Raw genomic sequence first — 57,480 nt, forward strand, 5'->3', positions numbered from 1 at the left:
AAAGGGCGGTTTCATTGGCGCCCGTTCCGACAGGCCCTATACAAACCCCTTGCGTACCGCGACGCGCCTCGGTCATGCTCGCCGGCAACGGGGGGGCGCTCGCACGCGGAAAGCCTGTTTTCAAACCTATCACCTCCCCCGCCAACAGCAGCCCCCACCACCAAACCCGATCCCCACACCAACCGTCGGCGCCGCGTAATACGCGGGCGCATAGGCGTATCCATATCCCGGCGCCGGCGCATATCCATAAGGCGGCGCGACGATGCATCCCGAAAGGCCGATCGCAAGTCCTACAACGAGAAAGAGCCTGACCATGATTTTTCTCCCTGTTGTGGATTGGAGAGATAGAACCGGGTCATGGTTCGGCTGGAATTGTGTCGCTCGTCGCCTATTCGTTTCGGAAAATTACAGGCAGCCCGAAGTCGGGAATCTGTTCAGGACAATCCTAGGGTTTTTACCTAAAACAACAATAATCTCTTGCGCGCATCGCACTTAATTTTCAGAAACGGCTTACCTACACTTGACTCATAGAACGCGAACAAGGTTGTTCGCGACAAAACAAGATTCGGAGGTAAGTATCATGAAATCGCTCATTCAAGCCGTTGTAGTTGCCGCAGTGCTCGCCGTGCCGGCCATGTCGTTTGCTCAATCAAGCGAACAACCATTGACCCGTGCTGAAGTGAGGGCGCAATTGATCCAGATTGAGAAGGCGGGCTACAACCCGGCAACGGCGAACGACTACGACTACCCAGCCAACATTCAAGCCGCAGAAGCACGCGTGGCGGCCCAAAATGGAGGCGCCGGCAACTACGGTGGCGTGGCTAACGGGTCGTCGGATTCCGGGGCCGCTGTCCAATCGTCATTCGGTGACAACGTGCATTCGGTGTACATGGGGCATTAATCAGATTAATTATCAGGTGGTATGAGATGAAGCCGGCGGCTAACCGAGTGTGGGTCGCTTGGCAGCGTAGGCTGACCGAGCAGAATGCTTACGCGCAACATCTATAAAAGACCGCCTCCCGACCTCCTCCAACGGGTTTAATCCCGGTGGACTTGCCCAGCTTCGCTGTCTGGGCTTTTTTGCGCAGTTCGACGGTATACGAAAGGCAAGCTCTAAAGCTCGTCCAGCAAAGACAGCGCCTACACGCCGCAAGATTCGCATTTCAAAATGCGTGACCTAAAATATAAGCAGGTTGCGACGGATTTAGGAGGCGGCCATGACTGAGTCGATGATCGGTTTTGTGGTGGGCCTTGCGGTCCTGATAGTTATTGCTGCCATATTGGGCCGGCGCTATCGACGCGAGCACCCGGAAGACGGCAGCGGATGGCTACGTATGCGCGAGTGGCTCGATACGCACCACATGAGCTGGATGCACCACAGGCATTAATGCATTGATGCGTTGCCAAAAAAAAGCCCACTTGCGATGCGCAGTGGGCAATGAAGAAATAGGTGACGAAACTTCATGGCGCAAGGGTGGGTGCGCCCGGGGGAGCAATGCGGTTCGTCCCCGGTTCAGTTTCGGCAGGAGACTTCAGGGCTCGCGGACGCCTCCGTCCGTCGACCTCTGCTTTTCCATATGCGATGGCAAACCGGCAGGCGTCGTCCGCTTGGGCGAAATGGCCCAACACACCTGATGCCCAGCGCGCGCCATTCGGTTTGGTGACAATAACCATTGACGCAAAACTGCCGCGCTCGCCCGCTGCAAGGGGCACCAAAACATGATCGTTATAGTTGAGTGGAATGGCGTGCATTCGGTCTCCTCGTTAAACGATGTTTTCGATTGGTGATTTTCCCGTATTGGGGTAAACGTGGTTGTTAGTAATTGAAAAAAACGGAAACAACGCGTGCAAAAAGGCCGGCACGCGCGACGTAAGACTGTGAACGCAGGTCCTTGGTCCCAATAGGACCTTGCACACATCCGAAAAACAGATGCTTACGGCGAATAATCCTGCTTGAGCAATTTTCCATTACCGACCATAAATCGGGAATGCTTTCGGGAAGATTTTTGGGGTATTTTTATCGTGAAAGACAAGAATTGCGCAAAGTTAATGCATTAACTTTGACAGGCACATTGTTATTGGTAAGCTCGATTTAGCGCCGCCAAGTCTTTCGCTGTCATTTCATAGATCGGATGCATATTGGCGCACTCGGACGATTCACGCTGATAACGCCATTTTCCATCGCCGAGCATGGAGCGCGACGCTATCGGCACGCGGATCGCTTGCTCCGCAGGCGACAGCCATTCGCTCGAATCTTCCAGCTGCCCCACGTTTCACTCCCGGTTGCCGTTTACAGCATCCCAGGCCGGGGCATCGTGTCGATGCACTCGCTTGCGCTCATATCGCGATTATCTGGCCGTTTGAATCGTGGCCCCACACAGGGGTGCTCCGCTACCCAAATGTGAAGTTTAACTTGGTAGTTTGCCTTTGTATCTGCTAAGGTGCGGACATGAACACGAACGAGAAAACGCAACATACCGATCCCGAAGTCGCGCATGCGCACGCCGTCGCGGCGGAATTGCGCGTGGTGCTTGGCAAGCTGAAGCGGCGGTTGCGCGAAGAGGCGAATCTGGGAGAGTTCACTTTGTCCCAGATGTCAGCCCTTGGCCGTCTGGAGCGAGAGGGGCCCGCGACCGTCACCACGCTCGCGCGCGCCGAAGGTGTCCGCCCGCAATCCATGGGCGCCACCGTGTCCGTTCTCGAGGCGGCCGGGTTCGTCACAGGCGCACCGGATCCCGCCGATGGCCGTCAAACCATTTTGTCCCTCACCGACACTTGCCGCGAATGGATCAAGGCGACCCGTGCAGCTCGGGAAGACTGGTTGTTCCGTGCCATCCGAACCAGGCTCACGCCCGCGGAGCAGGAGGAATTTGCGACCACGGTGGCGCTGCTGAACCGGCTCGTCGATTCCTGAGTCACCCAAGCTCACTTGGCAGAAGCAGTGCCATCGGCTCATGTATTCCCTTTGCCGCGCCTGATTCAGGGCCCGTCGCAGTCCAACTCGCAAGAAGGAAAACACCATGACAATTACCACGCTCGACCCGAAGACGGCTCTTGTAATCATCGATTTGCAGAAGGGCATTGTTGCGCTTCCCACCGCGCACCCCGTCAATGAAGTCGTCAAACACGCCGTCGAGTTGCTTGACGCCTTCCGCAGCCACGGATTGCCCGTCGTGCTAGTCAACGTCGCCGGCGGCGCGCCGGGCCGGTCGGAGCAGGCTCGAAACCTTGCCGGGCTTCCCGCCGATTGGGCCGATCTTGTCTCTGAGTTGAAGCAGCAGCCGGAAGATCACATCGTCACGAAGCGGACGTGGGGCGCGTTCACGAATACCGGTCTCGATGAACATCTGAAGAAGCTCGGTGTCACCCATGTCGTTATTGCCGGGGTGGCAACCAGCGTTGGTGTCGAGTCGACCGCACGTTATGCGCACGAGCTCGGGTTCAACGTGACATTGGCCACCGATGCCATGACCGACATGAATGCCGATGCCCACACCAACAGCATCACGCGGATCTTCCCAAGGCTGGGCGAGACCGGCACGTGCCGGGAGATCATCGACCTCCTCGGGAGCACGCGCGCGTGAAGTATTTCAGCGCGGAGATAGCGGCCTCGGGAGCGGTTCGGTGAAGGGCACCTTCCGCTCGCTGAACAGCTTCAACTACCGGGTCTGGGCCGGTGGCGCGATCGTGTCCAATATTGGAACGTGGATGCAGCGCACGGCCCAGGATTGGCTCGTGCTTACGCAACTGACTCACCACAATGCGACCGCGGTCGGCGTGGTCATGGCGCTCCAGTTTGGCCCGCATCTTCTCTTGCTGCCCTTCACCGGTTTTGCGGCCGATCATCTCGATCGCCGCAAGCTCCTGATCGGCACCCAGGCGGCTTTGGGAACGCTCGCGCTTGGGCTGGGGATACTCACGGTCGCCGGATGGGTCCAGTTGTGGCACGTGTACGCGTTCGCGTTTTTGCTCGGCAGCGTCAGTGCGTTCGATGCCCCCGCGCGTCAAACGTTCGTCGCCGATCTGGTCGGTGAAACCGACCTGTCCAATGCCGTGGCGCTGAACTCCACATCGTTCAATGCTGCGCGAATGATTGGTCCCGCCATTGCCGGTGTGCTGATTGCATCGGTGGGAACAGGGTGGGTGTTCCTGATCAACTCGGCATCGTTTGTCGCGGTGCTCTGCTCGTTGGGGTTTCTTCGTGTTGGCGAATTTCATCCGAGCAAGCGGGCCGTCCGCGCGCGGGGGAGCCTGGCCGAAGGGTTCCGATATGTCTGGAAGCGGCCCGATCTGAAAGCGGTGCTGCTCATGCTGTTTCTGATCGGCACGTTCGGGCTGAACTTCCCGATCTTCATCTCCACGATGTCCGTCACCGTCTTTCATGCCGGAGCAAGTCAATACGGACTCCTGACATCGATTATGGCCATCGGGACGATCGCGGGTGCGCTGCTTGCCGCAAGGCGAGCGAAGCCGCGGATTGGTGTGCTGTTCGCTAGTACCGCGGTCTTCGGGGGCGGTTGTGCGCTGGCGGCGATCGCGCCGAGCTATGGGTTCTTTGGTCTTGCGCTCGTGGTTATCGGCGTGTCCGCGCAGACCATCACCACGACGACAAACAGCACGATGCAGCTGTCCACCGAGCCCGCCATGCGCGGACGCGTGATGGCGATCTTTCTGGCGATTGCGTTGGGTGGCACGCCTTTGGGTGCGCCGGTTGTAGGTTGGGTCGCCGATACCTTCGGCCCGCGTTGGGCACTTGGTGTTGCCGCGGCGGCGGGGTTTGCTGCGGCGATCGTCGGGATTCGATATTTGGCGAAGTACCGGCAGTTGCGAGTGTTTATCGATGCAGGGAGGGTGCGGTTTAGTATCGATGAGGGGGATGCGGTGGTTTGACGAGGGGTGTTTTTGAACTTCTCAGGCGATAAACGAAAGCCAAAATGAAAAAGGGTTTGCAAGCTAAAAAAGCTTGCAAACCCGCTTAAATGCATAGTGCAGCGCGACAGATTCGAACTGTCGACACCGGAGAACCAACGCGATCGAATCGATCAACATGAGTCTGCGCAGAGTCATCAAAACGCGCAGTTCGTTTCCGACTGACGACGCCGCAATGAAGCTGTTTTACCTGGCGCTGAACAACATCAGCAAGAAATGACCGATGCCGATCAGAGACTGGAAGGCGGCGCCAGACCGCGTCGCCATCCGGTTCGAAGACCGGATATCGCAGGGTTAAACAAAAACCCGATCACACAAAATGCGGGACACCCTCCATGCCTTCTATCGCGCTAGCCGCCGACGGCATCTACAGGTCTCAAACGATTGCCTCGCGTCACGTCAGAACCCGCAGCTACGCCGCAGCGCCGTTCGCAAACTGCTGCTGGTCGACCGGTTCAACGCGCAGGAACGGGATACTGCCAGGCTTTGCGGGGACCATCGACACGATCGGCGTCTGTTTTGCCAAGGTTCCCGGCGCGTGCATGCCATCGTTGAGCCAGGCCATGACCGTCGCCCGATCTGAGTTTGGTACCGAAACCAGCACGCGACACGGCTCTGCTCGCGACGCCGCCAATTGACCGCTCAGTTCGACACTCTTGCGCAAGTCAGGACTTCGGCTCGCCAGCATGGTCTTCGGCAATCCGACTGTCGTGCCCTTCCAGGCGGTCACGGTCTGGCTAGCGCCGCCGTCGTCCTGACGGCTGAGCGGAGCGGTATCGGTCACAACAGGAACACCCGATGTGTGCAACGACTGCTCCAACACCCGTGCTTGCGCGAGATCCTGTTCCTTTCCGTGGCGCCAGCCGACGAATGCGCCGGCCGCACCAACTAGCACGGCGGCATTTCGACACGTGACGTCGGAACCGTGGGCCGCCTTGCACAACACGAAACCAGCCAGAGCGCCCACCCCCGCGCCTACTGCGCCCTGCGTCGCGGCGTTGGACGGGCCACTGCCGTCCGGATTGGCGCACCCGGCGAGCGACACCGCCAAGGCGAGAGTCCAGGTCGATTTACGATTCAGGAAGATGGTGCTCATTTGGAGGTGCCCAAGTCCTTCAACTGCTGTTCGAGTTGTTGATTGATGCTGCGGACGTACGCTTGGTCGCCCTTCGACGGGGCTTCGCGAGATGCCAATGCAGGCGTGGGCGGCGGTACGAGCGTCGCGGTGCTGATCTTGGCGGTGTTGGCCATAGCGATCGGAATGTCCAGCGCGCGTTGCGACACCTGCATGCTGACTTGCTTGATGGCGTCGGAACGGCCACCCGCAGCCTGCTCCTGCAGAAATGCGAGGCTCCGGTCCCGATTCGAGGTGTAGTGGACTGCGATGCTTAACGCCGCCTCCGCCTCGGGCAGGTGGCCGCTCTCGGCCAGACTGCTCGCAAGATTGGCCCATGCCGATGAGCGCCTCGGACTGCGGGTCAAAACGTCCGTCACGACATCGATCGCTTCCTGCTGGCGTCCCGCTTCCTCATAGGCAAAGCCCAGATTGTTTTGAATCTCGATGTCCGCTGGGTCGGCAGCTACACCGCGACGGAATGCATCGACTGCACCGAAGTAATTGGAGACCCCCAAAGCCGCCTTGCCCTCGATATTGGCCGCCCGCGCGGTCGCCCGGTCGCGTGGCGCCGCACTCGCTAAATCGGTGCGGCGGAGACGGTCCGCGGCGATATCGACGGATGACCAGTCGTTCTGCGCGGCAGCGCTGAGGACATCGACAACCGGCACTGGGACGGAAACCTGGGCGTGCGCTATCGGCGATACCTGGGCCGGCGTCGCGGTGTTTGCCAAGGTATCGGCGATCTGAGCGGGCACTTGCACAGGGGGCGCCGGCGGCGGCGCAACACTGGCTTCGACGGCTGCGACGGCTGCGACGGCTTGTTGTGGTTCCGGCGATGCTGTCGTGACAGGTTGCGTCGCCGGGGCCTGAGCGAGCGTTTCCGGCGGAGCAGGGTTATCGGCGACCGGCACCGGTGTTTCCACGGCTGGCGCCAACGTCGCCGTCGCTTCCAACTGCTGCGCGTGCATCCGTACCTGCTCGTGCAGTCGCGGCGTCAGTACGAACGCGAGCGCTGCGACCGATGCGAGCGGCAGGATCACGGAGTCCTTCATCGTTCCCGCCAGCCACGGGCGGTCCGGCCGCTTGCAGGATTCCATCAGGCGACCGCGCTCGGCTTCATCAACGTTCGCGGTGTTCGTTGCCGCCATTTTGCGTTGCGCGAGGATGGCGTGCCGGAGCTTCAGAGAGTAGGAAAGGATCGAGTGCCGGCGCAGCACGCCATAAGCGATTGAACCGATCAGCCCGGCCCACATGAGCGGCACTTCGGGCAAGGCGCTGAGCTGTCCGTTCGTGGTCGCGGCCACGCCGGCGAACGCCGCCATTCCGGCCAGCGCAGGAATGAAGCCATAACGCACGGCGCGCCTGCGGCCATGGTCTTCAGGTCCCGCATCGGCGACCAGGTTTGCCGTCGATGTACCGTCTGTCCAAACGTTGTAAGCTTTGCCCTGATATTCGTACACGATGTGACAGACAGGAATGAGGACACGCGAAGCGTTTTTTTTCGTCGATGCTGTCCAGTGCCAGTCTTTTTGCGAATCGCCCTGGGCGTGCTGTTTGACGCCTTGATCGATGATCGCGTTTACGAGTGCTTCCCCGCGATTTCCATAGGCCTCGTTAGGACGCTGGCTGTAGGCTTCTACCTCAAAACCGCTGGTGAACGATGCGCTGTAGTCGGCAAGGTCACCCTTCATCTGGCAACGTTCGACAAGGCGGGTTGTCAGGTCGAGCGAGGCATCCAGAAAACGGCTGCCGCCATACGTGAGCACGCTGAATCCGCCGCTGTCCGAGCCGTTCACCGGACGCCAGTCGGTCACAGTTCGCGTGCGGCTGACTGCCTGGCTGTTGCCGCGGCTGTCCTTGACGAAGTCCGTGTAGTGCTCAGTGCGGTTATAGCCGAAGCTCGCCGTCCAATTTGCTTCGTATTTACCGGTGAACGCATAAGCCGGCACGAAGAACTGTTCGACTTTCGTGAACGTTGCGTGCTCGAGCAAGTTGTCCGGCGTATATTTTCCTTCGGCCAGGTGTTGGAATACTGCGTCCTCCAACTGGTTGCGCGTTACCACTAGCGTGACAATGTGATCGGGTGTCGCGTCGATCTCATCCTCACTCGCTCTCGGGATCTCAGTCACGGCAGCGCAGTAGACGCACTTTAGCGCCCTTGCGCCGGCCGAGTATTCAAGACTCGCGCCACACCCGCTGCATAGCAGCTTCAACTCTCCGCTTTCCATCGTTGCTCCCGACTCGTGCTTTGTTTGTTCGAATTATTTGCTGTCCGGCGTTTCACGGACCAGCCGACCCGACCTATGCATGCGAGCGCAGCGCGGCCAAAGCCGACGCATGCAACGCGATCATTCGGCGAAGATGATTGAGCTCCCTGGCAATCTCGTCGTTGCTGCCGGCCGAAGCCTTTTGCTGCAGGATCGTCAGTGCCGATGCGACCTGACTTGCCTCGACCACGGCATCGGACGCGCGAGCCGAAGGTGCGTAGCGCAACTCTTCCGCCATTTGCGTGCAATGGGTCTTGAGAGTCGTATCGGTCATAGAGTGGGAAACGCTGACCAACGAGGCGGCCCACGCTGTGTAGCGGCCATCCTTTTGCTCCGTGGCCTGGATTCGGTCTACGACATTCCCGGTGACGTTCGCGAGCAACGTTCCCACGATGAAGACCGCGGCGCATGCGATCAGCAACGCCCACGAGAGCCCCGTATGACGCAGAACGCTGGCTGACAACGCAGCGGTGGCCAGAAGCACGGTCAACAGAAGCGTGGCGCCCATCGGCCCGACGATGGCGAGCCGCCCTGACTGCGTCTTGCCCGATGCGATTGGCGCGTAGGGAAGGTGCACCATCGCGCCCAGCGCCAACGCGACGGCCACGGCGCAGAGCCATGTGTCGACCGTCCACGTATCGACGGGGAGAACGAAATAGAGAACGCCAAGCGCTGCCAGCACGACGACGACTGCCGCCATCGCGAGATGAGTTCGGATATTCATGGTGTCGGTCGCTCAGGAGGCCAGGATTTTTTGTTTTTCGGTGTTGATTTCGTCATCAGTGAGAATGCCGGCCGCTTTGAGTTCAGCGAGCTCCTTGAGCAGGCGGATTCGCTCGGCCGAACCCAGGCGCGGAGCGGCGACGCTCGTAGTTGTCGCCGCGGACGCGGACGGCGGAGGCGGAGGGGGCGCCGAGGGCTGTACCTGTTGCGACATCTGCGCGAAGCCTTGCCCGATCGCAGGGCCAATTCCAAGTCCCGCTCCCACTCCGATCCCCGCACCCATCAAGGTACCCGCCGAGCCCTCGTTGCCAGCGGCCGTTTCCATCACGTCGAAGCTGCGTTCTTGCTGATAGGTAAAACCGATGATTCCCATTTCCGCGCGCTTGGCCAGCGCGGCCTTGAGCGTCTTCACCGCCGGATCGTCCTCCGGCACGTTGATCGAATGGATGTTGAACTGAGCCAGGCCGACGCCGTACTCGGCCATCTCAACCGACAACGACAGCTTGAGCGCGTCTGACAGCGCCTCGAGTTGCGTATTTATCTCCAGCACGGACACGCCGGCACGCGAGATCGCATTTGCGATCTCGGTTTTAATCCGCGTGATGAAGACACCGCGAAAGTATTCGGCCAGCGTCGTCGAGTCGAAGCCCGACAGCGTGCCTACGAGCTTGAGGAGGAACTTCTTTGGATCGACAATGCGCACACCGTACTGGCCGAATGCGCGCACGGGGACCATGACGCCATATTTGGGATCTTGCAGCTGGATCGAGTCGGGCGTGCCCCACCGGACATCCAGGTTGGTAACCCGGTTGACGTACCAGACCTCGGCGGTGAACGGCGACTTGCCGCCGAACGGGATGCCGATCAGCGTGCGCAGCAGCGGCAAGTTTTCCGTACTGAGTGTGTGCCGGCCTGCGCCGAACGGACCTTCGTACACACCACCGCGCACGAGATAAGCTTCCTGCGACTCATTGACGACGAGTTGCGTCCACGTCGACAGTTCTTCAGAAGGATATTTCCACGCAAGTAGATTGGGACTGCCGCTCCACTTCACTAAATCAATGATCGCCATTTTTTGCTTTTCTCTTTCGGGCAGATGCCGAGCGACTGAAACGCCTCTCAACGCGATTACGCCTTGTTCGAGGTCCAGTGGACCTGTTGTTTTAGCCGCTGCTGATTATCTGTCTTGTGCAAAGCGGACGGCAGCCGAGCGGCGCGAATCAAGGAACTACTGCTTCGATAACGGCATAATTCCTATCAACTTGAGAGGTAATTTTGAGGATCGTGCCGTGGTCACTTTGTTGTCATGCGCGGCCAGGCGGTTAGCCGCGCACCTCGAAACGAGAAACGTCGTCTTTCGCCAGCGCAAGATGAGTCTCCAAGCCATCGCCCTCTGCTCGGCAGCAATGCGCACAAGTCATCACCAGCAACTCGAGGCCGACGCGCCGGCACGTGCAGATGAAGATTGGCGAAGGATTCGTAGCATTTCTTGAAAGGAGCGCACTCCGGTGGTTTTCGCTTGCGTAGATCCACCATCTATTCTGCAGTCGTGTTGAAGGGGAAACGAAACGTGGGCATTTAGGCCGTCTGCGGATGACATCAATCAGCGAGGCGTAGTCCCAACGGGTCGCATCACTGCCCAAGCGGAACTGCTAACGCCGGTGTCGTCCATCGACTGACGTGCGGGCCGAGCAGGCAGCCGCCGGCCTGAGCAAAAGGGGCACGGCGGGCGTGCTTCGTTCAACATGGTTTACTCCGCCATGCGCCCGTAGGTGTGTGGAACAAGCGACAAAATGTCAGGGTCAACGTCACAAACTGCCCGGCACATATTTGCAAGTAAGCATTGGCTATCGACATCGGGCCAAGTCATGCGCTAGGGCATGGAGCGCAATCGCTCGACCGTCGCGATTGCATCCGCGCGATGTTCGCCGAGAAACATTCCGGCAAAGCTATACGCGTCCTTCCAATTGGGAAACGCCATTGCAAACTTCACTAATTTTTCTTCGAGTTTGTGCAGTACCTCGTCGGTGGGTGTCGCCTCGCCGACAATGCCATCAATAACCATCGCCTGAACAGTCGATTTGAGCGAAGCCAGGAACCGCGAGTACGATTCGACGCCTTTGTCTCTTCCAAAAAACGTTTTTTTGTTCGCATTCTTTACGGTCTCCGCCATCGTCGTGACGAGTCTCTGAAGAGCATTGAATGTGTGCGGAGTCGCGATCTGCAACTGCTCTGCGAACATGCGGATGGGAGTTGTAACTTGCAAATCAACAAAAGTGCGGATGCTGCTCACGCTTCCTCCTTGAGATTGTCTTATTCCCTAGGCTTCGTCATTACTATCCGGCTCTACCGATGAATGACCAAACAGTCGGGTCAGGCTCGGATCTCGACTTTGCCGCAAGCATCGGCAATGCCGATTCGCAATGCAAATTGGCTCGATAGACATGTTCTGCCCTCTGTGGCGCTTATTTACCGTTAAACGGCACAAGGCGCCTTGCGGTGTAACGTTCGGCGGCAACTTGACCTCGACCGTTACGACGAACGTAGGTTGCCACGAGCCTGGAGGCATCGTACGTGCGACCTCGCGCATACCGGCGACGCAATCGCCTTTCTTTGGTGTGCGCGAGATACGAGCAGGACTGCGATCCATCGCAGAGCGTTTAGTGTTTCGGGTAGCCGGCACATATGCGTCGTCCCATGGTGCGTGCCATTGGCAGGTGCTTCGCTCACTCCTCTGCCGTGTCGACTTGGACCTCACGCGCCTGATCGTCTGACGGGTCGCGTTGTTGCTTATACGGTCTTTTTCTCTCTTTACGGCTCGGCTCGACTTTGGAGGACCAGTTTCCGCTCCGCATAGCATTTACTTGATGAACAGGATCCTAACGTTGAAATCGCCGTTACTAAGCTATCGCATGGCACTTTGTTGGTGTCCCCGCCTTCGAGCGCAGTAATGAAAAAGCCCCGAATTGCGGGGCTCCGTTTGTTTCTGGCAGAATTATTCAATAATCGTGTCCGAGGTAGACCGTTACAACCTTGTCTTTCACCGGGTCATAATCACAACGGTACACGGCACCTAAGTAACCACCATACTGCTGCAACAATTCTATGTTCCGACCGAAATACGAAATTGTCTTATGTGTTTCGTCCGTCCAATCGAAGCGCGAAAACATCGGGGATGAATCATTAGTCGTCCACTGTGCGCCATATCTCGCCGCTCGCTCTAGCAACGGTGCGCAAGCAATGTTCGCTTGCGATTGATGTCGCTTGCCCCAGCAGTGCCCATCCTTACGGCAGCCAGCTTCTAACGAGGCTTCTAGTTCTGCTGAAGCCTTCAATTGCGCAGCAGTTAGCGGGGTTTCTCCAACAACGGACGCCGCCGCTTGTTCAGCAACAGACGCCGCCGCTACTACACTAGCGCGTGAAACTGCATTGTTATATGCGGGTTCTGCTTCAGATGTTTGTATCGTGGGAGTGTGTGGCGGATCGTCGGTACTGCGGGTTGCTATCCCCATCACAGTAGCCGCGACCACCGCTGCGCCAATGACGCCAATAACCCAATCCGACGCTCGATTAAACTTACTTTTACCGCCCTTCAATTCCACCACTTCGACCCCTGTTGGTTTCGCGTTCTGAGCGCGAAACGTTCGCGCTCGCATGAGGGTCGAAAGTTAATACGAAGCAGATATCTCATAAATCAGCAGATGCCTATTCGCCCAAAAGGCCAAGTCACGCGTCAACGTTCGCAGATAGCTCGCATCGATCACGGTGCCGATGCAAGGTCGGAACCGCATCGTTGGCCAGTGTTTGCGGAAATTGACGGAGTAATTTTGAGCAAGATATTTTTCGTGAATGTAACCCCGGCGTTACCCCGACCAAAACGAAAAAGGCTCCCGATCCTCTGGGAGCCTTACGTGTCTTGGTGGGGCGTGACAGATTCGAACTGTCGACCTACGGATTAAGAGTCCGCTGCTCTACCAGCTGAGCTAACGCCCCGAAAAACTGAATCCGAATTATAGCGACGTTTTCGCCGATTGCGCAACTGTCCGCAACGCAAAACCTGAAAAAACCGTCTCGCAGACGCCTGAAAGCCTTGCCGCACCTCGTACGGGCGCGCATCGATCATCCCAAAATAGCCTCGCTTCGGGCAATTGTCACGAGCCGTTATCATGACGGACGCATGAAACACGCACTCGTTGCGGCCCCGGCAAACGCACGAAAGTAGCCACGAGACCAACGTCACCAAACCAAATCCATGGACGAATCCGCTATCCGCGCTTTGCTCGACACCACCTTCGCGCCGTGGATCCGCGACCTGGGCCTGAAGCCGGAAAGCTCCTCCGATACCAGCGTTACCCTGCGCCTGCCAAACGCGGACAAACTCCGCCACGTGGGCGGCGTGATCTGCGGCCAGGTTTTCATGGCCGCCGCTGACACCGCCATGATCGTCGCGATCGCACACGTGCTAGGCGGTTTCCAGCCGATGACCACCGTCTCGTTAACAACAAGCTTCCTGCGCCCGGTAAAAGCCGGTGATGTCCTGGTCACGGCCAATATCCTGCGCCGCGGCCGCAACCTGATCTTCGGCGAAATCGAAGTCCACGACGAAACCGGCGCACTCGCTGCTCACGCGACCACCACGGTCATGCTTCTCACATAAAAAACCTATGTTCGATCAAGTCGTATTCGCCGGCGGCGGCAACCGCTGCTGGTGGCAAGCCGGTTTCTGGGACGTCGTCCAGCCGGAACTCAAGCTGCGCCCGCGCGTGATTACCAGCATCTCGGCCGGCGCGGCCACGGCCTGCATGCTGTACATGAACCGCTCCGAGTGGGTAATGGACTACTACGCGCACGTGCTGCGCGACAACCCGAAGAACGCGTATTGGGGCAATTTGTTGCGCAGCGAATCGGTGTTTCCTCACTATCGGATCTACCGGCAGGCACTACTCGATATCTACGGCGCCGAGTTTGCATCGCTGCAAGACGCGCCGGAGATTCGTATCGGCGTATCGCATTTACCGCGTTGGCTAGGCGCACGAAGCGCCGTGGCTGCAGGGTTGATCGCCTATAACATCGAAAAGTACGTGCGCAAGAAGCTGCATCCCACGCTCGGTCAGTCCCTCGGCTTCCATCCCGAATTCGTGAAGGCGCAAGAGTGCGCGAGCGTCGATGATCTCGCCGACCTGATCCTGCAATCGTCGTGTACGCCGCCATTCACGCCGGTGATGCACCGGCACGGCCGCCCGGTGCTCGATGGCGGCATGGTCGACAATGTGCCGGTCGGCGCGCTGGATGCATCGCCGGGACTGGTTCTCGTGATGGTGACGCGCGTGTATCCGCGGCCGCAGATGTTTGTCGTGGAGCACGGCGCGAACCGCGACCAGCGTCGCGTTTATGTGCAGCCATCCCGCAAGGTGCCCATTTCGGCATGGGATTACACGAGTCCGTCGCTGATGCGGCCCGCGTACGACCTGGGCCGTGCCGACGGCGAGCAATTCCTGACCCGTTTGCCCGACCTGCTCGGCGCAGCGGCGCATCTCTAAAAGGAGTATCGAACCGATGACCAAACACCACACATACACGCTGCAAGTCGTCTGGACCGGCGATCAGGGCTCCGGCACGTCACGCTACGACGCCTACTCCCGCGATCATCTGGTGCGTGCAGCGAACAAACCGGCCATCGAGGCATCGAGCGATCCGGCGTTTCGCGGCGACGCCACGCGCCACAACCCGGAGGAGTTGTTCGTCGCGTCGCTGTCGTCGTGCCACATGCTCTGGTACCTGCACCTTTGCGCGGTGAATGGCATCGCGGTCACGGGTTACGTGGATGACCCCATTGGCACGATGGAGGAATCGAAACAAGGAAGCGGCCGCTTCACCGACGTCGTCCTGCGCCCGCAAGTGACAATTGGCGCGGGCGGTGACGTGAAGCTGGCCGGCCGTTTGCACGAGGAAGCGCACAAGTTCTGCTTTATCGCGAACTCGGTCAACTTCCCCGTCCGATGTGAGCCGTCCACGGACATTTCCACCATCTGACTAACTTGACTATCGCCGGCGTCCGCCCACCAGCGCTTCCGGATTGGCGACACTCGATGTATCGCCGGCATCGAAGGCGAGGATGTTCTTGAACGCCGCCGTGAAGTAGAGCTCGTAACTCTCCCTCTCCACGTACCCGATGTGCGGCGTACAAATGACGTTCTCCATGCGCAGCAGGCTATAACCCTGCAGGATCGGCTCGCTCTCGAATACATCGATGGCAACCATCCCCGGCCGGTTGTGATGCAGCGCATTGAGCAGCGCGTTTTCTTCGAGCAATTCGGCGCGGCTGGTATTCACAAACAGCGCGGTGGGCTTCATGCGCATCAGGTCGGCGGCCGTGACAATGCCGCGCGTTTCGTCGTTCAGCCGCAGATGCAACGAGAGCACGTCGCTCTGTTCGAACAGCGCTTCCCGGCTCTCGGCGACATCCACACCGTCCGCCCGCGCGGCAGCCTGCGAGTGCTCCCGGCCCCAGACCACCACTTTCATGCCAAACGCCTTGCCGTAACCGGCGAGCAATTGGCCAATTTTTCCATATCCCCAGATCCCGAGCGTCTGGCCTCGAAGCACTTGGCCCAAGCCGAAATTCGGCGGCAGCGCGGAGGTCTTCAGACCGGACTGCTGCCACGCACCCTGCTTCAGGTTCGCGACGTACTGCGGAATCCGGCGTTGCGCGGCCATGATCAGCGCCCAGGTCAGCTCGGCCGGGGCGATTGGCGAACCGGTGCCTTCGAGCACGGCGATTCCGCGCTCGGTACAGGCGTCAACTTCAATATGGCCGCCCGCTTTGCCGGTCTGGCTGATCATGCGCAGCCGCGGCAGTTTGTCGAGCAGTTGCGAGCTGATCCGGGTGCGCTCGCGGATCAAGACGAGCGCTTCTACTTCCGACAGTCTGCTAGCCAACTGTCCGAGTCCGCGCACCGTGTTATTGAATACTTTCACCTCGTGATCGGCGAGCAGACTGAAGCAATCGAGCTTGCGAACGGCGTCTTGATAGTCGTCCAGGATGGCAATTTTGATTGGCATGGATTGGCTTTTGATAGGCATCAAACGTGCTGCGGAAATTCGAGGATGGACAGGAATCGACGTGGTAAGTTCGGGTAACTACGGATAAATCGGGTAATTACGTATAAATTTGTCGAAATACGGGCATCGCGTCGCGTTAAGCTGCTGGTGTAGCCCGGCGAATTTACCGGTCGCCGGATGGGTGTTTGAAAGAATTCGAATGCGGAATAGGGCAGTTTAGCCATTCACGTGTCACTAAAGCCGGAAACCGGCAAACGACGGAGACAATTCCTATCCCTTTTTAACAGTTTGTTCCGTGCCGACGCAAGCCGCGATTTCAGGACGGCAGTCGCTACCAGACCAGACAACTCCCCGACGCATGCCTTGTTTTTGTGTCGCCGTCTGCCACGTGAATTTCTCCGTGCAGGCAAACCGGCGACTCGAAATGCGCCTCTCGCGAGCAGCGCCGGCGGGTTGCAAACCGTTTTCTCTTCCAAGAACGGAGTGTGCTCGATGAACCAGCCCGCAGTAGTAGATCAAAACGTGGCCGCCGACTGTGACGTACCGGCTTACGTGAAGAACCAGAAACTCATCGAGTGGGTGCAGCAGGTCGCCGCGCTGACGAAGCCGGACCGGATCGAATGGTGCGATGGATCGAAGGAAGAATACGACCGCCTGTCACAACTCATGGTCGATGCCGGCACGCTCAAACGCCTCAATCCCGCCAAACGGCCTAATTCCTACCTTGCCTGCTCGGATCCGTCCGACGTCGCGCGGGTGGAAGATCGCACGTTCATCTGCTCGGCGCGCCCGGAGCAAGCAGGTCCGACAAACAACTGGATCGATCCTGCTGAAATGCGTCTCACGCTGGACGGTCTCTTCGACGGCTGCATGAGCGGCCGCACGATGTTCGTCGTCCCATTTTCGATGGGTCCGCTCGGCTCGCCGATCGCACACATTGGCGTGGAATTGACCGACAGCCCATACGTGGTCACCAACATGCGCATCATGACGCGCATGGGACGCGCGGTGTACGACGTGCTGGGCGCCGGCGGCCAGTTCGTGCCCTGCGTGCATTCGGTTGGCGCGCCTTTGCAACAGGGGCAGAAGGACGTTCCCTGGCCATGCAACGATACGAAATACATCGTCCATTTTCCGGAGAGCCGCGAGATCTGGAGCTTTGGTTCGGGTTATGGCGGCAACGCGCTGCTCGGCAAGAAATGTTTCGCGCTGCGGATTGCATCGACGATGGGACGCGACGAAGGCTGGCTCGCCGAACACATGCTGATTCTCGGCGTGACGTCGCCGGAAGGGCGCAAATATCATGTCGCGGCGGCGTTTCCGTCGGCGTGCGGCAAGACCAACTTCGCCATGCTGATTCCGCCGCAAGACATGGCGGGCTGGAAAATCTCCACGATCGGCGATGACATCGCCTGGATCAAGCCAGGCCGCGACGGCCGGCTCTACGCGATCAACCCCGAAGCGGGCTACTTCGGCGTGGCGCCGGGCACAAGCGAGAAGACCAACTTCAACGCCATGGCGACGCTCAAGGAAAACGTGATCTTCACAAACGTGGCGCTCACCGACGACGGCGACGTCTGGTGGGAAGGCATGACGGACACGCCGCCGGCGCACCTGATCGACTGGCAGGGCAACGACTGGACGCCCGAGTCGGGCAAGAAGGCGGCACACCCAAACGCACGCTTCACGGCGCCCGCCGCGCAATGCCCGTCTATCGATGCTGATTGGGAGAATCCGGCCGGCGTTGCGATCGATGCGTTTATCTTCGGCGGCCGCCGCTCCGACACCGTGCCGCTCGTCACGGAAGCGCGCAACTGGAACGAGGGCGTCTACATGGCCGCGACCATGGGCTCGGAAACCACCGCCGCCGCGGCCGGCCAGCAGGGCGTGGTCAGGCGCGACCCGTTCGCGATGTTGCCGTTCTGCGGCTACAACATGAGCGACTATTTCGACCACTGGCTGAAAGTGGGCGAACGGCTGGAGCGACTCGACGCCAAACTGCCGAAGTTTTTCTGCGTGAACTGGTTCCGCAAGGACGGCGACGGCAAGTTCGTGTGGCCGGGGTTCGGCGACAACATGCGCGTGCTTAGCTGGATGATCGGCCGTATCGAAGGCACCGCTAAGGGCGAGGAACATGCGTTCGGGCTTTCGCCGCGCTTTGAGGATATCGACTGGGGCGCACTCGATTTCACCCGCGAGCAATTCGAACGCGTTATCTCCGTGCAGGACTCGGCATGGCGGGCTGAGCTCGAACTACACGATGAGTTATTCACGAAACTCGCCCAAGGACTGCCGGCCGAACTTGCAGAGACGAAAGCCGCGATCGGAAAGAGGGTCTCGGCCTGACTTTTTGTTAAAGCTAGTTAAGCGCGATTAGTGACAGAAGTCGACATAATCGATGAAATAAGGGCCGCATTAGTGGCCCTTATGCATTTCTCGCCGTACTGCGTCAAAATTGCTTCAGCCAGCTATTCAGAATTGTGTGGGTGGAATTTCCATAGCGACATCGTTCCGAATTTCGCAACAATGTGCCGTGTTTCACCTTGCCGAATGGCTAAGCGGAAATCTTTTGTCAGAAAAAGTCACATTTAAGGCAACTTCTGCACGAAAACGGGAGTCCTAGGATAATTCCGAATTGCTTCTGGAATTAAAAGAGGCTGTCTAGCAGCAGGAGTTGTCTCATGGATCATTTGCAGTCGATGAAAGTATTCGTCCGTGTGGCGGATCTCGGCAGTTTTGCCCGCGCGGCCGGCGCGATGGATATCTCGAATGCAGTGGCAACACGTCATATTGCTGACCTGGAAGGGCGCCTGGGCACGCGCTTGCTCAACCGCACCACGCGCAGCCTGTCGCTGACCGAGTCCGGCCAGGTGTACCTGGAACGCGCCCGTCAGATCCTCGACGAGCTCGAGGACGTCGAACAAATGGTGGTTGCACGTAACCACGAGCCGGTTGGATCGCTACGAATTGTCGCACCCGTTGTGTTTGGCCTGCACAACCTCGCGCCCGTGCTGCAGACCTATACGGAGCGGTATCCCAAAGTTGTGCCGGACGTCACGCTGGTCGACCGGCAAGTCGATCTGGTGGAAGAGGGCTTCGACGTGGGCATTGTGATCGCGCGCCAGATGCGCAGCGCGAGCATTGTCACGCGACGCCTCACGACGGGTTGCCTCACCGTATGCGCCACGCCCGGGTATCTGGAAAAGCACGGCGTGCCGACGCGGCCGGAAGACCTGTCCGAGCATCCGTCGCTGAGTTTGCCGTCCGAATATTTCGGCGATGAGCGCGTGTTCACCGGCCCGGAAGGCGAAGTGCGCGTGCGGCCGACGAACGTGATCGTCGCGAACAATACCGAGATGCTGCGCCAGTTCGCGCTGCTCGGCATGGGCATCGCCATCCTGCCTAGTTACCTGATCGGCAACGACACCACACGCGGCAAGCTCGTGCGCCTGCTGAGCGACTACCAGTTGCCGGAGGTGGAAATCAACGTCGCGTATCCGAGCCGGCGCCATTTGCCCGCAAAGGTGCGCACGTTCATCGATCACCTGGTCGAGCATTTCAGCCAGACGCCGAATCATCAGCTTAGCGAGCAGTGGGTGAAGGACGGGTTCGTGAAGCCGGGAGCGCCGGCAATTGACGAACGCAATTCCGAGCCGCTGGTCGCGCACGCAGCTTATGCGGAAGCGGAAGGCGGTGCACGATTCGAAGCCGACGTGTCTCCCGCCGATGACAACAAGCTCGGTAGCAAGCCTGCGAAGTCGCGCTCGCGTGCGACGCCGGCCATGCCCTCGCCGTTCTGAGGGGGCCGCTGTGGTGAGACTTCCCCAGTGGTTAAGCGTTGATGAGCGAAAAAAAGCCCGCGAATGATTCGCGGGCTTTTTTTATACTGCCGTGCCTGTTCAACCGGCCTCGAAAACTGAAAACTAACCCGCCTTGCGAGCCGGCGCCTTCTTGGCCGCGACTTTCTTCGCAGGCGCCTTCTTCGCCGCAGGCTTCACGGTTGTTTTCTTGGCAGCCACGGCGACATCGCCGTCACCTTCATCTTCCGCTTCGGTAGCTGCCGCCGCGCCGCGCTTGACGGCCGGTTTCGCACCGGGCTTCGGCTCTTTCTTCTCGAACTCGAAGCCGATCTTGCCGTCCGGCTGCTTAACCAGGAATGCCTTGAAGTTCCGGCCTGTGCGCGACGACTTGAAACCCGTCAGCAAGTCCGTGCGGCCTTCCTCAAGCAGCTTCGTCATCTGCTCGCGTGTCATTTCCTGCTGCAGGATCACCTTGCCCGAACGGAAATCGCAGGTCTTCGGATTCGCCACCGAGTTCTCGCAGACATAACTCATGCCGTGCTCGTACACCCGCGACTGGCACTTCGGACACGCGCCAACCGGCGTTTGCTCCGAGAAATCCACCGGTTCGCCGTCTTCGCCGCCTGAATCCTGACCGAAGTCGAACTCGAGCTTCCAGTTCTTGATTTCGTCATCGAAGGAAAGCTTCAGGATCGCAGAGAACGGCCGGCCCATCTTGCTGCGAAAACCCGACAGCGGTCCGATAGTCTTGTCCTTGATCAACTGCTCGACTTCGGGAATTTCGAACTGCCGTCCGCCAGGAATCTTCGACATCGAGAATTCGCACTTCGTACAAGCGAATCGCCGATAGTTCTCTTTAATCTGGCTGCCGCAATTCGGGCACGGTGTTTCGAGCGTTGAATAATCGCCGGGGATGGTGTCCGAGTCGTATTCCTTCGCGCGCTTCACGATGGTCTGTGTCATGCGCGCGATTTCCTGCATGAACTCGTCGCGCGGGAGCTTGCCGCGTTCCATCTGCGAGAGCTTGTGCTCCCACTCGCCGGTCAGTTCGGGCGCCGTCAACTCCTCGACGCCGAGACCGCGCAGCAAGGTCATCAACTGGAACGCCTTCGCCGTCGGAATCAGCTCACGGCCTTCGCGCACCATGTACTTTTCACCCAGCAGCCCTTCGATGACCGCCGCGCGCGTAGCCGGCGTGCCCAGGCCCTTTGCGGCCATCGCCTCGCGCAATTCCTCGTCTTCAATGAGCTTGCCTGCACCTTCCATGGCCGAGAGCAACGACGCTTCGTTGTAGCGCGCCGGCGGTTTTGTCACGAGGCCGATCGCCGCGACCTTCTCGACATCGACCTTCTCGTCCTTCTGAACCTGCACGAGATTGGCGTCTTCGCCGCCCACTTCCTTGCCGTACACCTGCAGCCAACCGGGTTCGACAAGTACCTTGCCTTCGGTCTTGAAATGATGACCGGAAACTTCGGTGATCCGCGTGGTGACGAGATACTCGGCCGCCGGGAAAAACACCGCGAGGAAACGCTTCACGACCAGGTCGTAGAGCTTCTGCTCCGGCTCGGACAACGCTTTCGGCGCCTGCAGGGTCGGGATGATGGCGAAGTGATCGCTGATCTTCGAGTTATCGAAGATGCGCTTGTTCGGCTTCACCCAGCCCTTGTCCAACACCTGCTTCGCGTGCGGCAAGTAGTTGTTGCTCTCCTTGAGCATCGCGAGCGTGTCTTTCACCGTCGGGATGTAATCCTCGGGCAGAGCGCGGGCGTCAGTACGCGGGTAGGTCAGGACCTTGTGCTTTTCATACAGCGCCTGAGCAAGGCCGAGCGTGTTCTTGGCCGAAAAGCCAAAGCGGCCGTTGGCCTCGCGCTGCAAGCTGGTCAGGTCGAACAGCAAGGGAGACATTTGCGTGGACGGCTTCGCTTCTTCCGTGACCGTACCGGTCTTGCCACGGCAGGCCGCGACAATGGTTTCAGCAGCCGGCAACGCCCACAGCCGCGAATCGCGCTGCTCTGGATCGCCCTCGACGCGCTTGAATTTCGGGTCAAACCACCGGCCTTCGTACATGCCCTTCGCAGCGATAAATTCCGCACGCACTTCCCAATAATCGCGCGGCACGAAACGACGGATCTTTTCCTCGCGCTCCACGACAATAGACAACGTTGGCGTCTGAACCCGGCCAACAGTCGTCAGGAAGAAACCGCCGCCCTTGCTGTTGAACGCGGTCATCGCGCGCGTACCGTTGATGCCCACGAGCCAGTCGGCTTCGGAGCGGCAACGGGCGGCGTCCGCGAGCGGCTGCATGTCGGCGTCGCTGCGCAGATGAGCAAATCCGTCGCGGATGGAGCCGGCGGTCATCGACTGGAGCCAGAGGCGCTGCACCGGCTGCTTGGCTTTTGCGTGTTGCGCTATCAGGCGAAAAATCAGCTCGCCTTCGCGCCCCGCGTCACAGGCGTTGATCAGGCGATCGACGTCCTTGCGTTTGAGCAGCTTGGTCAGCACTTTCAACCGCGATTCGCTCTTGGCGATCGGATTCAGATCGAAATGCGGCGGGATGACGGGCAAATTGGCGAAGCTCCACTTGCCGCGCTTGACCTCGTACTCCTCCGGCGCGGCAATTTCGAGCAAGTGGCCGACAGCCGACGACAGCACGTAGTCTTCGCTTTCGTAATATTCGTCATGCTTGGTGAAGCCGCCCAAAGCGCGCGCGATGTCGTTCGCGACAGAAGGCTTTTCAGCAATGATCAGGGCTTTGGACATGACTCGATTCTAGTTAGGGACTGGCATGAGGCCGGGTTTCGGGGGCTTGCGCCACCGCGGTTCGGGCCCGTTAACGTCCGCTTTATAGCATATGGCGTGCGGCGCGCGGTCTGGCATTTGGTGAAACGCGGGGTGCCGAACGGTGAATGTGGTTGCTTTGTGATGCAAGCGCGAAAGCCGTTTCAGCTTACGGGCGTGCATTGTTGCGCATGATGTTCTTGCCGGATGGATTCGACTCAAGCGGCGACCAGGGCGGGCCGGATCTTCGGCGCACCCACCACGCCCGGCAACGCGCTGAGGTCGGTCAACATGCGCGCAACAATCGACGTTTGCGGCAGCACCGTTCCAAAAAACCGGGTTGTCACGGCGTCTTCGATCAAGACGGTCGGAAAATTTTCCACATCGAGGTCATCGAAGCGATCCGCCTGGTTTTCGATGTCAATCCATGCAAAGCAGATATCCGGATGGGCATCGGCAAGCAGGTTGAAACCCTCGCGATAATCGCGGCACGTCCCGCACCATTCGGCGCACAGGCAGGCGACGAGCAGCGTGCCGGCGCTGGCCAGGCGCTCGGCAATCTGATCGGCGTCGGTGTCGAGATTCAGCGCGGGCATGGTTCGTTGCAGTCCTTTTCGTCAGTAATTTGTTGGCAGTGCAGGGAGCGGATTTTGTCGCGAATGTAGCATGGCGTCGAAAAATCAGCGTTCAAGCCGGGTAAAGCGTCCTCCCGGCAATGCCCCAATCCGCCCCGACAATTCGAGCTGGAGCAACAGGCTTTGCAACGTTGCGCCATCCATTTCGGTCCGTTCTGCGAGAATTTCAAGCGTCGCAGGCGAGTGCCCGAGTGCATCGAGCAGGCGTTCGGCTTCGGGGTTGGCAGGTTTTAGCGATGCGGACGCCCAGGATGCACTCGCCGGCTTGCCGCGAACGATGGAACGTAAGCCCGACGCGTCCTGTAGCTCCAGCGCGAATTCGCTGGTAGCCGGTTCGGTGCCGGCGTCCTCCGTTGGACGTGTTTTTGCACGCCTTCGCGGCTTGGAAACGGGAGCCGCCACCGCCTCGCTTTGAACCGCAATACCAAACTCTTCGAGAATATCTTCGGGCGTTTCCGCAAGCTTCGCCCCCTGCTTGATCATCCGATGACACCCGCGCGACAGCGGCGCGTGGATCGATCCGGGAATCGCGAAAACATCGCGCCCCATTTCGTTGGCGAGGCGGGCGGTAATCAAAGAACCCGAGCGAGTGGCCGCTTCGACGATCAGCACGCCACTCGCCAGCCCCGCGATCAACCGGTTACGCTGCGGAAAGTTTGCCGGCCGGGCCGGCGTACCGAGCGGCCATTCCGACACGATCGTGCCGCTTAACGCAATTTCGTGCGCCAGCGAGTGATGCAGCGGCGGATAGACGAGATCCGCGCCCGTTCCGATAACCGCAATCGTGCCGCCTGGACCGCTTAGCCCACCGCGATGCGCCGCGCCATCTATCCCCAACGCGAGCCCCGACACAATCACCAAGCCGGCCTCCGAAAGTGCTTGAGCGAAGCGGCGAGCGTCGTCGATGCCTTGCGGCGTCGCGCTCCGGCTGCCGACAATAGCAACTGCCCGGGTCTGCAGCAGATCCAACCGCCCCTTTATATATAGCAACGGTGGCGGATCTGGCATGGTCAGGAGTGCCGGCGGGTACGCTGAATCCGCAAGCGTGACGATCTTGTTGCCCGGAGCCGACGCCCACTCAAGCGTGCACGCGAGGCATTCGTCAAATGAGCCGAGTTCGGAGCGTGACGGTGGGCCAAGAACGGCACGTGCGGCTTTCTCTCCGGCGATGACCGCGAGCGCGTCGAATGACTGGTTCAACACGGCTTGCGGCCCGCCGAATTCGGCAAGCAATGCGCGCAGCGCAATGGGCGGCAAACCGCTCGCATTCGCTAGCCGCAGCCAGGCTGAAACGTCCTGCAATTCGGTTTCTCTCAGACAGGGCTTGGCGTCGGGCGTCGGCAACAGGAAAGGCGTCATGTTAAAATTTTCATATCCCGAAATAAGAAAGGATTGTCGAGCGGCCCGGTTTCCGGCTGTTCGGACAACGCGTTGCCGCCCACGAGCGGCGCTAAAACGACGTTGAAGCGCTGCGTTTCGGCCCAATCATCTTCCCGATACCGGCACTCTTTTACAACCTGGCCGAATGGCCGACTTTCGCGCGCTGCGGCGTGCGTCGATAATCTGAATCATGGCTCTGCTCAACATACTCAAGTACCCGGACAAGCGACTGCACAAGGTCGCGAAGCCCGTAGAGGTCGTCAACGACCGGATTCGCAAGCTCGTCGCCGACATGGCTGAAACCATGTACGCGGCGCCTGGCGTCGGCCTTGCCGCGACCCAGGTGGACGTGCATGAACGCCTGATCGTGATCGACACCTCGGACACGCACGACCAGCTCCAGGTCTTCATCAATCCGGAGATCGTCTGGTCGAGCGACGAGAAGAAGGATCACGAGGAAGGCTGCTTGTCGGTGCCGGGCATCTACGACTTCGTCGAGCGGCCGGAAAAGGTGCGCGTGCGCGCGCTGAACGGGAAGGGCGAGACGTTCGAAATCGACTGCGACGAGTTGCTCGCCGTGTGCATCCAGCATGAGATGGATCACTTGATGGGGCGCGTGTTTGTCGAATACCTGTCGTCGCTCAAGCAGACGCGGATCCGCGGCAAGATGAGAAAGCTCGAAAAGGCGCTGTGACGTGTCGAATCACTAAGACGGATGATGGAATTTGCAGGTTGCTGAATCGATGACTCAATCGCTGCGTGTCGTATTTGCTGGAACACCCGAGTTTGCCGCTGCCGCGCTGGCTGCTATTCACGCGGCGGGTTTTCATGTGCCGCTCGTATTGACGCAGCCGGACCGTCCCGCCGGGCGTGGAATGAAACTGGCCGCGGGGCCGGTGAAACGCTTTGCAGTCGAGCACGGCTTGGCCGTAGCGCAGCCGACCTCATTGCGGCGCAACGGCAAGTATCCCGAGGAAGCGGCCGCTGCTATCGAACTTCTGAAGGCCACGCCGCACGACGTCATGGTGGTTGCGGCGTACGGGCTGATCCTGCCGCAGGAAGTGCTCGACATTGCGCCGCTGGGCGCGATCAATATCCATGGCTCACTGCTGCCGCGCTGGCGAGGTGCCGCACCTATTCATCGTGCGCTTGAGGCTGGTGACGCCGAGACTGGCATCACGTTGATGCAGATGGATGCAGGACTCGACACCGGCGCGATGATCGTCAAAGGTCATATCGCGATCACGTCCGCCGACACCACTGCAACGCTGCACGACCGGATGGCCCAACTCGGGGCTGAACTGATCGTCGAAGCGTTGCGGGATCTCGAGCGCGACGGCGCCTTGCCCGCCGCGCCACAACCGCAGGACGGCGCGACATACGCTGAGAAGATTGCCAAGCATGAAGCAGCGCTCGACTGGCGTCGTCCGGCGAGCATGCTTGCTCGTCAGATTCGTGCCTTCGATCCGTTTCCCGGCGCGTACGGTGCGCTCGATGGCGTGGTCGTGAAGATCTGGGCCGCCGAGCCAGTGGAACTGACGGGTAATGCCGAGGCCGGCGTAATTGTCGAAAGCGGTGCGGAGGGTGTCGTGGTCGCCTGCGGTCAGGGCGGCTTGCGTCTCACGCAGTTGCAAAAGCCCGGCGGCAAACGGCTCCCAGTGCGCGAATTTCTTGCCGGATCGCCTATTGTTAAAGGGCAACGATTCGAACTTCGGGAAGTCGCGCCGGGTGCATAGAGCGGCGTTTGCGTATTTCCCGCGCCGTCGCTGCGACGGCTGAAGCCAGCCAAAAAACAAAGGTCTCGCAATGCTTGGAATCACCGGTTTCACGCTATTTATCGTCGCCGTCATGTTGCTGAGCGTGACGCCGGGGCCGGATACGGCGTACATCGTCGGCCGAAGCGTTGCGCAAGGACGGGGCGCGGGCGTGGTGTCGGCGCTGGGCATCGCGCTCGGCTGCATCGTGCATACGCTGGCCTGCGCATTCGGGTTGACGGCGTTGCTGGCGGCATCGGTGACGGCATTCACTATCGTCAAGTTCGCAGGCGCGATTTATCTGATCTATCTTGGCGTGCGGCTGATTTTCGCGAAGCCGGCAGCCGCGAAAACCAGCGACAAGCAGAGCGAAGCAGAAGCGACCCGGGTTCGCGCAGCGCCGAAATCGCTGCAGCAACTCTTCACGCAAGGCTTCGTCACCAATGTGCTGAACCCGAAAGTGGTGCTGTTTTTTGTCTCGTTCATCCCGCAATTCGTTGCTGTCGACAGCACACACAAGACGCTTGCCTTCCTCGCGCTCGGTTTGGTGTTCGTGCTGGTCAGCACGTTCTGGAACACCTTTGTGGCGTGGATCGCGGGTAGCGTGACGCAACGCTTCTCCGGCAAGCCGAGCGTCAAGCTATGGCTGGACAAGGTGGTGGGCAGCGCGTTCGTCGGATTGGGCATCAAGCTGGCGACTTCGCACAGGTGATTGAATTTTTCTGAGATGCCCTTATCTAACATTTTGCTTACAATCTGGGCTGATGAATCGTTGAACGATTGTTTGGTCAGGCAAAAAAGGCCGTTTCGGCCGCTCGCGCTTAACGCGCATTGATATTGGGTGAGGAGTTCAAGACATGTTCAACTGGGTCAAAACGGCGATGCTGATGGCAGCGATCACGGCCCTTTTTGTCGTGATCGGAGGAATGATCGGCGGCAGCAAGGGGATGATGCTTGCGTTGATCGTCGCCCTCGCTATGAATTTCTTCTCGTACTGGTTCTCCGACAAGCTCGTGCTGAAGATGTACAACGCACAGGAAGTGGACGAAGCCAGCGCGCCGCAGTTTTATCGGATGGTTCGCGAGCTTGCCACGCGGGCGCAGTTGCCGATGCCGAAGGTGTATCTCATCGACGAAAACGCGCCCAACGCGTTTGCAACCGGGCGTAATCCGGAACACGCGGCTGTTGCGGCGACGACCGGCATCTTGCGGGTGTTGTCCGAGCGCGAGTTGCGCGGCGTGATGGCGCATGAATTGGCGCACGTGAAGCACCGCGACATCCTGATCTCGACGGTTTCGGCGACCATGGCCGGAGCGATCTCGGCGCTGGCCAACTTCGCCATGTTCTTTGGCGGCAGGGATTCCGACGGCCGGCGCTCAAATCCGATCGCCAGTATTGCTGTTGCCATGCTGGCGCCGCTGGCGGGTGCGCTGATCCAGATGGCGATATCTCGGGCGCGGGAATTCGAAGCTGATCGCGGCGGCGCGCAGATTTCCGGCGATCCGCAAGCGCTCGCCAGCGCGCTCGAGAAAATCCATGCGTATGCCGCGGGCGTACCGTTCCCGACGGCCGAGCAGCATCCCGCCACCGCGCAGATGATGATCATGAACCCGCTGGCGGGCGGCGGAATCTCCAAGCTCTTTTCCACGCACCCGGCGACCGAGGAGCGCGTCGCGCGCCTGATGGAGATGGCGCGAACCGGGCGGATGGAGTGATGACGCCTGTCTAAGGCCGCAGTGATGGACCCATCGCCGCGCAAGCGGCGATGGGTCTTTTAAAAACAACGATCAGTCTAGAATCCCGTCCGTTCGACCAGCATCCGGGCCCCAATCTCGGCCCAAACCCCTCGCAAGTTACAATGTTCGTTTGTGCGGACCGGCATTGGCCGGCTCGAACGCCTTCGCCCCGACATGATCGAAAAGCCTTCCCGACGCCGCGCCGTTTCATTAGCGGATAGCAGCCGAGCGTCGTCCGACGCCCGTCTCGCTACGCTTCAGCTTGCTCCCGACTCACTGGCGTTCGCGCTCGATGCCGCCGCGCAAGCGGTCGGCGCGGTGCGCGCCGGTTCCGCGCTGCCCGCAGCTTTGCAAACGGTCATTGCGGCAACGCACGTGGCGGTATCGCGTGGGGCGACACAGGATATTGCGTACCGCACGTTGAGGCGTCTCGCCGTAGCCGACGCGCTGCTCGCGAAACTGGTGCGCAAGGCGCCGCCACCGCATGTATCGAATGTGATGGCCTGCGCGTTCGCGCTGCTGGTCGATGACGAAGCGCACGCCGCGTATACGCCCTTCACCGTTGTCGATCAAGCCGTCAACGTGATCGCCGCGAGGCGCGAATTCGCGTTTGCGAAGGGGCTGGTCAACGCGGTGCTGCGCTCATTCCTGCGTGAACGTGATGCGATGCTGGCCGAGGTTCAAAGCAACCCCGTTGCACGTTTCAACTATCCCGCGTGGTGGATCGACGCGGTCAAGCGCGCTCAGCCTGACGAATGGGAAAACATCCTCGAAGCCGGTAATCGGCAAGGCCCGCTCACGTTGCGCGTCAACGCACGACGGATGAGTGTCGCGCAATATCTCGAGGTCCTCGAGGCCGAGCACATAGAAGCCGAAGCAGTGGGCATTCACGCCGTGCGCCTCAAGACGGCAATGACCGTCGACAAGATTCCCGGTTTCGCCGATGGTGTCGTCTCGGTTCAGGACGCCGGCGCGCAACTCGCCGCGCAGTTGCTGAACGCGCGCGATGGCATGCGTGTGCTCGACGCATGCGCCGCGCCCGGTGGCAAGACGGGCCACGTGCTGGAACTGGCGAACGTCGAGTTGATCGCGGTGGAAAGCGATCCGGGGCGCGCACGGCGTATCGGCGAGAACCTGCAGCGCCTGAACTTGCAGGCGGAAATTCGCGTAGGCGATGCCGGCGAACCGTCGGGCTGGTCGGACGGCGATCCGTTCGATCGCGTTCTCGCCGACGTACCGTGTTCGGCATCGGGGATCGTGCGGCGTCATCCGGACATTCGCTGGTTGCGCCGTCCGTCCGATATCGGCGCCCTGGTCGAAGAGCAGCGCCGCATTCTCTCCGCGCTCTGGCCGCTGGTCGCGAGCGGCGGCGAGTTGCTTTACGTTACGTGCTCGATCTTCCCCGAAGAGGGCGAGTTGCAGGCGCAGTGGTTTGGAGAGGTTCACGAAGATGCGGTACGATTGGACGCGCCGGGGCAATTATTGCCGACAGCCAGCCGCACCGGCGCGGTTGGTTTGCCAGTATCACCGGACCCGGTCACGAACTCGCTGACGGACAATTCAGGCGAGGCGCAACGTACCCGTTCAACATCGACGCGGGACGCGGAAGCCTTTGCGGACCATGACGGATTCTTCTACGCGCGCTTTCAGAAACGGTGACGATCAAACGCTTTTTCCCGCTGCGGCTCGCGCCTGCCGGCCTGGCCGTGCTGGCCATGTTGCTGAGCCTCGCGCTGTCGTTCATGCCCGTTTCGGCCGCGCAGGCCGATCCCATCGCTGTGCAGCGCGCGTCGTTGCAGGCGGATGGGTCGGGCTGGAGTATCGACGCCCGTTTCGACTTCGATCTCAACAGCAGCCTTGAAGACGCCGTGAACAAGGGCGTGCCTTTGTATTTCACCACCGATTTCAATTTGTCGCGGCCGCGCTGGTATTGGTTCGACGAAGAACCGGTGAACGTGTCGCAAAGCATCCGACTGTCGTTTCAACCGCTGACACGCGAATATCGTGTCTCCACGGGCGGCTTGCAGCTGGGTTTCGCCACGCTCGAGGAGGCGCTTGCTGTCATCAAGCACGTGACGTCGTGGCATGTGATCGATCGTAACCAGGTCAAGCCCGGCGAGACGTATAACGCGTCGGTGCGCATGCAACTCGACATTGCCCTGATGCCCAAGCCGTTCCAGATCGACGCGGTGAACAACCGCGACTGGAATCTCTCTTCCGAGTGGAAGCGTTTTACTTTTACGGCGGCGACCAGTGCTAAATAAACTACGCCGCCGGCCGCTGCGCCGCACGAACATAACAGGCCTCGTGGTTCGCGTGCTCGTGACAACGGTCGCGCTCACGGCCATCCTGCTGCTGGTCATGCTGGCGCTTGCCAGTGCGAACACCGAGTTCTTCGACCGCTATTATCAGTGGCTCTATGCCGCGAATCTTGCGGTGGCGGTTGTGCTCATCCTGATCGTCATCGGGCTGGTGGCGATCATCATTACCAGGGTACGGCAGGGCAAGTTCGGCACGCGGCTGCTCGCGAAACTCGCGTTTATCTTTGCGCTCGTGGGCGTGGTTCCGGGCGGCATTATCTACGTGGTGTCGTATCAGTTTGTGTCACGCAGTATCGAATCATGGTTCGACGTGAACGTGGAAACCGCACTCACGTCCGGGCTGAATCTCGGGCGCGGAATGCTCGATGCATCGCTATCCGATCTGCAGAACAAGGGCCGCCTGATGGGCGACCAGCTCGCCAGCGCCGATCCGACCAGCCTCACGCTGACGCTGTTGCGCTTGCGTGATCAGTTCAATGTGCAGGATGCGACCATCGTCGAACCGGCGAGAAGCGGTTCCGGTACCGCGCCCGATGTGCGCGTGGTGGCGCAGGCATCGAGTAATTTCGCGGCGCTCGTGCCCGACGACTTGCCCACTCCCCTGCAACTGAATCAGGCGCGCGGCAGGCCGTACGGAGCGATTGAAGGTGAGGTCGATGGCGATGCAAGTCAGACCGGTGCAAAGGGCGCATTGAGGTTACGGGTGATCGTGAAGATCCCCGACAGTTCGACCACTGAACTGCAGCCAACAGAGCGGTTCCTGCAGATCGAACAGCCGGTCAGTACCGGACTCGCTCGCAATGCCGACGCCGTGCAGCGCGCGTATCGCGAGTATCAGGAGAAGGCGCTCGGGCGCACGGGCTTGCGCAAGATGTATATCGGCACGCTGACGCTGGCGTTGTTCCTCGCCACCTTCATCGCAATGATGCTTGCGCTCGCGCTCGGCAATCAGCTCGCGCGGCCGTTGTTCCTGCTCGCGCAAGGCACGAAGGAAGTTGCCGAGGGCGATTACACGCCCAAGCGTGAAGTGAAATCGCGTGATGAACTTGGTTTCCTCACGCAGTCGTTCAACGCAATGACGCGGCAATTGTCCGAGGCGCGTGCGGCGGTTGAGAACAACCGGATCGCACTCGAACATTCGAAGGCGTATCTCGAGAGCATTCTCGCGAACCTGACCGCGGGCGTGTTCGTGTTCGACCGGCAGTTCCGCCTGACCACGGCGAATCGCGGCGCCGAGCGCATCTTCCGGCAGCCGTTCAATGCATCGCTTAACCTGCCGCTTGAGCAGATCGGCGTGTTGTCCGAGTTTGGCGCGATGGTGCGAAAGGCATTTGCTGATCGCGATGCAGCGGCAAGCGGCAGCGGCCGGCCTATTGGGGACCGTGGTCACTGGCAACAGCAACTCGCCGTTCCGGTGCCCGGCGAGACTGAACCGTTGACCTTGTTGGTACGCGGTACGCAGTTGTTGACCCTGACCGAAAGCGATACCGACGACGCCGAAACGACTGGCTACGTAGTCGTATTCGACGACATCTCCGACGTCATCTCGGCACAGCGTTCGGTTGCATGGGGCGAAGTGGCGCGGCGGTTGGCGCACGAGATCAAGAATCCGCTCACACCGATTCAGCTATCGGCGGAACGGTTGCAGATGAAGCTCACTGACAAGCTTGCTCCCGCCGACGCCGAAGTGCTCAAGCGCGGTGCAACCACCATCGTGAACCAGGTCCAGGCGATGAAGCAGATGGTCGACGACTTCCGCGAATACGCGCGTACGCCGCCAGCCGTCCTGGGCAACCTGCAGCTCAATGATCTCGTGGCCGAAGTGCTGACGTTGTATGGCATTGAAGAGCGCAAGAGTCATATCACTGTGGATCTGACAAAATTGCCGGTGATTCGCGGCGATGCCACGCAGCTTCGGCAGGTCATTCACAATCTTTTGCAGAACGCGCAGGATGCGGTGGCCGATGTCGCCGAACCGCGCGTGCTGCTTGAAACGAAGACAGTAGAATATGGCGACCCCGATGCCTCCGGACATGCCCGCGTGGCGGTGCGGTTGACGGTATCGGATAACGGTTCTGGTTTTCCCGCGCGAATTCTCTCGCGCGCATTCGAGCCTTATGTGACAACGAAGGCGAAGGGCACGGGTCTGGGTCTTGCAACGGTAAAGAAGATCGTCGACGAGCATGGCGCGCGCATCGACATCCGCAATCGTTCGAAGACACCTGACGTGATCGAAGGCGCGCAGATCTCAATTCTGTTCCTGCAACTCGCGGAAGATTCCGCTGAACCGGGCGCGACACCGCCCTCGGCGGCGAGCCACGGAACGACAAAAGCATTAGTGCAGACAAGGGCAGCGTAAATGGCAACCATCCTGGTGGTAGACGACGAAATGGGTATCCGGGAATTGCTCTCGGAGATCCTGAGCGACGAAGGTCACGTGGTGGAGACGGCGGAGAATGCGCAGCATGCGCGGGAGTATCGGTTGCGGCAGGCGCCGGATCTCGTGCTGCTGGACATCTGGATGCCCGATACCGACGGCGTGACGCTGCTGAAAGAGTGGGCGGCGCAGGGCAAGCTGACCATGCCGGTGATCATGATGTCGGGCCATGCGACTATCGATACGGCGGTTGAGGCCACGAAGATTGGTGCGCTCAACTTCCTCGAGAAGCCGATCGCGTTGCAAAAGTTGCTCAAGGCTGTCGAGCAAGGTCTTGCGCGCGGCACGGCGGCCGCGCCGATCGCAAATGCGGCGATCCGACCGGCGTTGCCGCCGAGTGGTTCGACGGTGCCGGCTTCCGCTGCGTTGCCGGTGGCTTCGTCGCTGAGTCTCGGTGGTGGAGATTCAACTGCTCTAGGGGCAGCGGCAGGTCCGGCAGGCGCGACGGCGTCCATCTCCTTCGACATCCCGTTACGCGATGCCCGCGATGCCTTCGAGCGCGCGTACTTCGAGTATCACCTGGCGCGCGAGAACGGCAGCATGACGCGGGTGGCGGAGAAGACGGGACTAGAGCGCACGCACTTGTATCGCAAGCTCAAGCAGCTTGGTGTGGATCTGGGCAAGAACAAGAGCGAGGCATGACTGGCGGGGATTCCAGGATCGTTTCAGTAAAAAGGTGCCAAAAAGCACTTGAGCGACATAATCCCCTTTGATATACTTTCGTTCTTCGTGGCCCGGTAGCTCAGTTGGTAGAGCAGCGGATTGAAAATCCGCGTGTCGATGGTTCGATTCCGTCCCAGGCCACCACAGTTGCAAAAATGCCCGGAAACCGCAAGGTTTCCGGGCATTTTCAATTGGGTTTCCTTCGGGGTTGCTGCCTACGCGCCCGCGAGCGGACTGCCAGCCTTGAAAGCGCCGAGCCGTCTGCGGACACCTTCCCGCCGAGTCAAGCCGCACCAAGAGCGAACACCCGCCTTCGTGATAAAATCCTTGGTTCTTCAAAGACTTGGCTAAGATAGAACGCGCGCAGCGGCCGCTTCTGAACGTTAGCCAAATCGCGTATCCCTCTTCTCCATTGGAGTTTCACGGTGACTCGGACAGACGCTAAAGACAGCGCACTGGTGCTGTTTTCCGGCGGCCAGGATTCGGCCACATGCCTCGCCTGGGCGCTCGATCGCTTTACGACCGTCGAGACGCTCGGCTTCGACTATGGCCAGCGCCATCGCGTGGAACTCGAGTGCCGGGAAGGCTTCCGGGAATCGGTGAAACAGCAATTTCCGCAGTGGGCGGAACGGCTCGGCGAAGATCACATGATCGATCTGTCCGTGCTCGGCGCAATCAGCGACACCGCCATGACACGCGAGATCGAAATAGAAGCCAGCGCGAACGGTTTGCCCAACACCTTCGTGCCCGGCCGCAATCTCATGTTCATGACGATCGCCGCCGCCATCGCGTACAGGCGAGGTCTGAAGGTGCTCGTCGGTGGTATGTGCGAGACGGATTTCTCGGGCTATCCCGATTGCCGCGATGACACCATGAAGGCGCTGCAAGTCGCCCTCAATCTCGGCATGGACAGCCGCTTCCTGCTCGAGACACCGCTCATGTGGCTCGATAAAGCCGACACGTGGCGCCTGGCCGAGAAGCTAGGCGGAGAGGCGCTGGTGGAACTGATCCGCGTCGAGACGCACACGTGTTATGTCGGCGAGCGCGCCGAGCTGCATGAGTGGGGTTTTGGTTGCGGCCAATGCCCGGCGTGCAAGCTGCGCAAGCGCGGCTACGAAGCCTACAAGTCGGGTGAGCAAGTCACCACTGAACCGGTCTGATCATGACGTACGCAGTAAAGGAAATTTTCTACACGTTGCAGGGCGAAGGCGCAAACGCCGGCCGTCCGGCTGTGTTTTGCCGCTTCGCCGGCTGCAATCTCTGGTCGGGTCGCGAGGAAGATCGCGCGGACGCCGTGTGCCAGTTTTGCGATACGGATTTCGTCGGCACCGATGGCGAGAACGGCGGCAAATACAAAACGCCGGCTGATCTTGTCGCCATGATTTCATTGCAATGGCCGGAAGGCGAAGCGCATAAGTTCGTGGTCTGCACAGGCGGTGAGCCAATGCTTCAGATCGACCCGCCTTTCGTCGATGCCCTGCATGCGGCCGGCTTTGAAATGGCGATTGAAACGAACGGGTCACTGCCGGTGCTGGACAGTATCGACTGGATTTGCGTGAGCCCGAAAGCCGGCGCGCCGCTGGTGGTGACGAAGGGCAACGAGTTGAAGGTCGTCGTGCCGCAAGACAACCAGCCGCTGGCCGATTACGCCAAGCTCGACTTCGAGTATTTCCTCGTGCAACCCATGGACGGCCCGTCGCGCGACATCAATACGAAGCTCGCTATCGACTGGTGCAAGCGGCATCCGCAATGGCGCCTGTCCATGCAGACGCACAAGTACCTGAACATCCCCTAACGCGAATCACCCAAGCTGAGCAGACGTGCAGACGATCACCCGAAAACTCGAATTCGATGCGGGCCACCGCATCCCCGATCACCGCAGCCAGTGCCGTAACCTGCACGGTCATCGGTATGTGCTGGAAATCACGCTGCAAGGCGAAATCGTCGAAACGGAAGGCGCGCCGGATCGCGGCATGGTAATGGACTTCGCCGACGTCAAAGCGCTGGCCATGGAACATCTCGTCAACAAGTGGGACCACGCGTTTATCGTCTATGCACGCGACGAAGTCGTGCGCAGCTTTCTCGAGAAGATGGCCGACCACAAGACCGTCGTGCTCGACCGCATTCCTACCGTTGAAAACCTTGCCGCCGAGGCGTTCCGGATTCTCTCCGAGGTCTACAACGACCATTACGGCGTCGATCTGAAGTTGAAGCGCGTGCGTCTCTACGAAACGCCGAATTGCTGGGCGGACGTCGAAGGCGTCTGACGCTTCACAGCTCTTCAAAGCGGGCTCCTGTCAGCACTCTTTTGTCACGGTATGATCTTTGGACAAGCCGCACGTTTTGTTGCGGCGCATTCCAGCGACATAGCCAATTGGAGCGAGACATGCCTGCCAGCCATCCCGCCGCGCCTGATCTACCAGGGACCACGCGATGAGCACCTACACCAACCTCCTCAAACAGCGGTTCACCGAGTCCGGCACCTTGTACGGCCTGTGGCTGTCGCTCGGCAGTGCGGACGTGGCCGAAGCCGTGGCACATGCCGGTTTCGACTGGCTGTGTATCGACATGGAGCATTCCCCGAACGACAGTCATGACGTCGTCGCGCAACTTCGTGCGATCGCCGCCGCGCACTTGCCGACCGAACCGATCGTCCGCGTGCCGGCGCATGAAGGCTGGCTGGTCAAGCGCGTGCTCGACGCGGGCGCGCGCACCCTGATGTTCCCGAACGTGGAAACGGCGGAAGAGGCGGCGCATGTTGTGCGCCTCACGCAGTATCCGAACGCCGATGCCCGCGATGGCCTGCGCGGCGCCGCCAGTGCCGTGCGCGCAGCGGCGTACGGAATCCGGCGTGATTACGTGAATTCGGCGAACGCACAGATATCGACGATCGTCCAGATTGAATCCGAGCAGTCGTTAGCAAACGTGGAAGCGATCGCGGCTACGCCGGGCGTCGATTGCCTGTTCATCGGCCCCGCCGATCTGGCCGCGAGTCTCGGTCATCTTGGTGATACGAAACATCCGGACGTCCAGGCGGCTATCACGAAAATTATCGATACTGCGAAACAAGCAGGCATCGCGAGCGGCATTTTTGCGCTCGATGTCGCGAGTGCTCGGTCATATGCAGAAGCGGGTGTGAAGGCAATCGCGTTATCGGCCGATGTGGGCTGGCTGTTAAAAGCAACGCGACAGGCGTTGCAGGAGGCAAGGGCATGAAACCCGGAATATTGGGCGCAATATCAGTATCCGTAGCGTTGTTGATGGCGTGCAGTGCGGTAAGCGCACAGACGGTCAAGGGCAGTGACAAGGCGACGCAAAACGCTGTCGCCGATTACAACGCGGGCAATCTCAGCGTCGCGCGCTCGGAGTTTCTGCGTGCCGCGAAGAACGGCAGCCGTCTCGCCGAATTCAATTACGCGATGATGCTCGTGAACGGCGAAGGCGGCGCGGCCGACGTGGACGAAGGCAAGAAGTGGCTGCGCAAAGCCGCCGACGCCAACATGACACAAGCGCAATACGTGTACGGCAAGATGTACGACGATGGCGAGTTTGTCGATCGTGATCCGGCCGAGGCACATCGCTGGTTCTTGCGGGCGGCGAACCAGGGCCATGTGTTGGCGGAGCTCGCGCTGGCGAACCAGTTCCTCGATGGCCGCGGCACGCCGCGCGACAACGCTCAAGCGTTCGTCTGGTACAAGAAGGCGGCCGAAGGCGGAGACATGACCGCGCAATACGTGGCCGGATCGTTTTACGAGCGCGGTGGCGATGGCGTTAAGAAGAACATCAACGTGGCGCGCGCCTATTACGCGGCGGCGGCGGCCCAGGGCGATCCTGCGGCGAAGCTGAAGTTCCAGCAACTCAGCGCGGAACTCGCACACGAACAGCCGCAATAAAACAAAAGCCCACGATGATGGATCAATTCATCGTGGGCTTTACTTAAGCATAAGCACCGGATCGCTTAGGAAAAACGCTAGCTCTTCATCAGCCGCTTTTGCCGTGACACGCTCATGATCAGCCCCACCGCAACGCCGAGCGTTGTCAGCGCGGTTCCACCGTAACTCATGAACGGCAATGGCACGCCGACCACCGGCAAGATCCCGCTCACCATCCCAATATTCACGAACGCGTAAGTAAAGAACGCCATGGTCAGCGATCCGGCCAGCAGGCGTCCGAACAGCGTCGCCCCGGCCGCCGCGATAAACAGCCCTCGCGCGATCAACGCCATGTAAAGGAATAGCAGCACAAGCCCGCCCGCGAGCCCGAACTCCTCCGAAAACACCGCGAAAATGAAGTCGGTATGTTTTTCAGGGATGAACTCCAGATGCGACTGCGTACCCTTTAGCCAGCCTTTTCCGAAGGTCCCGCCCGAGCCGATCGCAATGACGGCCTGAATAGTGTGAAAGCCTTTGCCGAGCGGATCGGAGGTTGGATCCAGCAGCGTGCAGATGCGATGCTTCTGGTAATCGTGCATCAGCGGCCAGTTCACTTCCGGCTGGCAAATGCGCTCCTGGAATACGCCGATACTCGCGACCATGAGCACAGCCGCCACGAGCACCGGCACGATCAGCTTGAAACTCAAGCCCGCGAAATAGATCACGAAGAGGCCGGCCGCGAACACGAGCACGGCGGTGCCGAGGTCCGGCTGCTTGGCGATGATCGCGACCGGCAGGATCAGGATGATGAAGCCGACGATGTAATCCCACCATCGGATGCCGCCCTCGCGCCGCTGGAAATACCAAGCGAGCATGAGTGGCATCGCAATCTTCATGATCTCCGAGGGCTGGATCACCACGCCCACGTTCAGCCAGCGTTTCGCGCCTTTGCGTGTCAGCCCGAAGGTGGCGACCGCGATCAGCAGCGCCATGCCGATGGTGTAAAGCGGCACGGCGAAACGCATCAGCGTGGGCGGCGGCACGTTGGCGAGAATCCACATCAGCCCGAACGTCAGCATGATGTTACGCAACTGATCTTCTACGCGGCCGGGGACATCGAGGCTCGCGCTGTACAGCGTCACGATGCCCACGCACAGCAGCAGGAACACAATCAGCGCGAGCGGTTTATCGAAGCCCGCGAACATGCGCTTCGCGCGTTCGAGCCAGACGCGCTTGTCGAATTGCAGCGCTTGCATGGCGATTCTCCTTTACTCGTCGATGCCGCCAGACGGCGTCAACGTCTGGATGGCGCTTTTGCCGGTGTTGCGCGGGATCGCGGCGGTCGGCGCCGGTTCTTTCGGTCGCGGCGGGGGCGTGGGTGCTGCCGGCGCCTTGCGGACCTCGGCGGTGCGGGTTGTTTCTTTCGCGTTGGCCGTGGCCGAAGTTTTCGTTTCGGTCGCCGGGCGCGCTGTTTCGCGCGCTTCGGTGATGATAGGCGCGACCGGCACGCGCGGCGCTTCGAGCGCGCGCAGCATGCTCGGCGCGACAGGAACGGCCGATGCAGCCGGCACACTCGATGCCGCTGCTGGCCCACTGCTCGCAGGCGCAGACGCAGACGCAGCCGCAGCCGTTGCCGCCGCCGAATCAGACGCCGCCGCGCCAGCGCTCGCACTTGCCGCCGCCGGACCGGACGCTGCCAGTGGCTTGAACGCCGGCGACGCACCCGCCACCGAGGCTGGCAGCGCCGCGTCCAACGGGCTTTGCGCGCCGCCAATCACCGGTGCATTCGCATCTTCCGTCGCTGATGCCGCTGCCGCTACAGCCGCCGCTTCCGCGCCCGGTTTCAACCGGTCGACGAGATAATAATCGAGCACTTTCCGAGCGATCGGGCCCGCCGATTCCGCACCCCAGCCGCCGTTTTCCACGATCAACGCAACCGCGATAGTCGGATGGTCAGCCGGCGCGAACGCAATAAACAACGCGTGATCGCGCAGACGTTCCGCGATCGCGCTGTGCGAATAATTCGCGCCTTGCAGCGAATAAACCTGCGCCGTCCCGGTTTTGCCGGCCGCTTGATAGGGCGCGCCGCGGAAGATCTTGGCGCCCGTACCAGTAGTCACCACGCCTTCCATGGCACGCTTGATGAAGTCGACATCCGCCTGCTTGACCGCAATTTTGTCGCTCGGATCGCGTACGGTGACGCGGACCGCCTTGCTGATCGGATTCTCGACTTCCTTGACCAAGTGCGGCTTCATGACCACACCGTCGTTCGCGAGCGTCGCCGTGGCGTGCGCGAGTTGCAGGATCGTGAACGAGTTATAACCCTGCCCAATACCCAGGCTGATCGTCTCGCCTTCATACCAGCGCTGCTGTTCCGGCTTCCGATACGCTTTCTTTTTCCACTCGGTGGACGGAAGAATGCCGCGCGCTTCGCCGTTTATATCGATACCCGTGATCTGGCCGAATCCCCACGGTTTCATGAAACCGGCCATCGCGTTCACGCCGAGATCGTGCGCCAGCATGTAGAAATAGGTGTCGTTGGACACCACGATCGCGCGGTTCATGTCGACCCAGCCCTGACCTGCGCGCACGTCGTTGCGGAAGGTGTGACCGCCGAACGTGTACGAACCCGGGTCCTGGAAACCCCAGCTGGTTGTGCGCTTGTGCAGCGTCAGTGCGGCCAGCGCCATGAACGGCTTGTAGGTGGAACCAGGCGGATAGGTGCCGTGCAGCGGGCGGTTCAGCAGCGGATGATCGGGCGAATTGTTGAGCGAATCCCAGGTCTGCTGGTCGATGCCATCGACGAAGGAATTCGGGTCGAAACTGGGTGCCGATACGAACGCGAGTACATCGCCCGTCGCCGGTTCGATAGCGACCAGCGCACCGCGCTTGCCCGCGAACGCCTGCTCGGCGACCTGCTGCAACGCGATATCCAGCGACAACACCAGGTTATTCCCCGGCGTAGCCTGCGTGCGCGACAACGTGCGCACGGGCCGGCCACCGGCAGTGACTTCCACTTCCTCGAAGCCGGTCAGGCCATGCAGCTCGGTTTCGTAGCTCTGTTCCACACCAATCTTGCCGATGTAGTCCGTGCCCTTGTAGTTGTTCGCGTCCACACGGGGATCGTAGTGATCGGTGTCGGCGTCGTTCTGGTCGCTCGCTTCGTCGATACGTTCCTGATCGCGCTGCGAAATCCGCCCGATATAGCCGATCACATGTGCCGCCGTGGGTCCGAGCGGGTATTGCCGGAACAGCCGCGCGCGCACTTCCACGCCCGGAAAGCGGAACCGCTGTGCGGTGAAACGGGCGACTTCTTCGTCGGTTAAGCGGGTGCGAATCGGCAGGCTCTCGAAATTCTTCGAGTCCTCCAGCAGCTTTTTAAAACGCCGCCGGTCGCGCTGATCGACGGGAATCACCGTCGCGATGCGGTCGATTTCATCGTCGAGCGTGGTGTTGATCTTCGATGGCGTGATTTCCAGCGTATAAGCCGAATAATTCTTCGCCAGCACCACGCCGTTGCGGTCGGTGATGATGCCGCGGTTCGGCACGATGGGCGCGACCGAGATGCGGTTTTCATCGGCCTGCAGCGAGTATTTGCTGAAATGCCAGACCTGCAGATACAGGAAGCGCACGCCGATCAGCCCGAAACAGACGAACACGAACAGGCCGGCGGCAGCCACACGCAGGCGAAACTTCGATAACTGTTGTTCGGCGTTCTGAAATTCGGTCATGCAATGTTCGCGGGGACCGCGTGTGTGGCGTGCAGCGGTTGCAGCAGGCGCTTAGTTAACTTGTTAGTCAACTCAGATTGGCCGCGTGTCGTCGGGATCGGTGGCGCGGCGCTGCGGAATCAGCAGCAGGAAACTTGCGACCGGCCACAAGATAGCCTCCACGAACCCGTCGATCAGATAACCCCAGCCGGGAAAAGCCGCGCCCGTCAGCAGGCGGATCACGAACGGCACGATCTGCGCGCCGATCAGCAAAGGCGCGACCACGAACGTTTGCACCGGCAGAGACATCCACAATACGCGCCTGTGGATCGTGATGGCGCCATACGACAACAGCGTATACGCGAGCGCGTGCTCACCGAGCAGACTGGCATTGTGAACGTCCATGAGCATGCCCAGCATGAACGCGATACCCATGCCCACGCGGCGTGGCTGATGGACGTTCCAGAACAGCAGCACGACCGCGACGAAATCCGGGATGCCGAAGGTTCTGCCCCAAGGCATCAGGTTCAACAGGAACGCTGCCGCCAGACTGAACGTAATGAAGTACGGATTGACCGGCTGCAGGATGTATTGCGGACGGTTCATGGTGCTACTCCGGGCGCGGGCTTGCGGACAGGTTCAGCTTTCCTGGCGTGCTCGGATTTTTCAGCTTTCTTCACGGCGGCGGGTTCGGTTTTCTTCACTGCCGCCGGCGGTTCAGGTTTTTTCGCGGCGGGCGTACTCGCCGCAGCGGCAGCCGCAGGGGCGGCCGCGCTGGCGCTTTTCGCCGGCGCCGCCTTGCCCTTCTTGCCCTTGTTGTCCTTCGCTTCCTTGGCCGCGGCCGCTTCCTCGGCTTCTTCCGGATTTGGCGGCTGGTTGATCTCGTAGTGCAGCACAAGCAACTGGCGCGCACCGCGGACCGGTGCGACCGGCAGGCAGACTACGCGGGCGAATGCGGTATCCGCTTGTTTATCGACGCGAACCACTTTCGCCACCGGCAATCCCGGCGGGTAAATGCCGTCCAGACCACTGGTCACGAGTTCGTCGCCGGTTTGTACGTCGGCGCTGATGGGCACGAAACGCAGATCGAGCGTGTCGCCCTTCGGCGTGCCGTAGATCACGCTGCGCAATCCGGTCCGTACGATCTGCACGGGCACGGCCTCGTCTTTGTCGGAGAGCAGCGTGACTTCCGATTGCAGCGGAAACACACGCGTGACCTGTCCGATGACGCCGTCTTCGTTCACCACCGGCGCGCCGTTCTGGATACCTTGCTGCGAACCCTTGCCGATCACGACTTTCTGCGTGAAGGGATCGCGGGTGTCGTACTGGACTTCGACCGGTGTGGTTTTCGTACTGGCCCGCGAGCCGAGCTCGAGCAGCGAGCGAAGATGCGCGTTCTCGGCGGTGAGCTGGGTCGCGTCACCTGCTTTCACCGACAACTCGAGGTTCTTTTCTTTCAGCTTGCCGTTCTCAGTGCGCAGGGTGGCGCTGGTGACGGCCAGGTCGGCCGCACCCATGAAAATATCGCGCGGTACGAGCGCCGCGCGCTGCAGCGGATACAAACCCGCTCCCAGCACGCCGCGCACGATCTCGAGCGTGTTGAAGCGGGCGTCAGAGATCAGCAGGGCGAGGGCAAGCACCACGAAGAAGATCAATCGCGCGAGAGCGGATGGACCTTGCTTAAATAGTGGCGGCGGACTGTATTCCATGGTCGGCGCCGAGGGCGTGATCGGTTGGTTCGATGCTGCGGGTCCGCGTGGGGGCGCGGCCCTGCCCAGCGCTGTTCGCCGCGGCCCGGATCAAGCCGGACCACGTGAACCATTGCGCAAGTCGCATACTTCGCGCACGTCGCCGTTGTTGCCTTGAGCGAGTGCGTGCTGTTGGCGCCTTGATGAAAGGCGTCAAGGCTTACTCGTAGGAGAAGATGCTGCCGAGCTTGTCCATGCGTTCGAGCGCCATGCCCGAACCGCGTACGACGCACGTCAGCGGATCTTCAGCAACAAGCACCGGCAAGCCGGTCTCTTCAGCCAGCAACCGGTCGAGATCGCGCAGCAACGCGCCACCGCCGGTCAGCATCATGCCGCGCTCGGCAATGTCGGCGCCCAGTTCCGGCGGCGTCTGTTCCAGCGCAATCTTCACCGACGACACGATCTGGTTCAGCGGATCGGTCAGTGCTTCGAGAATTTCATTGCTCGAAATGGTGAAGCTGCGCGGAATGCCTTCCGAAAGATTACGGCCCTTGACTTCCATCTCCTTGACTTCGGAGCCCGGGAAAGCCGAACCGATTTCCTTCTTGATGGCTTCCGCCGTCTGCTCGCCGATCAACATGCCGTAATTGCGACGGATGTAATTGACGATGGCTTCGTCGAACTTGTCGCCGCCCACGCGCACGGAACCCTTGTACACGATACCGCCGAGCGAAATGACGCCCACTTCGGTCGTGCCGCCGCCGATGTCGACGACCATGGAGCCCGTTGCCTCGGACACCGGCAACCCGGCGCCGATGGCCGCAGCCATGGGTTCTTCGATCAGGTACACCTGCGACGCACCGGCGCCGTGTGCAGCTTCCTTGATCGCGCGGCGTTCGACCTGGGTCGAACCGCACGGCACGCAGATGATGATGCGCGGCGAAGGCGAGAACATACGCGATTCGTGCGCAGTCTTGATGAACTGCTTGATCATCTGTTCCGTGACCGTGAAGTCGGCGATCACGCCGTCCTTCATGGGCCGGATAGCTTCAATGTTGCCCGGCACCTTGCCGAGCATCTGCTTCGCTTCGCGGCCGACGGCCTGAATGGTTTTCTTGCCATTCGGACCGCCTTCCTGGCGGATGGAAACCACCGATGGCTCGTCAAGGACGATGCCCTTGCCCCGCATGTAGATCAGCGTGTTGGCGGTGCCGAGATCAATCGCCAGATCGTTTGAAAAGTAGCTGCGCAAAAAACCGAACATTCAAAATCCTGTCTCGCTGGGAGCCGTGCCTCGCTTCGAGCGCCAAAGGACGGCAGCGGAAAAAAATGACAGCCTGCAGCGGGACCCATTCTTGGCCACGCAAATTGCAAGACTGCGGAGAAATCTACCGGAGGATGCAAGCGAACCAGGCGTGCACTTTTCTTAAAAATCTGAAACTAAGAACGGGCCGCTGGTAAGTCGATCCGGATTTGGGTCGAACGCGTAATGATACCTTATAATTTTGGGGTGTTCGTAGGAAAAGGGCGGTACATTTTGCCACCGTCAAGCCTGCTTTTAAGGGCTCCTTTATCTCGAATTGGGGTCTCTCTTCTAGATGCTCTTGCAGTCGCGCTGTTTATCAGCGTGTAAGTCGAAAAAAACCGGTGATCGAATGTCTCTGACCCTGACCGATGTAAAACGCATTGCACACCTCGCACGGCTCGAATTGCCCGAGCAAGAAGCCGAACCCACGCTGGCGCGGCTGAACGACTTCTTCGGTCTCGTCGAGCAAATGCAGGCGGTGGATACCACGGGTATCGAACCGCTTGCTCATCCGATCGAACAGATCGAGAAAGCCGAGCTGCGTTTGCGAAATGACGTTGTTACAGAGCATGTAAACCGCGAAGAGTTCCAACGGCCCGCGCCCGCCGTGCGCGATGGGTTGTATCTCGTGCCTAAAGTGATCGAATGAACGTCGTGCTTTGAGTTGCGCCTCCGAGGCAATGTAATTGAGGCACTGCAATATACGTACGAAAAGCACGAAAACAAAAAGGCGCGCGGGACCCGATATCGGGCATCCGGCGCCCATCAGGAAGAACGCAATGCATCAAAAAAGCTTGACCGAACTGCGCGCGGCACTCGACGCAAAGACTCTCTCCGCCGTCGAACTCGCGCAGATTTTTTTGCAGCGCATCGACGCAGCGAAGGATCTCAACGCGTTCATCAGCGTCGACCCTGAACTCACGCTCGAGCAGGCGAAAGCAGCGGATGCGCTGATTGCCAAGGGCGAAGCAGGTGTGCTGACCGGCCTTCCGATCGCGCATAAAGACGTGTTTGTCACGCGCGGCTGGACCTCCACGGCCGGTTCGAAAATGCTCGCCAATTACGCGAGCCCGTTCGACGCTACCGTTGTGGAGCGCCTCAAGAACGCAGGCGTGGTCACGCTCGGCAAGACCAACATGGACGAATTCGCGATGGGTTCGTCCAACGAGAATTCGTACTTCGGCCCGGTCAAGAACCCCTGGGATCGGAAAGCCGTTCCGGGTGGCTCATCGGGCGGCTCGGCTGCGGCGGTCGCCGCACGCTTGGCGCCGGCTGCCACCGGCACTGACACCGGCGGCTCGATTCGCCAACCGGCGTCGTTCACCGGCATTACCGGAATCAAGCCGACGTACGGGCGCGTTTCGCGTTACGGCATGATCGCGTTCGCGTCGTCGCTCGATCAGGGCGGACCCATGGCCCGCAGCGCGTCGGATTGCGCGCTGTTGCTCAACGCCATTGCGTCGTTCGATCCGCGCGATTCAACCAGCCTCCAGCGCGAGGACGAAGATTACACGCGCTATATCGGCCAGAACTGGTCCGGTACGGACGTGGCCAAACCGCTCGCCGGCTTGCGCATCGGCTTGCCGAAAGAGTTCTTCGGCGAAGGCTTGAGCGCTGAAGTGCGTGCCGCCATTGACGTCGCCCTGAAGCAATACGAAGCGCTCGGTGCAACGCTGGTCGAGGTGTCGCTGCCGAAGACCGAGCTGTCCATTCCGGTGTATTACATCATCGCGCCGGCGGAAGCTTCGTCGAACCTGTCGCGTTTCGATGGCGTGCGCTACGGGCATCGCGCGGCTGAATACACCGACCTTCTCGATATGTACAAGAAGTCGCGTGCCGAAGGTTTCGGGCCGGAAGTAAAGCGCCGGATACTGGTGGGCGCGTACGTGCTGTCGCACGGTTATTACGACGCGTATTACCTGCAGGCGCAGAAAATCCGCCGCATCATCGCGCAGGATTTCCAGGAAGCATTCAATCACTGCGATGTGATCATGGGACCTGTGGCGCCATCGGTGGCATGGAATCTCGGTGAAAAAGCCGACGATCCCGTCCAGATGTATCTCGCCGATATCTACACGCTCTCGATCAGTCTTGCCGGCTTGCCGGGCATGAGCGTGCCGTGCGGTTTTGGCGCTGCCGGCAGCGCGCATTCCACGCGGCCGGTCGGCTTGCAAATCATTGGCAACTATTTCAACGAAGCCCGATTGCTGCAGGTCGCCGACGCTTTCCAGCGCGCGACGGACTGGCACGTGCAATCACCGGCAGGAGTATGAGTATGGGTACGCAATGGGAAGTAGTTATAGGACTGGAGACGCACGCGCAGCTGTCGACCGTCTCCAAGATTTTTTCGGGCGCGCCCACGCAGTTCGGCGCTGAACCGAACACGCAGGCTTGTCCGGTGGATCTGGCATTGCCGGGCTCGTTGCCCGTGATGAACCGCGGCGCTGTGGAGCGTGCGATTCGTCTTGGTCTTGCGGTCGGCTCGACCATTGCGCCGCGCAGCATTTTCGCGCGAAAGAATTATTTCTATCCCGATTTGCCGAAGGGCTATCAGATCAGCCAGTTTGAGATTCCGGTCGTGCAGGGCGGCAGCGTCACGATCCAGGTGCCGGCCAACGAAAAAACGGGTGCCGCCGCATACGAAAAAACCGTCAACCTGACGCGTGCCCATCTGGAAGAAGATGCAGGCAAGTCGCTGCACGAAGACTTCGCTGGTATGACGGGTATCGACTTGAATCGCGCAGGCACGCCGTTGCTCGAGATTGTGACGGAACCTGAAATGCGCAGCGCCGCCGAAGCAGTCGCTTACGCCAAGAGCCTGCACAGTCTCGTGCAATGGCTTGGTATCTGCGACGGCAACATGCAGGAAGGCTCATTCCGTTGCGACGCGAACGTCTCCGTGCGCCCGGTCGGGCAAGCCGAATTCGGTACGCGTGCCGAGATCAAGAACCTGAACTCGTTTCGTTTCCTTGAAGAGGCCATTCAGTACGAAGTGCGGCGGCAGATCGAGTTGATAGAAGACGGCGGGAAGGTGGTGCAGGAAACGCGTCTCTACGATCCCGACAAGCGCGAAACGCGGTCGATGCGCACCAAGGAAGACTCGCACGATTACCGCTATTTTCCCGATCCCGACCTGATGCCTTTAGTCATCGATGAAGCGTGGATCGCGCGGGTTCGCAGCGAATTGCCGGAGTTGCCTGAAGCGATGCAAACGCGTTTCGTCGAGCAATACGGTTTGACGCCGTATGACGCGGCGGGGCTGACGTCGTCGAAGGGGATGTCGGCGTATTTTGAAAGCGTTGTTGGCGTAGTCGGGCCGACGCATGCGAAGCTCGCGGCCAACTGGCTGATGGGCGAAGTATCGTCGCAACTGAACCGCGATTCGCTGGATATTGCGGACTCGCCGGTTTCTCCCGCGCAACTCGGGCTCGTGATTCAGCGCGTGGCCGACGGCACGATCTCCAACAAGATCGCCAAGGATATTTTCCAGGCGATCTGGGAAGAGAAAGCCACCGACGACACCGCCGCCGACCGCATTATTGAAGCGAAGGGGTTGAAGCAGATTTCGGATACGGGCGCGCTGGAAGCGATCATCGATGAGGTGATGGCCGCGAATCAGAAGTCCGTCGATGAGTATCGTTCAGGTAAGGAAAAGGCGTTCAACGCGCTGATCGGCCAGGCGATGAAAGCGACCAAGGGCAAGGCGAATCCGCAGCAGGTCAACGAGCTTTTGAAGAAGAAACTATCCTCTTGAGTTGACGGCTGGACTATTCGCGGGTTGCTGTCGGGTTTTGTCTGGCAGCAACCCTTTCTTTTATCAACCGAGATCAACCGAGAACCGCACGCGTGGCTAAAAAACCTGAGCTGGACGATTATCGCGTGCCGTATTTCGACGGCAAGAAGATCGAGCCGTTTGATCTGGCTTCCATCGATACTGCGTCGAAGCCGTTTTCGTCCGGCGCGAAAGACGCGGATCGCGAGCGGTTGAGCGAGTTGAGCTCAGCACTCGATGGCTTGCAGGAAAAACTCCACGCACAACGCTCGCATCGCATTCTGCTGATCCTTCAAGGCATGGATACGAGCGGCAAGGACGGCACGGTTCGCGGTGTCTTCCACGAAGTCGATCCACTGGGTTTGCGTGTCGTGCCGTTCAAGGCGCCTTCCGAAACCGAAGCCGCGCATGATTTTCTCTGGCGCGTTCATTCGCAAGTGCCGGCGGCAGGCGAGTTCGCCATTTTCAATCGCAGCCAGTATGAAGACGTGCTCGTGCCGCGCGTGCTGAAACAGATAGATCAAGAAGCGTGGGAACGCCGATACCGGCAGATTCGCGACTTCGAAGCGATGCTTGCCGAAAACGGCACGACGATCGTGAAGTGCTTTCTGCATATATCGAAGGACGAGCAGAAGGCGCGTTTGCAGGCGCGTATTGATAATCCCGAGAAGCACTGGAAGTTTGACCCATCGGATCTCGATGCCCGCAAACTCTGGGACGAGTATTGCAAGGCTTATGAAGACGCGCTTGGCGCGACATCGACGGATATTGCGCCCTGGTACGTGATTCCCGCCGATTCAAAGACGCACCGCAACGTGATGATCGGGGAATTGATGGTGCGCACGCTGCAGGGTTTGAAGCTCGAATATCCGCCGGCGAAAGAGTCGCTGAAAGGGATCAAGGTCGAGTAGTTCACCAACATACAAGGATGCTTCATGTTTCGTGTCATCACCGCTAATTTGAACGGCATTCGGTCGGCCGCCAAGAAGGGTTTCTTCGACTGGTTTGGCGAGCAGGATGCTGACGTTGTCTGTGTGCAGGAGATCAAGTGTTCGCAAGACGATCTCACGCCGGAATTTCTCGCACCGCACGGTTTTCAGGGTTACTTCCAGCACGCTGTAAAAAAGGGTTATTCCGGCGCGGGGCTTTATACGAAGCACGAACCGGATGAAGTGATCATCGGTTTTGGCAGCGAGGAATTCGATCCGGAAGGGCGTTATGTGGAGGCGCGCTTTGGGGATTTATCGGTGATATCGGTGTATGTGCCGTCGGGCTCCAGCGGCGAAGAACGGCAGCAGGCCAAATATCGGTTCATGGACGAGTTCATGCCGCATCTGGAGAAGCTGGCGAAAAAGCGCGAAGTGATCTTGTGTGGCGATGTGAATATCGTACACAAGGAAATCGACATCAAGAACTGGAAGAGCAACCAGAAGAACTCCGGTTGCCTGCCGGAAGAACGTGCGTGGCTCACACAACTCTTCGATGAAAAAGCTTACGTGGATGTCTTCAGAACGCTGGACCAGCGGCCTGAGCAATATACGTGGTGGAGCAATCGCGGCCAGGCTTACGCGAAGAACGTAGGGTGGCGGATCGATTACCAGATCGCGACGAAGGGCGTGGCGGACACGGCGGCGGCGACTTCCGTTTTCCGCGATATCAAGTTCAGCGACCATGCGCCGCTGATCATTGACTACGAGTGGAAAATCTAAAGCCGCGGCTTCTTGAACCGGCCCATTCCCGCGTAATTGGGCAACTGGTCCACCGTTTTCCCGATCGCTTTTGCGTACAACGGCATCATGTCGGGCAAGCGTTTCATCAGGTCGTGTACGCGCGCAGCGTCATACGGATGCATCCAGATAAAACCGTTCGGCGTGCGCCGCGTACGCGCATCAATCTTCTTCCATAACGTGATGGCGGCGCGCGGATCGTAACCCGCACGCGATGCAATCTCGCTACCGATCACATCGGCTTCGGTTTCATCGGCGGGCGTATATCGCATGGCCAGCAACTGCTCGCCGATTCCCAGCGGGGTCGAGCTGATATCGGCGAAACCGAATAACGGCGGAATCGTTCCGGTGCTTAATTGCGCCGCCTGCTGACGTCCCAGCCGGTCACGCGCATGTTCGCGCAACGCATGCGCAATCTCATGGCCGATCATCATGCCGAGTTCGTTATCGTTGAGACCCAACCGGTCGATCAATCCGCTATAAATCACAATCTTGCCGCCCGGCAGACAATACATGCGGATCTCGTCCGAACGCACGACATTGACTTCCCACTTCCAGTTCTTCGAGCGGTCATTCCACTTCAGCGCAAACGGAATCTCGCGATTGGCAATTTCGCGTGCACGCTTCACGAGCGGATTGTCGTCGCCGAGAAGATGCTTCGTGCGCCGCGCTTCGCGAAGGATTTGAGCGTATTCGTCGGCGGACTGCTGTTCCAATGTCGCCGATGAAATCAGGTTGCGGAACAACGCCGCATTGCCGAACCGGATCTGGTCGCTGGCTGTGGAATAGGGTGGTTGTGCATTGGCTGCAGCAGCCGGCTCAGCATCGGACGCCCCAGATGCCGCGAAGCTCAGGCCAGCATGTAGCACGACGGCGCAAGCGGCGACGCGGATCAAGGCGTGCACCTTCATCGGACAGGTCTCCAGGGCGCGATTTTCGGCAACAGTAACATGCCCGGAATAGACAGCGCCGCGCAGATCATGAAGTACTCGAACCAGCCGGTTTGCGCGACCACAAAGCCACTCGATGCCGACGCCAGCGTCCGTGGTACCGACGCGAGGCTCGTAAAGAGCGCGAATTGCGTGGCGGTATATCGCGGATCGGTCGTGCTCGCTATGTAAGCCACGAACGCGGCCATGGTGAGGCCGGTGGCGAAGGTTTCGAACCCGTAGAGTGCGGCCAGCGCCAAGGGCGACGGCCCGATTTTCGCAAGCCACGCAAAGCCGAGCGTGGAAACGATCTGCAGCACACCAAAGATCCAGAGCCCGCGCGAAATACCGATCTTCACCAACCACACGCCGCCGACGATGCCGCCCGCCAGGCTCGCCCAGAACGCGACGGTCTTTGCGATGACGCCGATCTGTGTCTTGTTGAAGCCGATATCGAGGAAAAACGACGTGGAGAGCGTGGTCGCCATCGTGTCGCCGAGCTTGTACAGGAAGATGAAACCGAGGATCAGCAGCGCCGTTCGCCAGCCATCCCGGGCGATGAATTCGCGAAACGGCTGGATGATGGCATCGCGTAGATTCTTGGGTGGCGTGCCGTGTATTTCAGGTTCTTTGACCACGAGCGTCAGCACCATGCCCGGCAGCATGAACGCCGCCGTGACGATGAAGACAGTGGTCCACGGCAGGTGATCGGCGAGAATCAACCCAAGCGAGCCGGGGATAAGCGCCGCAATCTTGTACGCGTTGACGAAGACGGCGTTGCCGAGTCCTTGCTCGGTATCGGCGAGGAGTTCGCGGCGGTAAGCATCGATTGCAATGTCCTGGCTCGCGCCGAAAAACGCGACAAGCGCGGTCAGCGCGGCGACGGTCCAGATCTGGTCTTTCGGCGATGTAAATCCAAGCGCACCAATCGCGACGGCCACAAGCAACTGCGTGACGAGCATCCAGCCGCGTCGCCGCCCGGGGCGCCAGCCTGGCAGGCGCGGCACGTAGCGGTCCATCAGCGGTGCCCAGATGAATTTCCAGGTGTAAGGAAACTGGATCAGCGCAAACAGGCCGATCTCTTTGAGGTTCACGCCTTCGGTCCGTAACCACGCCTGGACCAGATAGACGAGCGTGAAGAGCGGCAGCCCCGACGTGAAGCCGATAAACACGCAAATCAACATGCGTTTGTTGAGAAACGCGCGCCAGCCGGGGTGGTCTTCGTGAGCGGAAAGAGCGGGCGCCTCGTGTGGCGAGTTGGACATAGGGTCGATTCGAAGCAGTAAGCGGTGCGCGAGCGACGAACCGGCAAGCTCAGTTCAGCTTCGCTTTACGCGATAGACCGCAAGGCTACCACGCCAGTTCGCCCCCCAACGGATGGACTGCCCACCGTGCAGCACCGCGCGATCGAGGATCTCGATACCCACTTCCGGCGCCAGCGCCTCGAAATCCCGAATGGTGAGAACGCGCACGTTCGGCGTGTTATGCCATTGATACGGCAGCGTTTTCGACACCGGCATGCGTCCCTGCAACACGGTCAGCCGATGCCGCCAGTAACCGAAGTTAGGAAACGACACGATGCATTCGCGCCCGACCCGCACCGTTTCACGCAGTATCGCGGCGGTTTGATGGATCGTTTGCAGCGTCTGCGACAGGATCGCGAAGTCGAAACTGCTGTCTTCGAACAGGCGCAAACCGTCTTCCAGGTTCTGCTGGATGACGTTCACGCCTTTCTGGGCGCACGCAAGCACGCCGGCGTCGTTGATTTCAATGCCATAGCCCATCACATCGAGTTCTTCGGCGAGCAGCGAGAGCAGCGACCCATCGCCGCAACCCAGATCGAGCACCGATGAGTTCGGTTCAACCCAGCGCGCGATTGCCCGAAAGTCCGAGCGCAAAGAGAGAGAGTCCAGCGTGATTTGGTTCATGCGCCCACCTCGGCGGCAATGCGTTCGTAATAGGCGCGCATCAGGTTGTGATAACGGGCGTCGTCGAGCAGGAAGGCATCGTGGCCATGTGGCGCATCGATTTCGGCGTAGCTCACCGTGCGTTTGTGATCGAGCAGCGATTTCACCAGTTCGCGCGAGCGCGCGGGTGCAAAGCGCCAATCTGTCGAGAAGCTTGCGATCAGGTATTTCGCAGTGGTGTGGGCGAGCGACTTGGTCAGGTCGCCGTCGAACGCCTTGGCGGGATCGAAATAATCCAGCGCGCGCGTGATCAGCAGATACGTGTTGGCATCGAAGTATTCGGCGAATTTATCGCCTTGATATCGCAGATACGACTCCACTTCGAACTCGACATCGAAGTTGAAGTTGTACGCATCCACAGCGCCTTCCGCCCGACGCAACGCGCGGCCGAACTTGGCGGCCATGTCGTCGTCCGACAGATATGTGATGTGCCCGATCATGCGCGCGACCCGCAAGCCACGACGCGGCTTGATGTTGTGCGCGTAATAATCGCCGCCGTGGAAATCAGGATCGGACAGGATGGCGGAGCGTGCGACTTCGTTGAACGCAATGTTTTGCGCGGAGAGTTTCGGCGTCGATGCCACCACAATGCAATGCGCCACGCGATCCGGATACATCATGCTCCAGGCCAAAGCCTGCATGCCGCCGAGGCTGCCGCCCATGACCGCGGCGAAGCGCTCGATACCGTATAGATCCGCTACGCGAGCCTGCGCGTGGACCCAGTCTTCAACCGTGACAACGGGGAAACTCGCGCCGTAGGGTTTGCCGGTGGCGGCGTTCACGCTCATGGGGCCGGTCGAGCCGAAACACGAGCCGAGGTTATTGATGCCGATGACAAAAAAACGGCTGGTATCGAGCGGCTTGCCCGGTCCCACCATGTTGTCCCACCAGCCGACGTTCTTGGGGTCATCGGCATAAACGCCCGCGACGTGATGCGAGGCGTTCAGCGCATGGCAGACCAGCACGGCGTTCGAGCGGGCGGCATTGAGCGTGCCGTAGGTTTCGACGACGAGATCGTAGTCACCGAGCAAGCTGCCATTTTGCATGCGCAGCGGTTCAGTGAAATGCAGTGTTTGGGGAGTGACGATGCCGATTGATTCCATTCATTCCGCCTAGAGAAAACAGGGCGGCTAAACGGCGTCGGCGATGCGCTGCAGAGACCCAAGCGGCGCGGCTGACAACCTCTTTAGCCGCATTTATAGTGAACCGGGTCAGGGTTCGCGCGCCCGCAATCGAGTCAGCAAATCGGCGCGTTGAAACAAATCAGGATAGCGGTGAAGTATATCGGAAAAACGGGAAAGGGAGCTACGGGGTGGCCCGGAGCACCGAGACAGGCGATGACGTTTGAAGTCCGTACTACTTTTGCGCTTCGGGTTGATTGCGCGCGATTGGGTCTAGCCGAGACCGCGCAAGCCTTTCAAAGACCGGATCTTGAGATCGACGTAATGGGGCCGGCTGCTAGTCGGTGACCGAAGCGACTTCGCTCCGCTGGCATTTAAAACCGACGGCAGATGCCCCGTGATCCACACCGTGCGAATTCCCAAACGCTTATAGCTTTTCAGATGCCCGCGCGTGTCTTCAACAAGAACGGCATCGGAAAGTGGCACATGAGCGCGTCGCATCGCGCGTCGAAGCATGCCTGCATCGGGCTTCGCGCGCCAATAACCGCTTCGATCCTGCATATCCTCGATAGCAATCACGCGTTCAAACAGCTTGGCGATACCCAGTTCGTCGAGCACTGCGTGGGCATAAATCGACGGCCCGTTGGTCAACACGATTTTCCGCCCCGGAAGCCCGCGGATCATTCGCGCGAGACCGCGTTCGGCACGGACCATGGATCCGAGATCGGCGAAGGTATGCACGACATGCAGGAAGTCGGCGGCATCGACGGGATGATGGCGCACCAACCCGAGGAGGGTGGCGCCGTATCGCTGCGTATAGCCGGTCCGCAACCGGTTGGCTTCGTCGACATCCACACCCAACCGGTCGATGATGTATTGCGTCATCCCGCGATTGATCGCGGGGAAAATCGCATGCGACGCGTGATGCAGCGTGTTGTCGAGATCGAATAACCAGACGGGGCGCTTGTGCGCATTCAACCGGCGTCGGGATGAACGCAAAAGCTCAATTCGAGCGCCGGCAGATTCCACGTTCAATGCGAACGGATCATTGTCCCGAACGGCTGTTCGGTCAGGATCTCGAGCAGCACCGAATGCTCGATTCGCCCATCGATAATATGCACCGAGCGCACGCCGCTCTTCGCAGCATCAAGCGCCGATGAAATCTTCGGCAACATGCCGCCGGAAATGGTGCCGTCGGCAAACAGCGCGTCAATCTCGCGTGCCGAGAGATCGGTCAGCAGATTGCCTTCCTTGTCCATCACCCCTGGGATGTTCGTCATCATCACGAGCTTCTCGGCGTTCAGCACCACGGCGAGCTTGCCCGCGACCAGATCGGCGTTGATGTTGTAAGACAGACCGTCTTCACCGAAGCCGATTGGCGAAATGACCGGAATAAACGCGTCGTCTTGCAGCGCCTTCACGACGGCCGGATTGATAGCTTCGACTTCACCCACCTGCCCGATATCGATGAATTCGCCCGGATTATCGCGATCCGGCATCATTAACTTGCGGGCGTGGATCAGGCCGCCGTCCTTGCCGGTGAGACCGACCGCATGGCCGCCGAAATGATTGATCAGCGTGACGATGTCCTGCTGCACTTCGCCGCCGAGCACCCATTCCACGACTTCCATGGTTTCTTCGTCGGTGACGCGCATGCCCTGGATAAACGTGCCCTGCTTGCCGATCTTCTTGAGCGCCTGGTCGATCTGCGGACCGCCGCCGTGCACGATCACCGGATTGATACCGACCAGTTTCAGCAGGATCACGTCGCGCGCGAAGCCCTGTTTCAGGCGCTCCTCGGTCATGGCATTGCCGCCGTATTTGATCACGATCGTCTTGCCGTGATACTGGCGAATATAGGGCAACGCCTCGGCCAGGATTTCGGCTTTCAGGGTCGGCGCGATCTGCGTAAGGTCGGGAAGCTCGGACATGGCGGCGATAAGGCGAGGAGCAGTTTAAACAGGCGGAATTGTACAGGACTGACGCGCTGCATCATGCGTTTCCGATAGCATTCCGGCGACGGGTGAAAGTTAGCCTCTGGTCGCGCCAGTATGGGGTTGGCGCGTGAAATAATAATGCGATCGGGCATTCGTGGGCGGGTCGAAACGTGGCGCTTCGGCAACGGCCGCGTCGCGCGCAATGCGGCTCGTGACTGTGTGCTGCGTTTTCAAAAGGCTTGCCCCAATCATGAGTTCAACCGACCCCGCTCCTCAACGCTGCGCCTTGTGCGGAGCGTTTTTCCGCTGTGCCCAGCAATCCGGCGATGCGCAATGCTGGTGCGGAGCGTTTCCGGCTTTGCCGGCCGAGCGCTTGAATCCGCGCATGACGTGTCTCTGCCCGGATTGTTTGCGTGAAGAAACGCAACGTAGCATAAACATGTGAATGACGCGTTCGCTGCTGAGTTGCAGGGATGTGTGAGCACGTGGTTTTCGTGTCGGCGCAGTGGCCCAAGTGGAGCAATCGCGCACGCAAAAAAGCGGCGATTCGTTGCCGAATCGCCGCTTTCTGCTGACTTGAAACCCTCTTGGCGCTTACACAGCCGCTTTCTTCACTCGCTTGCGGGGCGCCGCGCCCGTATGTGTTGCCGCTAGCGCAGCCAAATCACGTGCGACGTCGTCCATCACCGGCTCCCACTTCGAAAATTCTTCCTGCCTGTAAAGCGTCGCGGTCGGATACCACGGGCTGTCAGTGCGCTCCAGTTGCCAGACCCAGTGCGGATTGGTGTCGAGGAGAATCCAGGTCGGCTTGCCGAGCGCCGCCGCCAGATGCGCCACGCTCGTGCAAACGGTAATAACGAGATCAAGTGAGTCGATGAACGCTGCCGTGTCGTCGAACGTTTCAAACTTGCCGGTGCGATCCGCGATCTCGAAGCCACCGTCCCGAGCCGTGGATACCGCGCCCGACGCATCCTTCTGCAGCGAGAAGAACGCCACATTCTCGATCCCGCTGAACGCTTTCGCATACCGCTCGATGCCCACGCTGCGGAACATGTTGCGCTGATGGCCTTCGCTGCCGCTCCATACAAGGCCTACGCGCAAGCGTTTGTCGGCGGCGAACTCAGTGCGCCAGTCGGCGGCGAGGTCGGCATCGGCGGAAAGATACGCGCGCTTCGCCGGAATAGTGTCCGCATCGATCCCGAAGTGCAGCGGCAGGCTTAGCAACGGGAAATGGAAGTCGAACGCGGGCAGCGGTGCGTCGTGCGGCAGGCACTCGACTCCTTTCGGCGCCATACGCGCCATCAGCGGATGCACTGCCTTAAAGGCGACCCATATCAGCGTGCCGCCCTGCGCGTGAACCTTTTTCGCGAGCATCGGGAGGAAACGCGAGAACTGCAGCGCGTCGCCGAAACCTTGCTCGCCCCACAGCAACAAGGTCTTGTCGCGCAGAGATTCGCCGTTCCATCGTGGCATGGCGAAGTTGGGGTGTGAGTTGCGCAGTTCGCTTGAACCGTTCCAGCGTGTTTCAAAATTGGCCCAGCCGCGCGCGTAATTGCCCTGCACGAGATCGAGAATGGAGAGATTGAACGGAAGACGTGCCATTCCGGGCGCGATGTCGGCGGCGGTCTTCGCTGCTTCAGTGGCCTCCGGCCAGCGCTGCGCTTCTTTCAGCGCGAGACTGTAGTTCGACAACGCGAGCGCATTCGACGGATTGATCTCAACCGCGCGCTTGCCGGCCGCCAGCGCATGCTCAAGTTGCAGGCGGCGCGGATACACGCGCGTCAGATTCGTCCACGCTTCGATATCGTCGGCATTCGCGGCGACGGCTTCTTCCAGCATGGTCAGTGCT

The 57,480-nt window shown here is 59.9% G+C and carries 52 protein-coding genes, 2 tRNA genes and 1 pseudogene (1 of these 55 only partly in view); 31 read left to right on the forward strand and 24 right to left on the reverse strand.

Going from position 1 to position 57,480, the window contains the following annotated elements:
• Positions 1-129: 129 nt before the first annotated feature.
• Positions 130-315, reverse strand: a complete 186-nt coding sequence (locus tag FH08_RS53195) for a hypothetical protein (protein WP_075583280.1) — start codon at positions 313-315, stop codon at positions 130-132.
• 265 nt (positions 316-580) lie between these two features.
• Between FH08_RS53195 and FH08_RS0103220 the strand changes: the two genes are divergently transcribed.
• The 6 genes and pseudogenes from FH08_RS0103220 to FH08_RS50225 form a co-directional block, all read left to right on the forward strand.
• Positions 581-901, forward strand: coding sequence for a DUF4148 domain-containing protein (locus FH08_RS0103220; RefSeq protein ID WP_031356936.1), 321 nt, complete (start codon positions 581-583; stop codon positions 899-901).
• 316 nt (positions 902-1,217) lie between these two features.
• The gene (locus FH08_RS52915; RefSeq protein ID WP_200878705.1) at positions 1,218-1,388 is read left to right on the forward strand and encodes a hypothetical protein; all 171 of its coding nucleotides are present in this window, start codon (positions 1,218-1,220) and stop codon (positions 1,386-1,388) included.
• Positions 1,389-2,449: 1,061 nt separating this feature from the next.
• Positions 2,450-2,914, forward strand: coding sequence for a MarR family winged helix-turn-helix transcriptional regulator (locus FH08_RS0103240; RefSeq protein WP_031356939.1), 465 nt, complete (start codon positions 2,450-2,452; stop codon positions 2,912-2,914).
• Between the two features lie 106 nt (positions 2,915-3,020).
• Complete coding sequence (locus FH08_RS0103245; protein ID WP_031356940.1) at positions 3,021-3,584, forward strand: isochorismatase family protein; 564 nt, start codon at positions 3,021-3,023, stop codon at positions 3,582-3,584.
• 40 nt (positions 3,585-3,624) lie between these two features.
• Positions 3,625-4,890 carry an MFS transporter gene (locus FH08_RS0103250; RefSeq protein ID WP_031356941.1) on the forward strand — a complete coding sequence of 422 codons (1,266 nt, stop codon included), beginning with the start codon at positions 3,625-3,627 and terminating at the stop codon, positions 4,888-4,890.
• 133 nt (positions 4,891-5,023) lie between these two features.
• Positions 5,024-5,227, forward strand: a pseudogene (locus FH08_RS50225) (transposase); the annotation flags it as partial.
• 114 nt (positions 5,228-5,341) lie between these two features.
• Here the strand turns inward: FH08_RS50225 and FH08_RS0103265 are convergent.
• The 7 genes from FH08_RS0103265 to FH08_RS0103295 all read right to left on the reverse strand — a co-directional run bounded on the left by FH08_RS0103265 (position 5,342) and on the right by FH08_RS0103295 (position 13,029).
• Positions 5,342-6,025, reverse strand: a complete 684-nt coding sequence (locus tag FH08_RS0103265; protein ID WP_031356942.1) for a hypothetical protein — start codon at positions 6,023-6,025, stop codon at positions 5,342-5,344.
• A complete protein-coding gene (locus tag FH08_RS0103270; RefSeq protein ID WP_031356943.1) occupies positions 6,022-8,274 on the reverse strand; it encodes a zinc finger domain-containing protein in 2,253 nt (750 codons plus the stop codon). The genes FH08_RS0103265 and FH08_RS0103270 overlap by 4 nt, the downstream gene beginning before the upstream one ends.
• Positions 8,275-8,347: 73 nt before the next feature.
• Positions 8,348-9,037, reverse strand: a complete 690-nt coding sequence (locus tag FH08_RS0103275) for a hypothetical protein (RefSeq protein WP_152602718.1) — start codon at positions 9,035-9,037, stop codon at positions 8,348-8,350.
• A 12-nt stretch (positions 9,038-9,049) separates the two neighbouring features.
• The gene (locus FH08_RS0103280; RefSeq protein WP_051887706.1) at positions 9,050-10,108 is read right to left on the reverse strand and encodes an SPFH domain-containing protein; all 1,059 of its coding nucleotides are present in this window, start codon (positions 10,106-10,108) and stop codon (positions 9,050-9,052) included.
• Positions 10,109-10,909: 801 nt separating this feature from the next.
• Positions 10,910-11,329: a hypothetical protein gene (locus FH08_RS0103285; protein WP_152602719.1), complete on the reverse strand. Its 420-nt coding sequence runs from the start codon at positions 11,327-11,329 to the stop codon at positions 10,910-10,912.
• A gap of 706 nt (positions 11,330-12,035) precedes the next feature.
• Entirely contained in the window at positions 12,036-12,638 is a 603-nt protein-coding gene (locus tag FH08_RS51625) for a hypothetical protein (RefSeq protein WP_152602720.1), read from the reverse strand.
• 315 nt (positions 12,639-12,953) lie between these two features.
• Positions 12,954-13,029, reverse strand: a tRNA-Lys gene (locus tag FH08_RS0103295).
• A gap of 259 nt (positions 13,030-13,288) precedes the next feature.
• On the opposite strand from FH08_RS0103295, the gene FH08_RS0103300 reads away from it, so the two are divergent.
• The 3 genes from FH08_RS0103300 to FH08_RS0103310 are packed head-to-tail and all read left to right on the forward strand — an operon-like array spanning position 13,289 to position 15,069.
• Positions 13,289-13,693, forward strand: a complete 405-nt coding sequence (locus FH08_RS0103300; RefSeq protein WP_031356947.1) for a PaaI family thioesterase — start codon at positions 13,289-13,291, stop codon at positions 13,691-13,693.
• A 7-nt stretch (positions 13,694-13,700) separates the two neighbouring features.
• Entirely contained in the window at positions 13,701-14,576 is an 876-nt protein-coding gene (locus FH08_RS0103305) for a patatin-like phospholipase family protein (RefSeq protein ID WP_031356948.1), read from the forward strand.
• A gap of 16 nt (positions 14,577-14,592) precedes the next feature.
• Complete coding sequence (locus FH08_RS0103310; protein ID WP_031356949.1) at positions 14,593-15,069, forward strand: OsmC family protein; 477 nt, start codon at positions 14,593-14,595, stop codon at positions 15,067-15,069.
• A gap of 9 nt (positions 15,070-15,078) precedes the next feature.
• On the opposite strand, the gene FH08_RS0103315 is transcribed toward FH08_RS0103310, so the two are convergent.
• Positions 15,079-16,092 carry a D-2-hydroxyacid dehydrogenase family protein gene (locus FH08_RS0103315; protein ID WP_031356950.1) on the reverse strand — a complete coding sequence of 338 codons (1,014 nt, stop codon included), beginning with the start codon at positions 16,090-16,092 and terminating at the stop codon, positions 15,079-15,081.
• Positions 16,093-16,590: 498 nt separating this feature from the next.
• Here FH08_RS0103315 and FH08_RS0103320 point away from each other — a divergent pair, with 498 nt between their 5' ends.
• The gene (locus tag FH08_RS0103320) at positions 16,591-18,444 is read left to right on the forward strand and encodes a phosphoenolpyruvate carboxykinase (GTP) (protein WP_031356951.1); all 1,854 of its coding nucleotides are present in this window, start codon (positions 16,591-16,593) and stop codon (positions 18,442-18,444) included.
• A 335-nt stretch (positions 18,445-18,779) separates the two neighbouring features.
• Complete coding sequence (locus FH08_RS0103325; protein ID WP_031356952.1) at positions 18,780-19,898, forward strand: LysR family transcriptional regulator; 1,119 nt, start codon at positions 18,780-18,782, stop codon at positions 19,896-19,898.
• A gap of 123 nt (positions 19,899-20,021) precedes the next feature.
• On the opposite strand, the gene FH08_RS0103330 is transcribed toward FH08_RS0103325, so the two are convergent.
• The 3 genes from FH08_RS0103330 to dprA form a co-directional block, all read right to left on the reverse strand.
• Positions 20,022-22,658, reverse strand: coding sequence for a DNA topoisomerase III (locus FH08_RS0103330; protein ID WP_031356953.1), 2,637 nt, complete (start codon positions 22,656-22,658; stop codon positions 20,022-20,024).
• A 236-nt stretch (positions 22,659-22,894) separates the two neighbouring features.
• On the reverse strand, positions 22,895-23,272 hold the full coding sequence (locus FH08_RS0103335; protein ID WP_031356954.1) for a thioredoxin family protein: 378 nt from the start codon (positions 23,270-23,272) through the stop codon (positions 22,895-22,897).
• A gap of 84 nt (positions 23,273-23,356) precedes the next feature.
• Positions 23,357-24,670 (reverse strand): DNA-processing protein DprA, encoded by a 1,314-nt coding sequence (gene dprA / locus FH08_RS0103340; RefSeq protein ID WP_051887708.1) that lies wholly within the window; start codon positions 24,668-24,670, stop codon positions 23,357-23,359.
• 211 nt (positions 24,671-24,881) lie between these two features.
• Between dprA and def the strand changes: the two genes are divergently transcribed.
• From def to FH08_RS0103410, 14 genes are all read left to right on the forward strand, one after another.
• Positions 24,882-25,385, forward strand: a complete 504-nt coding sequence (gene def / locus FH08_RS0103345; RefSeq protein WP_031356956.1) for a peptide deformylase — start codon at positions 24,882-24,884, stop codon at positions 25,383-25,385.
• Positions 25,386-25,434: 49 nt separating this feature from the next.
• Positions 25,435-26,427 (forward strand): methionyl-tRNA formyltransferase, encoded by a 993-nt coding sequence (gene fmt / locus FH08_RS0103350; protein ID WP_031356957.1) that lies wholly within the window; start codon positions 25,435-25,437, stop codon positions 26,425-26,427.
• 70 nt (positions 26,428-26,497) lie between these two features.
• Complete coding sequence (locus FH08_RS0103355; protein WP_031356958.1) at positions 26,498-27,157, forward strand: LysE family translocator; 660 nt, start codon at positions 26,498-26,500, stop codon at positions 27,155-27,157.
• A 145-nt stretch (positions 27,158-27,302) separates the two neighbouring features.
• On the forward strand, positions 27,303-28,160 hold the full coding sequence (gene htpX, locus FH08_RS0103360) for a zinc metalloprotease HtpX (RefSeq protein ID WP_031356959.1): 858 nt from the start codon (positions 27,303-27,305) through the stop codon (positions 28,158-28,160).
• Positions 28,161-28,355: 195 nt separating this feature from the next.
• Positions 28,356-29,840, forward strand: a complete 1,485-nt coding sequence (rsmB, locus tag FH08_RS0103365) for a 16S rRNA (cytosine(967)-C(5))-methyltransferase RsmB (RefSeq protein WP_031356960.1) — start codon at positions 28,356-28,358, stop codon at positions 29,838-29,840.
• A complete protein-coding gene (locus FH08_RS0103370; protein WP_031356961.1) occupies positions 29,837-30,445 on the forward strand; it encodes a DUF4390 domain-containing protein in 609 nt (202 codons plus the stop codon). Before rsmB ends, FH08_RS0103370 begins: the two co-directional genes overlap by 4 nt.
• Positions 30,435-32,861 (forward strand): sensor histidine kinase, encoded by a 2,427-nt coding sequence (locus tag FH08_RS0103375; protein WP_051887710.1) that lies wholly within the window; start codon positions 30,435-30,437, stop codon positions 32,859-32,861. Before FH08_RS0103370 ends, FH08_RS0103375 begins: the two co-directional genes overlap by 11 nt.
• Positions 32,862-33,581, forward strand: a complete 720-nt coding sequence (gene esaR / locus FH08_RS0103380) for a response regulator transcription factor EsaR (RefSeq protein WP_031356963.1) — start codon at positions 32,862-32,864, stop codon at positions 33,579-33,581.
• Positions 33,582-33,670: 89 nt separating this feature from the next.
• Positions 33,671-33,746: transfer RNA gene (locus tag FH08_RS0103385), tRNA-Phe, on the forward strand.
• Positions 33,747-34,027: 281 nt separating this feature from the next.
• Positions 34,028-34,762: a 7-cyano-7-deazaguanine synthase QueC gene (gene queC, locus FH08_RS0103390; RefSeq protein WP_031356964.1), complete on the forward strand. Its 735-nt coding sequence runs from the start codon at positions 34,028-34,030 to the stop codon at positions 34,760-34,762.
• A 2-nt stretch (positions 34,763-34,764) separates the two neighbouring features.
• Complete coding sequence (queE, locus tag FH08_RS0103395; protein ID WP_031356965.1) at positions 34,765-35,397, forward strand: 7-carboxy-7-deazaguanine synthase; 633 nt, start codon at positions 34,765-34,767, stop codon at positions 35,395-35,397.
• A gap of 25 nt (positions 35,398-35,422) precedes the next feature.
• Positions 35,423-35,869, forward strand: a complete 447-nt coding sequence (gene queD, locus FH08_RS0103400; RefSeq protein WP_031356966.1) for a 6-carboxytetrahydropterin synthase QueD — start codon at positions 35,423-35,425, stop codon at positions 35,867-35,869.
• Positions 35,870-36,035: 166 nt separating this feature from the next.
• Positions 36,036-36,818: an HpcH/HpaI aldolase family protein gene (locus tag FH08_RS0103405; protein WP_031356967.1), complete on the forward strand. Its 783-nt coding sequence runs from the start codon at positions 36,036-36,038 to the stop codon at positions 36,816-36,818.
• A 44-nt stretch (positions 36,819-36,862) separates the two neighbouring features.
• Positions 36,863-37,495, forward strand: coding sequence for a tetratricopeptide repeat protein (locus tag FH08_RS0103410; RefSeq protein WP_235210282.1), 633 nt, complete (start codon positions 36,863-36,865; stop codon positions 37,493-37,495).
• A gap of 77 nt (positions 37,496-37,572) precedes the next feature.
• On the opposite strand, the gene rodA is transcribed toward FH08_RS0103410, so the two are convergent.
• From rodA to FH08_RS0103440, 5 genes are all read right to left on the reverse strand, one after another.
• The gene (rodA, locus tag FH08_RS0103415; protein ID WP_031356969.1) at positions 37,573-38,721 is read right to left on the reverse strand and encodes a rod shape-determining protein RodA; all 1,149 of its coding nucleotides are present in this window, start codon (positions 38,719-38,721) and stop codon (positions 37,573-37,575) included.
• Positions 38,722-38,742: 21 nt separating this feature from the next.
• On the reverse strand, positions 38,743-41,205 hold the full coding sequence (mrdA, locus tag FH08_RS0103420) for a penicillin-binding protein 2 (protein WP_031356970.1): 2,463 nt from the start codon (positions 41,203-41,205) through the stop codon (positions 38,743-38,745).
• 72 nt (positions 41,206-41,277) lie between these two features.
• The gene (mreD, locus tag FH08_RS0103425; protein WP_031356971.1) at positions 41,278-41,790 is read right to left on the reverse strand and encodes a rod shape-determining protein MreD; all 513 of its coding nucleotides are present in this window, start codon (positions 41,788-41,790) and stop codon (positions 41,278-41,280) included.
• Complete coding sequence (gene mreC / locus FH08_RS0103430) at positions 41,787-42,893, reverse strand: rod shape-determining protein MreC (protein WP_031356972.1); 1,107 nt, start codon at positions 42,891-42,893, stop codon at positions 41,787-41,789. Before mreC ends, mreD begins: the two co-directional genes overlap by 4 nt.
• Positions 42,894-43,092: 199 nt before the next feature.
• Positions 43,093-44,136, reverse strand: coding sequence for a rod shape-determining protein (locus FH08_RS0103440; protein WP_017772379.1), 1,044 nt, complete (start codon positions 44,134-44,136; stop codon positions 43,093-43,095).
• A 391-nt stretch (positions 44,137-44,527) separates the two neighbouring features.
• Between FH08_RS0103440 and gatC the strand changes: the two genes are divergently transcribed.
• The 5 genes from gatC (at position 44,528) to FH08_RS0103465 (ending at position 49,659) form a co-directional block, all read left to right on the forward strand.
• Positions 44,528-44,827: an Asp-tRNA(Asn)/Glu-tRNA(Gln) amidotransferase subunit GatC gene (gene gatC / locus FH08_RS0103445; protein WP_031356973.1), complete on the forward strand. Its 300-nt coding sequence runs from the start codon at positions 44,528-44,530 to the stop codon at positions 44,825-44,827.
• A gap of 130 nt (positions 44,828-44,957) precedes the next feature.
• Entirely contained in the window at positions 44,958-46,451 is a 1,494-nt protein-coding gene (gene gatA / locus FH08_RS0103450) for an Asp-tRNA(Asn)/Glu-tRNA(Gln) amidotransferase subunit GatA (protein ID WP_031356974.1), read from the forward strand.
• 2 nt (positions 46,452-46,453) lie between these two features.
• Complete coding sequence (gene gatB / locus FH08_RS0103455) at positions 46,454-47,932, forward strand: Asp-tRNA(Asn)/Glu-tRNA(Gln) amidotransferase subunit GatB (protein ID WP_031356975.1); 1,479 nt, start codon at positions 46,454-46,456, stop codon at positions 47,930-47,932.
• Positions 47,933-48,024: 92 nt separating this feature from the next.
• Positions 48,025-48,861 (forward strand): polyphosphate kinase 2 family protein, encoded by an 837-nt coding sequence (locus tag FH08_RS0103460; protein ID WP_031356976.1) that lies wholly within the window; start codon positions 48,025-48,027, stop codon positions 48,859-48,861.
• Between the two features lie 24 nt (positions 48,862-48,885).
• Positions 48,886-49,659, forward strand: coding sequence for an exodeoxyribonuclease III (locus FH08_RS0103465; protein WP_031356977.1), 774 nt, complete (start codon positions 48,886-48,888; stop codon positions 49,657-49,659).
• Here FH08_RS0103465 and FH08_RS0103470 read toward each other — a convergent pair.
• The 6 genes from FH08_RS0103470 to argB form a co-directional block, all read right to left on the reverse strand.
• Positions 49,656-50,588: a M48 family metallopeptidase gene (locus tag FH08_RS0103470; RefSeq protein ID WP_081889343.1), complete on the reverse strand. Its 933-nt coding sequence runs from the start codon at positions 50,586-50,588 to the stop codon at positions 49,656-49,658. The genes FH08_RS0103465 and FH08_RS0103470 overlap by 4 nt on opposite strands.
• Positions 50,585-51,871: an AmpG family muropeptide MFS transporter gene (locus FH08_RS0103475; RefSeq protein WP_031356979.1), complete on the reverse strand. Its 1,287-nt coding sequence runs from the start codon at positions 51,869-51,871 to the stop codon at positions 50,585-50,587. Before FH08_RS0103475 ends, FH08_RS0103470 begins: the two co-directional genes overlap by 4 nt.
• A gap of 54 nt (positions 51,872-51,925) precedes the next feature.
• The gene (metW, locus tag FH08_RS0103480; protein ID WP_031356980.1) at positions 51,926-52,534 is read right to left on the reverse strand and encodes a methionine biosynthesis protein MetW; all 609 of its coding nucleotides are present in this window, start codon (positions 52,532-52,534) and stop codon (positions 51,926-51,928) included.
• Positions 52,531-53,676, reverse strand: coding sequence for a homoserine O-succinyltransferase MetX (gene metX / locus FH08_RS0103485; RefSeq protein WP_031356981.1), 1,146 nt, complete (start codon positions 53,674-53,676; stop codon positions 52,531-52,533). Before metX ends, metW begins: the two co-directional genes overlap by 4 nt.
• Positions 53,677-53,967: 291 nt before the next feature.
• Positions 53,968-54,693 (reverse strand): pyrimidine 5'-nucleotidase, encoded by a 726-nt coding sequence (locus FH08_RS0103490; protein WP_235210275.1) that lies wholly within the window; start codon positions 54,691-54,693, stop codon positions 53,968-53,970.
• A 32-nt stretch (positions 54,694-54,725) separates the two neighbouring features.
• Positions 54,726-55,625 carry an acetylglutamate kinase gene (gene argB / locus FH08_RS0103495; protein WP_031356983.1) on the reverse strand — a complete coding sequence of 300 codons (900 nt, stop codon included), beginning with the start codon at positions 55,623-55,625 and terminating at the stop codon, positions 54,726-54,728.
• A 256-nt stretch (positions 55,626-55,881) separates the two neighbouring features.
• Here argB and FH08_RS50230 point away from each other — a divergent pair, with 256 nt between their 5' ends.
• Positions 55,882-56,076, forward strand: a complete 195-nt coding sequence (locus tag FH08_RS50230) for a cysteine-rich CWC family protein (RefSeq protein WP_075583281.1) — start codon at positions 55,882-55,884, stop codon at positions 56,074-56,076.
• A gap of 149 nt (positions 56,077-56,225) precedes the next feature.
• Here FH08_RS50230 and FH08_RS0103505 read toward each other — a convergent pair whose 3' ends face one another.
• On the reverse strand, positions 56,226-57,480 hold the 3' portion of the coding sequence (locus FH08_RS0103505; RefSeq protein WP_081889344.1) for a tetratricopeptide repeat protein. Its footprint extends 452 nt past the window's final position; 1,255 of the gene's 1,707 nt are visible here — the last part of the coding sequence; its start codon lies beyond the right edge, outside the window — the gene reads right to left on this strand; it ends in the stop codon at positions 56,226-56,228.

Source organism: Caballeronia sordidicola, from assembly GCF_000729995.1.
Taxonomy (GTDB): Bacteria; Pseudomonadota; Gammaproteobacteria; order Burkholderiales; family Burkholderiaceae; genus Caballeronia; species Caballeronia sordidicola_A.

Bases quoted from the DNA above. Each gene is read 5' to 3' on its own strand.
- FH08_RS53195 (WP_075583280.1), bottom strand. From the start codon at position 315: ATGGTCAGGCTCTTTCTCGTTGTAGGACTTGCGATCGGCCTTTCGGGA.
- FH08_RS0103220 (WP_031356936.1), top strand. From the start codon at position 581: ATGAAATCGCTCATTCAAGCCGTTGTAGTTGCCGCAGTGCTCGCCGTG.
- FH08_RS52915 (WP_200878705.1), top strand. From the start codon at position 1,218: ATGACTGAGTCGATGATCGGTTTTGTGGTGGGCCTTGCGGTCCTGATA.
- FH08_RS0103240 (WP_031356939.1), top strand. From the start codon at position 2,450: ATGAACACGAACGAGAAAACGCAACATACCGATCCCGAAGTCGCGCAT.
- FH08_RS0103245 (WP_031356940.1), top strand. From the start codon at position 3,021: ATGACAATTACCACGCTCGACCCGAAGACGGCTCTTGTAATCATCGAT.
- FH08_RS0103265 (WP_031356942.1), bottom strand. From the start codon at position 6,025: ATGAGCACCATCTTCCTGAATCGTAAATCGACCTGGACTCTCGCCTTG.
- FH08_RS0103270 (WP_031356943.1), bottom strand. From the start codon at position 8,274: ATGGAAAGCGGAGAGTTGAAGCTGCTATGCAGCGGGTGTGGCGCGAGT.
- FH08_RS0103275 (WP_152602718.1), bottom strand. From the start codon at position 9,037: ATGAATATCCGAACTCATCTCGCGATGGCGGCAGTCGTCGTCGTGCTG.
- FH08_RS0103280 (WP_051887706.1), bottom strand. From the start codon at position 10,108: ATGGCGATCATTGATTTAGTGAAGTGGAGCGGCAGTCCCAATCTACTT.
- FH08_RS0103300 (WP_031356947.1), top strand. From the start codon at position 13,289: ATGGACGAATCCGCTATCCGCGCTTTGCTCGACACCACCTTCGCGCCG.
- FH08_RS0103305 (WP_031356948.1), top strand. From the start codon at position 13,701: ATGTTCGATCAAGTCGTATTCGCCGGCGGCGGCAACCGCTGCTGGTGG.
- FH08_RS0103310 (WP_031356949.1), top strand. From the start codon at position 14,593: ATGACCAAACACCACACATACACGCTGCAAGTCGTCTGGACCGGCGAT.
- FH08_RS0103320 (WP_031356951.1), top strand. From the start codon at position 16,591: ATGAACCAGCCCGCAGTAGTAGATCAAAACGTGGCCGCCGACTGTGAC.
- FH08_RS0103325 (WP_031356952.1), top strand. From the start codon at position 18,780: ATGGATCATTTGCAGTCGATGAAAGTATTCGTCCGTGTGGCGGATCTC.
- FH08_RS0103330 (WP_031356953.1), bottom strand. From the start codon at position 22,658: ATGTCCAAAGCCCTGATCATTGCTGAAAAGCCTTCTGTCGCGAACGAC.
- FH08_RS0103335 (WP_031356954.1), bottom strand. From the start codon at position 23,272: ATGCCCGCGCTGAATCTCGACACCGACGCCGATCAGATTGCCGAGCGC.
- dprA (WP_051887708.1), bottom strand. From the start codon at position 24,670: ATGACGCCTTTCCTGTTGCCGACGCCCGACGCCAAGCCCTGTCTGAGA.
- def (WP_031356956.1), top strand. From the start codon at position 24,882: ATGGCTCTGCTCAACATACTCAAGTACCCGGACAAGCGACTGCACAAG.
- fmt (WP_031356957.1), top strand. From the start codon at position 25,435: ATGACTCAATCGCTGCGTGTCGTATTTGCTGGAACACCCGAGTTTGCC.
- FH08_RS0103355 (WP_031356958.1), top strand. From the start codon at position 26,498: ATGCTTGGAATCACCGGTTTCACGCTATTTATCGTCGCCGTCATGTTG.
- htpX (WP_031356959.1), top strand. From the start codon at position 27,303: ATGTTCAACTGGGTCAAAACGGCGATGCTGATGGCAGCGATCACGGCC.
- rsmB (WP_031356960.1), top strand. From the start codon at position 28,356: ATGATCGAAAAGCCTTCCCGACGCCGCGCCGTTTCATTAGCGGATAGC.
- esaR (WP_031356963.1), top strand. From the start codon at position 32,862: ATGGCAACCATCCTGGTGGTAGACGACGAAATGGGTATCCGGGAATTG.
- queE (WP_031356965.1), top strand. From the start codon at position 34,765: ATGACGTACGCAGTAAAGGAAATTTTCTACACGTTGCAGGGCGAAGGC.
- FH08_RS0103405 (WP_031356967.1), top strand. From the start codon at position 36,036: ATGAGCACCTACACCAACCTCCTCAAACAGCGGTTCACCGAGTCCGGC.
- FH08_RS0103410 (WP_235210282.1), top strand. From the start codon at position 36,863: ATGGCGTGCAGTGCGGTAAGCGCACAGACGGTCAAGGGCAGTGACAAG.
- mrdA (WP_031356970.1), bottom strand. From the start codon at position 41,205: ATGACCGAATTTCAGAACGCCGAACAACAGTTATCGAAGTTTCGCCTG.
- mreD (WP_031356971.1), bottom strand. From the start codon at position 41,790: ATGAACCGTCCGCAATACATCCTGCAGCCGGTCAATCCGTACTTCATT.
- mreC (WP_031356972.1), bottom strand. From the start codon at position 42,893: ATGGAATACAGTCCGCCGCCACTATTTAAGCAAGGTCCATCCGCTCTC.
- FH08_RS0103440 (WP_017772379.1), bottom strand. From the start codon at position 44,136: ATGTTCGGTTTTTTGCGCAGCTACTTTTCAAACGATCTGGCGATTGAT.
- gatC (WP_031356973.1), top strand. From the start codon at position 44,528: ATGTCTCTGACCCTGACCGATGTAAAACGCATTGCACACCTCGCACGG.
- gatA (WP_031356974.1), top strand. From the start codon at position 44,958: ATGCATCAAAAAAGCTTGACCGAACTGCGCGCGGCACTCGACGCAAAG.
- gatB (WP_031356975.1), top strand. From the start codon at position 46,454: ATGGGTACGCAATGGGAAGTAGTTATAGGACTGGAGACGCACGCGCAG.
- FH08_RS0103465 (WP_031356977.1), top strand. From the start codon at position 48,886: ATGTTTCGTGTCATCACCGCTAATTTGAACGGCATTCGGTCGGCCGCC.
- FH08_RS0103470 (WP_081889343.1), bottom strand. From the start codon at position 50,588: ATGAAGGTGCACGCCTTGATCCGCGTCGCCGCTTGCGCCGTCGTGCTA.
- FH08_RS0103475 (WP_031356979.1), bottom strand. From the start codon at position 51,871: ATGTCCAACTCGCCACACGAGGCGCCCGCTCTTTCCGCTCACGAAGAC.
- metW (WP_031356980.1), bottom strand. From the start codon at position 52,534: ATGAACCAAATCACGCTGGACTCTCTCTCTTTGCGCTCGGACTTTCGG.
- metX (WP_031356981.1), bottom strand. From the start codon at position 53,676: ATGGAATCAATCGGCATCGTCACTCCCCAAACACTGCATTTCACTGAA.
- argB (WP_031356983.1), bottom strand. From the start codon at position 55,625: ATGTCCGAGCTTCCCGACCTTACGCAGATCGCGCCGACCCTGAAAGCC.
- FH08_RS50230 (WP_075583281.1), top strand. From the start codon at position 55,882: ATGAGTTCAACCGACCCCGCTCCTCAACGCTGCGCCTTGTGCGGAGCG.